This window comes from Streptococcus sp. HMSC34B10, assembly GCF_001839505.1.
Classification (GTDB): Bacteria; Bacillota; Bacilli; order Lactobacillales; family Streptococcaceae; genus Streptococcus; species Streptococcus peroris.
Map to the genome: position 1 here is coordinate 1 of NZ_KV841550.1, position 57,671 is coordinate 57,671.

A 57,671-nucleotide genomic window follows, 5' to 3' on the forward strand; every position below is an offset into this window, starting at 1 on the left:
TTTTACCTGTCTACTTGACAGGGGGCATATCAAAATCAGCGTTTTTCTTATGTATTGATTCGTATTGAATGCTTACTTCACTTCTGTAAACACAACGTGTTTGCGAAGTTTTGGTGAGTATTTCTTCAATTGAAGACGGTCTGGAGTGTTACGTTTGTTTTTAGAAGTAAGGTACAAGCGTTCACCAGATTCTTTGTGTTCAAGTGTAATATTTACGCGCATGGTATCTCCCTTCTATTATTCAGCTGATGCAGCTTTAGCGATCTTACGTCCTTTGTAGTATCCTTTAAGGGATACGCGGTGAGAACGTGAGTAATCTCCAGTAGTTTCGTCAAAGTTTACAGATGGAGCTGTTACTTTGTAGTGTGTACGACGTTTGTTTTTCTTCGCTTTTGAAGTGCGACGTGCAGGTACTGCCATTTTGATTTCTCCTTTTAAGATATAAATTCAGTTAGGTTTGATTTTCATCAACTTTAATAGTATATCAAAACTTTTTTGTAAAGTAAAGTTACTTGACAAAAAAAGATTAAAAAATTTTCCTATCCAATCTTCAGGATGGGAAAATTGATTAAATATCAATCTCAAATGGTTCATCAATGGTTTCAGAGACATATTTTCCGTCTTTTTTCCGTTGCTTGACACATTCGGTGAGAAGATATTCGATTTGCCCGTTGACTGATCGGAAGTCATCCTCTGCCCATGATGCGAGTGCAGCATATAACTTATTCGAGAGTCGAAGGGGAATCTGCTTTTTTTTAGCTTCTGCCATTTCTAATAAAGGCTTCCTGTGTTGACAATTGGTTGTGCATCATGATTGCCACAGAGAACGACTAGGAGATTTGAAACCATGGCAGCTTTTCGTTCTTCATCTAGCTCGACCAACCCACCTTCATTGAGACGTTCCAGTGCCATTTCAACCATTCCTACAGCGCCATCAACAATCATCTTACGAGCATCGATAATGGCTGACGCTTGTTGACGTTGAAGCATGACGGCAGCAATTTCTGGTGCATAAGCTAAGTAAGTAATACGTGCTTCAAGAATTTCCAAGCCAGCATCCTCAACACGACTCTGAATTTCTTCACGAATACGCTTAGCTACAATCTCACTAGAACCACGGAGGCTTCCTTCATCGGCTTGCCCATCACCTGTAGTATCCACATTCGGAGACACATCGTAAGGATAGATGCGGACAATATTACGAAGGGCGCTATCACATTGCAATGAAAGGTATTCTTTGTAGTTATCCACATTGAAGACTGCTTTGGCTGTATCGACAACTCTCCACGTTACCGCGATTCCGATTTCAACAGGATTTCCCAGACAATCGTTAATCTTTTGACGAGAATTACTCAAGGTCATAACTTTGAGAGAAATGTTCTTCTTGCCAATTTCAATGCTTACATCATTGCCATTTGATGATTTCATCCCTGAAAAAGGAGATTTTGTACTAACATCACCACTTTGGCCAAGTCGAGTGTGGTTCGCAGGATTGATCGCTATACTGAAGGGATTGACAAAGTAAAAACCAGGTTCTTTAATGGTACCCGTATAGTTACCAAAGAGGGTCAAAACCAGAGCTTCCTGAGGTTTGACAACTTTTAAACCAACATGAGCAAGAACTGCAATTAAGCTTAATAAAAGTCCGAGAATAATTCCAAAAATGTTTTCTGAACTAGCACCAATGATAAATATAAGGAAACCAAGTACGAGTGCCAACTCAATGAGTATCAATGCTACTACACCATTTGGTTTTGAATTGATTAGTTTTTCAGTCATCAGACTGACCTCCTGTTTTTGATATCTAAATGATATCACTTTAATTTTAAATGTCAACAAAAATATGCAATTTTTTTAAAAAGATTTCAACGATTCAAATTGTCTGAAAATTCAAGAATTTTCTTCTGTTCATTGCTTTTAAATTGTGCTATAATAGTAAAAAACTGAAATGGGAGGGATACAATGACAGAATTAGATAAACGTCACCGCAGCAGTATCTATGACAGTATGGTCAAGTCACCAAACCGTGCTATGATGCGTGCAACTGGGATGACAGATAAAGATTTTGAAACACCAATCGTGGGAGTCATTTCAACTTGGGCAGAAAATACACCTTGTAATATTCACTTGCATGATTTTGGGAAACTAGCTAAAAAAGGGGTTAAAGCAGCTGGAGCATGGCCTGTCCAGTTTGGAACGATTACCGTTTCAGACGGGATTGCTATGGGGACTCCTGGTATGCGCTTTTCTCTAACATCTCGTGATATCATTGCGGACTCGATCGAAGCTGCTATGGGGGGTCACAACGTAGATGCCTTTGTAGCTATCGGTGGATGTGATAAAAATATGCCTGGCTCTTTGATTGCCATCGCCAATATGGATATACCAGCCATTTTCGCCTACGGTGGTACTATCGCCCCTGGAAAACTTAATGGTAAAGATATTGACTTGGTTTCTGTATTTGAAGGAATCGGAAAATGGAACCACGGTGATATGACAGCCGAAGAGGTTAAACAACTCGAATGTAATGCCTGCCCTGGCCCTGGTGGATGTGGTGGTATGTATACTGCCAATACTATGGCTACTGCTATTGAAGTTCTAGGTATGAGCTTACCTGGGTCTTCTTCTCACCCGGCCGAATCTGCTGAGAAGAAAGCAGATATCGAAGAAGCTGGTCGTGCGGTTGTCAAAATGCTCGAACTTGGCCTCAAACCATCAGATATCTTGACTCGCGAAGCCTTTGAAGATGCCATTACAGTTACCATGGCTCTCGGTGGTTCTACAAATGCTACCCTTCACTTGCTAGCCATTGCACATGCTGCAAACGTTGACTTGTCACTTGAGGACTTCAATACAATCCAAGAACGTGTGCCTCACTTGGCCGACTTGAAACCATCTGGTCAGTATGTCTTCCAAGACCTCTACGAAGTTGGTGGTGTGCCTGCGGTCATGAGGTACTTGCTCGCAAACGGATTCCTTCATGGAGACCGTATCACATGTACTGGTAAGACTGTGGCTGAAAACTTAGCTGACTTTGCAGACCTGACACCAGGACAAAAAGTCATCATGCCACTTGAAAATCCTAAACGTGCTGACGGTCCATTGATTATCCTTCACGGTAACCTTGCTCCTGACGGTGCGGTTGCCAAGGTATCAGGTGTTAAGGTTCGTCGCCACGTTGGTCCAGCCAAGGTCTTTGACTCAGAAGAAGCTGCTATTCAGGCAGTCTTATCCGATGAAATCGTTGATGGCGATGTTGTCGTTGTTCGTTTCGTTGGACCTAAGGGTGGTCCTGGTATGCCTGAGATGTTGTCACTTTCATCCATGATTGTTGGTAAAGGTCAAGGAGACAAGGTTGCCCTCTTGACAGATGGACGTTTCTCTGGTGGTACTTATGGTTTGGTTGTCGGACATATCGCTCCTGAAGCTCAGGATGGGGGACCGATTGCCTACCTCCGTACAGGTGACATCGTTACTGTTGACCAAGATACCAAAGAAATTTCAATGGCCGTATCCGAAGAAGAACTTGAAAAGCGTAAGGCAGAAACAACCTTGCCACCACTCTATAGCCGCGGTGTCCTCGGTAAATATGCCCATATCGTATCTTCTGCATCACGTGGTGCCGTTACAGACTTCTGGAATATGGAACAATCAGGGAAGAAATAGTCTTAGGATTTATTCTTTATTTGCATCAGGTAAATTGGAAACAAGATATTTTCCCTCATGTTAGCTAACAAACTAGTTGACAATACACAAAAAGGATGAAGTTCCTATGAGCTTCATCCTTTTTAATGTAATCATCAATATACTTTATGAAACAAAATAATTACTGAATCTCTTATTTCTCCATATAAAGACCAGTAAGAAAAGAGACGAAATCGAGATGAACATTCCCAAATGCAATCCTGGCGGAGTATAACTCCACACAATCTCGTGTTCCCCTTCTGTCAGTGAAACTCCCATAAAGAAGTCGAGTGCCTTTTTCGCTTCTTGCTTCTTGCCATCCACCGTTACGCTCCAACCCGAATGGTATGGAATCGTAAAGGTTGCAAAGGACTGTTCACTATTCGTAACAGTGACATGTGCCTTCACCATCGCATTGGAATACTCATCAACCGTAATATCATTAGCTTTTTTGTACTGCGTCAATGCATTTGCAAGAGTCGTGATATCAATCGAATAGAACTTGAAGTCACGAAGATCCCACTCTTTGACTTTTGCATTTTCGATTGCAAAATTAATCGTTTGGTCTAAGTTTCCATTTCCAATTATCCATAGTTGGTTTTCATGGAATCGGTTTTCGTATGGGTAACTAATCCCATTTAGCATCACTTGGGATTTAATCACAGAACCTGCTTGGCGTTCTGGAATTTGAACAAAATACAATTTGTTTGGTTGTGGATTGAACTTCCATTCAATCTTAGCCGGTTCATTTTCATTGGTCAGCGTGTATTTATCCTGCCCCTTCGTTAAATTCGTCGTCACAGGTTCTCCCACGCCTGCTTCAGTCAGCGCATTTGCTCCAGAGAGTCCAATCACTTGCAATAGCTGGTTCACATTTGCGGCAGGTTGATTTTTTTCAAAAGAGATAGTTGTCGCTGTATTCTCATTGGTTAAATAACCAAGAGAAAACGCATATGGATTGTGATATATTGTAAAATTCTTTAGCGTTCCTTCTTTGGCATACATGCCGCGTACATCCGCAAAGACACGCTTTTCGTCACCATCCATCATAAAGTGTGATACACCGAAAAACGAATCCAAAATCACGTTGCGGTCGCTATAGTTCGCCACTGATTGAGAGGTTGGAAGTCCTAGATGGCTCATCTCTTCAATCAGAGAATATTCTAGACTCGATGTAAAGTGCGAAGCACCATTATAGCCAAATGCAATTGGGAAGTTCGCGTGCGACAACCCTTTATGCATTTCCATTCGTGTAAATGTCTTCGAATTGCTATATCCTTCTTGGGCAAAAGTTTTCGCAAACTCCATTTGTTCCGTTAATCCAGAATTACCGATGAAAAAAGGAACTCGTCTAAATCCAACGAAGGCACTAATCATCAACTCGGCTATCACCATCCCCGTTGCTAATTGTAATCTACGAATTCTCTTCACTCTTCTGAAGAAGAATGCTATTAAGATGATTGTCCAAATAACAAAAGCGAGTATTTTCTGTGAGGTCTCTACAAATTGCAGATTTCTTAGAGTCGATAACACTAGAATAGAACCAAAGCCAAAGATGGACACTAGAAACTCATTCAAGCGGAACTCATCTTTCCACTGCATGAGACTTTCTGAAGCTAACACCAGCATAAAACTATTGGCTACCCATGAATTTCTGAAATAGAAGCCGACAGGACGTTGCCCCATATGCCAAATTTGATCAAACCCTTGAATCGAAAATGAGAGCAGCAAGACAAGCAACACGATGGTCGCTGCTAATTTCTTACGAAGTGTAATCTCCCTTTTAGCAAAGAATGTACAGCATCCAAAGAGTCCTAAACCACCGATAAAGAGTTGCGGTAACGCCTTAGAATCGCCCCACTCTTTTTCACCAAAGGATCCCAAGATAAATTTCTGAGGCATGGCCACTAAATCATTCACTGGATTCCACGACCAAGCAAAGGTACTCCCTGCACTTGCTTTGCTCTCTAACAAAGCGCTAAAAACAGGTAATAGCCAAAACGCTGCAAGACCTACGCCTATGAGCGCAAACAATGCGACTTTCCCTAATTTTAGCATTGTCTCTTTCAAAGAAATATTCTTCGAAAAGAGCACATAAAATGTATAGAGTGCCACAAAAAGACACATCATATACCCTGTATAAAAATCCGTGATCAAACTGATGGCAAGGAACAATGGTAATTTCACCGACCGTTTCCCACTCGCTATTTCTTCAATTCCCAAAAGAATAAACGGAATATACACTAGATTATCTAAGAAATTTGGATTGAACTGTTGCGATACAACAAACCCACTAAGCGCGTAGGATGAAGCTAACCCTAACGATAACCAGTAGTGTTTTGATACGCCTTGGAATTTCTTTTCAAGGAAATATCCAAAGACGACTCCCATAACCCCAGCACGTAGAAGCGGAATCACGTAGCTGAGAACTTGAAAACTTGAAATCGGGAATATTACATATAAAAACGTGAATGGGCTTAAACTATTAAATCCCCAAACACTTGGCATAGCTCCTCCAAGCGATTTCTCGAAGGACCAAAATAGACCGCTAAAATCTCCACTCCAAAATAGTTTATGTAATCCGATATAAAGCGGAAAATATTGAGAAAGGAAGTCTCCGCTATGAATCGAATTTTGCGAAAAAGGGGTCAGTCCTATAAATAGGAAGACCCCCAACATCACCACGAATGGAATGCAGAATAGCGAACTATATTTTAATTTCATTTTTGAAATTATCATTATAGTCTACTCCTATTAAATTCTTTTTTTATAAATAGCAAATCCATAAATTAGAATTGATACTATAGAAATCATCATTCCAGATGTGAAGCCCTCTGGTAAATAACTCATTTCAATTGTATGCTGACCTGGAGTTATTTTAAAAGCCATCAAGCTATCCCAAACTTTTCGAGTTTTTACCACTTGACCATCCACCTTAACAGTCCAGCCTTTTTCATACGGAATACTTGTCATCATCCAGGTACTATCATCCGTTATATTAACCGTTCCTTGAATATGGCTCTCATCCCAATGCGTTAATTGGATTCCTTGTTTTGCGCGTTCGTTAATAATACGATTTGCTAATCCACTATTAGAACGAACAAGTCTTAGGCCTGATAAATCGTATTCATCGTCTGATGAAATGGAAATTGTTAGGTCAACAGGTTTCCCAGCTGAGTTATGAGCTAGTTGAACTAATTGAGTTTGTTGGAATTTATCTTGGAACTCATAATTATTACCATTCAACAATACGCGTACGTTATTTTTATCTGTGTGAGATAATTGAGGTGGCAAGGATACCCAGTAATCCTCTGATGATTGAGGTACTAAGTGAAATGTGATTGTTCCTGGTTTAGAGTTATCAAGCCTCTTATAAAGCTCTGGTCTGTCAGATTTAGGAGTAACAAGATTATCTGTTTTTAACTCGTTAGCCGCTAAAGCTGTTAGGTATAGTTCCTCTGTATTCCCCATTGCTCCAACAATCTTATTGTGATTTTGTATAGGTTGACTATTTTCTAATTTTACACCTAGGGTTGCCTCATTAACTCCATAAGCAATTGGTAAAATAGCTCCACTTTCGTAGGTTAGCGTTCTTGTTGCTTCGTAAACAGGATCTTTTGAGGTAATATCCTTACGTGTAACCATATTACCAAATACATACATCTTTGAGGTATCCGGATACTCATTGGTATACACTGGTTTTGGGGCAACTAAGTATTTGACTGAGAATAACGCATCTTGGAACGGTGTCCCTTGATAATACGTCGTTGCATTAATCCCATTATTACCTAAACGATCAAATAAATCACGTGTACTATTCTCCAAATTGGAACTAAAGATAGATAATCCAGGATAATCCACCATAAATGGGTCATTCTTACTTAAGTTGAATGTCTTATTAATTCTGTAAAAATCACTATGGTTCGGTCTAATTGGATCAATGGCTTCCTTTAATTGTCTAACAGCATCGTGATACTTATAGGCATCTGTATACCCGACTCGTGATTGAACAAGTGCTGCATTAGCTGTTAACTCAACAACAGTCAAAGCTGCCAGGATTAACCAAGTATATTTCACTTTCACTTTCGGGTAGAACAATGTTGCAAGTAAAGCCGCAAAAATCAAAATTGTAGCAAGACGTTGCCAGATTGTCAAGAAAGAATGCTGTTGAAATTGGACAATGGAAAATATAGCTGCTCCACAGATAAGCAAGTAGATAGCTTCTCTTTTAGTGAATTTGTCTACCTCTCGTAAACTTAAGTAGGCCAAATAGACTAGGAAGAAAGCAATAATCCATGAAAAACGATAAAAAAATCCTGCGGGGTTTTGTCCCATATGCCATAACTTGCTTGTAAATTCATGGGAACATGAAATGAGAAAAACAACAAGGACAAAGCTAGCTGCTATTTTCCCCCATTTTGAAATCTTACTAGAAACAAAATAGTAGAGTGTCCCAAGCAATCCAAAACTTGCTACATATATATTTGGTAAGTTAGGTCCTGCTGGCCAAGAAGTATTATCAAAAGCTCCTAAGAAAAGTTTAGACAGGATTTCAAACGGATTAATCTGTAACTTCCAATCAAAGGTAAGTGAATTCTGTAGACCACCTTTTGTTGAGACCAAACTAATTAAGATTGGAAGTAATACTCCTGATACTATCCCAACTGCTAGTATAGAGAAAGCAGCCAATTTCAACAATCTTGTTAGAATAACTTTCTTATTTCGGAAGTTCTCTGATCGAATAATATAAAACAGAGCATAAATGACTACAAAAATGCAGGTCATATAACCCATATAGAATTGAACAAAAAGCGACAAGGCAAGCATGCCAATGTAGCCTTTTGGAGATTTGTTATCTAATACTTGTTCAACTCCAATTAAAACTAATGGAAGCATGATCATTCCATCATAGAAAATTGGGTTCATTTGATAACTAACATTAAAGCCATTAAGTGCATATATGGTGGCCACAATTGGGACCAAATAAGCTTTACTCTTTAATCCGTCATAACGCTTAATAAGGAAATGCGCCATGGTTAACCCCATAGCTCCATAACGTAAGGCGATAATGATAGGAACCACCCATTGGAAGTTTTCCTCAGGAAATAGAAGAAATAAGAAGTTAAACGGGCTCAACAAGTTGAAGCCCCAAATCCCCAACATTCCACCACCAATGGATTTAGAGAAGGAATAGAAGAAACTACTCCAGTCTCCATTTAAGAATAAGTGCTTGAAATAAGCATAAAGCCCAATATACTGTGCATTGAAGTCAACTGCCATTAGTGACTTTGTGCCGAAGGGAAAGAAGCCATCAATAGCCCAAGCCACAATCATTATGACTATAGGCGCAATAAAACTTGCCAGATAGACTTTTTTCTTAAGCGTCATGTTGCTCTCCTTTTACCGTCATATTTGTTTCATCTACCAAATAATGCGGACGTTTCTTCACTTCGTAGTAAATCTTACCAATATATTCTCCAAGCACACCGATTGAAATGAGTTGAATTCCCCCAAAAAGCACAACAGAAAAAATCGTTGTAAAGTAACCGCTAACCAGTGATTCTGGAGCTACGAAATATTGAATAAAGGTCCAAAAAATGTAAGCTAATGATATCAGCAAGCAGAACAATCCAAAGTCTATACACATACGAAGAGGTTTATCATTAAATGATAAAATCCCTTGAATTGCATAGTTCAATGAGAATTTTAGTGAGTATTTTGTTTCTCCAACTGTACGCACTTGGTTCTCATATTCGATTACTTTTTCTTTAAAACCAATCCAAGCAAAAATTCCCTTAGAAAATCGATTGTATTCTTGCAATGACAAAATAGCGCGAACGGCTTTTCGACTGAATAGACGGAATTCAGATACGCCATCCATCAATTCAATATCCATCATCTTATTAGCAAGTTTATAAAAATGTTTAGCTAAAAAAGTACGATGAGGTTTTTCACCAGTACGAGTACGACGAGCACTTACGACATCATAACCTTGTTCATATGCTTCAATCATTTGTGGAAGAAGTGCAGGTGGATGTTGTAGGTCCCCATCCATTAAGATTACTGCTTCCCCTGTTGCATATTCAAGACCCGCAATAGTTCCAGCTTCTTTCCCAAAGTTTCTGCTGAAACTAATATATTTAACGCGTGAATCCCCATCTGCGATTGTAAGCATCTTCTCAAAAGTACGGTCCTTACTACCGTCATTAATGAAAATAATTTCAAATTCCGCTTTAGTGATTTTGTTGATTTCTTCTGCTAACGCATCATACATTTTTTGAATCATGTTTTCTTCGTTATAAAACGGAATGACTACTGATAATTTCATCTCTATCCTTCCCTATTCTTTTTATTATGTTCACATCTATTATCATAACATTTTTTTATTTATTTGTATTCTAAATAAATAAAAAAAATGAATAATCCAAAGCTTTTTCAAACCTTGCCCATCATTCATACTTTTTTATCTTTTTTTATCGTGGAGGCAGTCCTAGTGCTATCCGTCCATAACGACTAATACGTGTTATCTTCCAGGCAGGAGACCAGGTAACCTCAACCTTGACATCCTTAATTCCGTCGATTTGTTTTAAACCTGCCACAATCTCAATAGGCAAACTTTCTGCACAGCTACAAGCGGTATCGGTGAAGGTCATGACAATTGTACAAAGTCCAGCCTCATCTATATGAATCTCATAAATCAATCCAAGATTATAGACATCTAGTTCTACATCTGTATCATAAACTTTTTCGAGTTTCTCAATGATTTGGTCTTCCAATGCTAAAGCACGGTCATTAATCTTGATGTCTTCCCTCACTGCATTCCCTCCAATTTTCGACTGCACTTATTTTCTCATAATTCTGACAATTTGGCAAGCTTTTCCTAACTATGCTTAAAGAAAAAAGTAGAGATGTAATCTCTACTTTTCATGAATTATTTTGACTTAACAGGCTTATCTGTGAGAGATTTAATAGCAGTATCAATGGTTTCTGCGTAAAGTTTAGCTCCTTCATCCTGCTTGGCCGTATCACTACCGAAGTGAACCTGATCTGTTCCTTTCCAAATTTCTGGATGATCCTTGGACACTTGGTTCCAATCTGCAAGTGCAATATAAGGGTATTTTTGTGCTAATTCACGCGCATAGGTCGCATACTGTTCTACATAAGCTTGAGTCTCCTGGTTTTTGTCTCCTTCGTACGGAGTTACTAGGACAAGCTGATGACCCTTAGGTAGATTTGTTATCAATAAATCAAGATCGGCCTTAGAATTTTCAGGATTATTAACACCTGTTGCAATAACTACAATCTTAGGCAAGGCCTTATTCTGACTGTAATTTAGCATCAATGCATTTGCTTGTTTGGTATTTCGACTGACTTGACCATCAATCTGCGCACTTGGCAAAAGTTCTTTCAGTGCAGCTGAAGCACGCAAAGTCACAGAGTCTCCGATAATAGATACACCATCAGCAATATTATAGCGACTGGCTTCTGCTTGATCCGCCATGGTTTTCGTTCGAGTGATATTCGTTTGAGCTTGATGGAGGCCATTTACCGTCAAATCTGTTTCAAAAGCACCAACTTGGGGAGCTATCAGGATTACAACCAGAGTCATCAAGCTAAGAACTCCAACACTACTAGCAAAGATTGGTTTGATATGCGGAATTCCCTTTGCTTCTTGCAAAAGTTTACCAGATTTCCCTGCAATCAAAGGTTCAATCACATAGAAAGAAAGGCTTGCAAAGAGATAAGAGAAGATGATCGTTAAAATCACTGCTAGGAGATTGCCCATCAACTGGGAAAAAATAATATAAAACGGCCAGTGAAAAAGATAAACAGCATAGCTGGTATCCGCTAAGAAGCTGATTGCCTTTGGTTCTTCGATTGTAGGTGTTTTTTCATGCAAGAGGCGTGCTGCAACAATCATCAGAAGTGCAGCTAAACTTGCCAACAAGAAACCAAATAAATAGGCAAAGAGATAATTGAATTTAACAAAGAAGGTCAGTAAGAGCAAGACTCCTAGTCCAGCTGAAAAGACTAATAAGGTCTGTTTAAAGTCCAAGGTTTGATTCAAACGTTTAAGAAGAGGCGTTACATGGCGAACACCTACTAGGGTCGCAAGCACACTACCTAAGAAGAAGGGATACACATGAGTAAAACTTGAAAAATATACTGTTGAGTATGAACTTACAATAAAGCTACCAATAAACATAGATAGAAAGCTAATCATAAAGGTCGCTGAGGAAAGTAGGAAAATCATTCCTCGTAGTTGTCCACTTGCTTTTACTCGCTTGGACAAGAACCAGACTGCCAAGCCCCACAAAATATAATAATGAACTTCAACAGCTAAACTCCAGTTGTGAACAAAGAGGTGGGGAATAAACTGAGATTCATAACTACCTCCTGTCAACATCTCATAGAAGTTTGTCATAAATCCAAGAACACCAGCAATTTGGCCACCAATTCCTGCAACATAATCCTGACGAACCAAGAAAGTAAATGGCATGACGAGAAGTACCATCAAAACAACCGGAGGAAAGATCCGATAGAACCGTCTCCTGAAAAATCCTAAGATATCAATTTTCCCTTTTTGTCCAAATTCTTCTAATAAAAGTGAAGTAATTAGAAAACCTGAGAAGGTAAAGAAGACGTCAACCCCAAAGAAACCTCCTGGGAAAATCGTCTGAAAGAAATGGTACAAGAGTACCAAAAACAAACCTGTAATCCTAATCAAGGAAAACCATTTAATACGCATACGAGTTTATTCTCCGTTCATTAGATTGGCAAAAAACCATCTAACTTTCGTTCTATAATACCTTTATTTTATCAAAAAAAACAGAAAAATCCTAAGAGAAAACTTAGGATTTTACGCTTATAGCACTCTCGATTTAAAAATTACGTCCTGACTGATTGTACCCATACTTCTCAATGAAATGTTCACGGAATTCCAAGAGATTGTCATCCATAATAGCCTGACGAACCTGCTTCATCAGATTGAGCAAGAAGTAGAGATTATGGTAACTTGTCAAGCGGATACCAAAGGTTTCATCTGCCTTGAGCAAGTGACGAAGGTAGGCACGGGTATAGTTCTTACATGTGTAGCAATCACACTCTGGATCAAGTGGGGTGAAATCCTCAGCGAACTGGGCATTCTTGACAACCAAGCGGCCCTGACTGGTCATACAAGTACCGTTACGAGCGATACGAGTTGGCAAGACACAGTCAAACATATCGACCCCACGAATAACCCCATCAATCAAGCTATCCGGTGCTCCTACTCCCATCAAATAACGAGGTTTGTTTTCAGGAAGGAGTTGGGTAGTAAAGTCCAAAACTGCGTTCATCTCTTCGTGGCTCTCTCCTACTGCTAAACCACCAATCGAATAGCCCGGGAAGTCCATACTAACAAGATCCTGAGCCGATTGACGACGAAGATCTTCAAATCCTGCACCTTGTACAATCCCAAACAAACCTTGGTCATGTGGACGACGGTGAGCATTTAACCCACGCTCAGCCCAACGACTGGTACGTTCGATTGACTTCTTCACGTAATCATAAGGTTGGTAAAATTGAGGACACTCGTCAAAGGACATCATGATATCTGAGCCTAGATTGTTTTGGATAGAGATGGCTTTTTCAGGTGAAAGGAACATCTTAGAACCGTTGAGGTGGTTCTTGAAGGTTACGCCTTCTTCGGTGATATTACGGCTATCTGCTAGAGAGTAAACTTGGAAGCCACCGCTATCTGTCAAGATTGGTTGGTCCCATTTCATAAACTTATGAAGTCCACCAGCGCGGGCAATAAGTTCATCACCTGGGCGAAGCCACAAGTGATAGGTATTGGATAGGATAATCCCTGAACCCATCTCTTTCAATTCTTCTGGCGACTGAGTCTTGACCGTTGCCTGAGTCCCTACTGGCATAAACATAGGCGTTGGGAAGGTACCATGGGGTGTGATAATCTCACCCAAACGAGCCCCTGTATGTTTTTCTTTTTTAATCAAGCGGTATTTGATTGGCGAATCTGACATTTTTTACCTCCGAAGCTGGGAAAGACAGTCCCAGTTCTTACTTTGTGCCCAAGGGCATACTGTATGATTCTATCAAAAAAAACAGGAACTGTCACGAACTATGGTATAATGAAAGAATGAAGTACCCAAAAATTAATTTAAAAGAAGTTCGCCAGCAGGCTAGACAATTTCAAGCTGAACACCCTCGTTTACTGCTTGTCTTTTTATTGCCAAGTATTCTTTTGATTCTATCTAGCTTTATCAGACCTTTATCCCTACTTGATGAGAGAATTCTTGATCAGTCCTTCTTGAGTTTTCTAGGAACTACGATTCAGTCCGCTCTCTTTCCGATTGCAGTTGGATTTACAAGCTCCATTATTCTAGCCGGCGCTCTCTATACTACGATTAATCTTTTTAGAATTTCCGAGATGGATCTTTCCTTTAAAGATAGCCTGTCCTTACTTGATAATCGCTTCTTTACCCAGACTTTTCTGACTCTCTTGCTTAAGCGTTTCTATCTCTTTTTATGGAGCATTCCTAATCTTTTTGGGGTTTACTTGCTCTTTTATAGCAGTGCAATGGCTCGTAAATTTGTGGAACTTCATCCCGAATTTCCATCTGTCGACGTGACAAATCCAGATATCGAACACTTCCTGCTCACTTTTGCACTCTACTTTTTTGGGAGTGTCCTTGTAATGATTTTGGGAACCATTATTTATCTGCCACAATATTATGCCTATTCCCAAGTTGAACTACTTCTATGTGACACCCTTGCAATCGGAATTGCCAAACCGAGCCACGTGCTACATACCAGCCGCTTTCTCATGAAAGGCTATAAGTTTCAACGATTTGTCCTTGATTTACAGTTGCTTCCTTGGTATATCCTTATCTGGATTAGCTTTGGAATTGCAAGCATCTCTACTTTCCCTTTTATCTATAGTAGCCAAATTTTCTTCTATCAAAGACTCCTTGAAATTAAGCGCAAAAAAGTTTAAGATCAGTTATTAAAAACCAGCACCTTCATAGAAAGTGCTGGTTGTTTTTATTTTAATAAAGATAAACTATTTCTGTTAGGCAGGTTCACATCATTAGCCTACCAAATTAGCTCGAGTAGATTTTTTTCTTTATTGACAACAGTTTCGATATCATACCCTGCAAAGATTTCCACTTTATCTTCATAATCCGAGCGTTCGATACACAAAAAAGAAGTTGGGAACTGAACCAGTTTCCAACTTCTCATGAATTTTTAGTTCATTGATACGTGAACGTGGTCATAGTGGTTTTCTGTGACGCTACCACGATCTGGCATCGGATTCCATGTGTAGGCTGGTCCGTATTTGCTATCAAATGGTGCGTAGAAACGTTGTTTCCAGATGATATAGCTGATACCACGGCTAGCCATGTTTTGGATAGCATAATCCGCAATTTGATCACCGAGAGCTGAACTTACTGGAACCATAAAGTCAATGGCAAGACCTTTTCCGTGGTCTCCACTATCTCCAGGACGGTATCCACTAAATGATGTGATACCAAACAAGTTAGCTACTTCTTCTTTAAAGGCGGCTGTTTGTGGTTGGAGACCTGCATTTTCTGATTTTGAAGCTGCAATACTTGCATAATCAGGTGCTGCTGGTGCTGTATAAGTTGTCGATGCACCTTGGCTTGGTTCAGCTTGATAAGTTGCTGGAGCTGATTGGGGCTCTGGTGCAACTTCTGCAACAGGCGCTTCTGTTGCATTTACCTCTGCTACTGTCGTAGTTGTTTCTTCCGCTACAGGTGCTTCTGTTACTGGTGCAGTAGTTTCTGTTACAGCTTCCGTTGTCGCCTCTGCTACTGGTGCTACAGCTGGTGTTGCAACCTCAGTAGTTGCTTCTACTGCTGGTTCCCCTGTAGATACTGTAGTTTCTGCTACGACTTCCTCGGCAACTTGTGAATCTGTTGTTTCAACTGGTTGTGATAAATCTTCAACTTGTACAGTTTGGTCATTAATAATGACTTGGTTGTTTGTCAAATCTGCTGTTGCAGTTGCTACGTCAGAACCTACTTCTTGAGGTGTATAAACCTCAACCTCTGTTACTTCTTCATTTTCGTTAACAGTTGTAGTCAGTACAGTTTCTGGGAAAATCAAGTCAATATTCGTAATCTTGTTCAAGTTAGCAAGGACATTTACGTCTACTCCCAAAGCCTCTGCAATCGTACTTAAAGTATCTCCATACTTGATGGTATAACTTGTTTTATTTTCGCTTTTAGAAATATCATTTTGAATTTGTTCAACGGAACGTGGAGACCACGCTACTTCTTTTGCTTGAGTTGCCAAAGTAGGGGCAAGCGATAGCGCTACTGTTGATGCTAAAATAATTCGTTTCTTCATACTATTCAAACTCCTTTTCAAATGTAGTACCTGTCTATCATAACATAAAGAAAAAAGAAAAAAAGCCCTTTGTGGGCTATTTAATAAAACTGTCTACACTCTGTAATAAACCATATGAATTGAAACAGTTTGTATGAATTTTGTCACAAATCTGACATATTCCCTTTCATGAAACTTTCAAAAAACTAGAGAGGAAATATCCTCTAACTGAGAGATTTGACGATTGCAAACAGCTGAACTTTCAAGGAAATTGATACTCTGAATGCCACTATTCTGAGCAAATTCGATATCCAAAGTTCTATCTCCTATATAATAGGTCTCTTCAGGATCTAAATCATACTTCTCTAGTAAATAAACGGCAGCCTCTGGGTCTGGTTTTCTTGCAAAACCACTTTGATTGGTCAAAATTTCTGTAAAATACTGGAGCAAGTCCAAATCACCCAAAATTGCGAAAGCATTCTCCCCCTTATGCGTGTATACAAACTGCTGAATGCCTGCCTTATGCGCCCAAGCTAAGATTTCACGCGCACCGGGCATCAAAACAACCTGGGCATTCTTCTCTGCCAAACTTTGTGCCCGAGCTTGATTCAGTTCAGTCAAATCTAGATTTTTCTCCTCTGCCACTTCTTGCAGTAAGTCTTGAACTGAATACTTTAAAATATAAGAACGAACTTTCTCCTTATCATAGGGAATTTTAAACTGAGAAAACGTCTCTTCGAGACCAGCTAAAATAGCCTCATAAGAATCCAATAATGTCCCGTCCAAATCCCAAATAAATGCTCTTTTTTTCATTTTTTTATCCTTTCAATGTCATATAAGATTTGTAACGATAGCGTAGGAACATCCAACGAAAACCATTATCCAAAAGCGTCCCTGCCCAGATCCCAGGCAAACCCCAACCAAGAACAATTCCCATCAAGTAACCAGTTCCTATCCGAATACACCACATCCCGATACTTGTCGCATAAAAAGGGAGTCGAGCATTTCCCAAACCCTGCCAGACAGCTGTATAAATGACTGTTCCCGTCGTCATGGGAGTTCCTAGTAGTGAGAACAGCGTCACTAAAACACTGGCTTTGATAGCCACAGGATCGCTGGTGTAGAGGTAGCTTAGTGGTGTCCCAAGAGCATAGATCGTAAGCGTTAAGGGCAACATGAGAAAGAGGGATAGCCAAAAAGTTTGCTTACTGAGCTTGTCTACCTTTGCCCAATCATCCTCCCCAACAGCTCGAGCCACTTGCATAACTGTTGCCGTAGCGACACCAAAGGCAGGCATATAGTTAAACTGCGTCAAGACTTCACCGATAGCATTTCCAGCGACGGCCTCAGTTCCGAAAGAAACAACCAAGGCAATAATAACCACATCTCCGGCTCGCATCATAAGACGCTCTCCCGCTGCTGGCAAAGCCAGGGTTAGCAAGTCTTTGTCCAGTCCAAACCTTGGTCTTGTAAATGGAAGTTTTAATTGTGACCATAAAATCACAACCCCGACCAAACGAGATAGAATGGTTCCCCAAGCTACTCCAGCTATCCCCATATCAAGGATAAAAATGGCAACACTTGAAAAAAGAATATTTAAGGCATTGGATAAGAGGCTCACATAGAGAGGGAGGCGAGGATTATGAGTGGCGCGAATCAAGGCACCCAGACTAGTCATCAACCCCAGTAGAAGGATGGTACCGCCAACTAAAGCAAGGTATAGTCCACCACTCTCAGCTACAGCTTCTTCTGTGCCTAAAAGGCCAATCATCTCTTGGCCCGCAATGATGGACAAGGCTCCTAAAACTAAACTTAGCAGCAGAGTAATCTTGAGCGCTTCTGTCACATGGTAGGCTAGTTTAGACTGATCTTTCTGTCCCAAACTTTTTGAAATGGCGCTGGAAATCGCAGCTCCCAAGGCAATAAAAATTGCCTGGTAAATGGTGATAATATTGCCTGCTACCGATACACCCGAAATGGCTATCAAACCTAGATGTGCCACCAGATAGCTGTCCACCATCCCCATGAGCATCTGCAATAAATTTTCACCCATGGCTGGCAGGGCTATGTTGAGAATGCCTTTATTTTTCTTAAACAATCCTTCCTCCTGATGAAAAGAAACTCAGTTAGTTTCCCAACCGAGTTTACTTCCTCTGCTTTAAAGTCCTAGATAAGATTCTACTGCAGCCTGCATCTCTGTTGCTGCAACAGTTGTCTTGTGACGAACTGGAGTTGTTTCGAGGCCATCAACTGCAGGTGGCACTGCTACTCCTGAAATTTCATGTAGTTGAGCCAAGGCTTCAAAATCGCTAAGACCTGAGTTTCCAGTTACAGCTTCTACTGCAACTACTGGGAATTTATAAGGACTAGCCGTTGAAGCAATCACGGTCTTAGTCACATCGCCTGTCGCTGCTTGGTATTTTTTATATACGGCTGAAGCAACTGCTGTATGAGGGTCCTCAATATAAGTATCTACTTCATAAACACGCTTGATTTCTGCTGCTGTTTCTGCTTCAGTCGCATACTCAGCTGCAAAAAGGTCAAGAATCTCTGCATCAAAATCTGTCAATTCATACTGACCTTGGTTATTCAAAGCATTCATGAGTTCAGCTGTCTTAACCGCATCATTTCCCAAAAGGTGGAAAATCAAACGTTCTAAGTTTGAAGAGACCAAAATATCCATAGATGGGCTAGTGGTGACCTTAAACTCACGCTTCTTGTCGTAAACATGAGTTTTAAAGAAGTCTGTCAAGACATTGTTGTCATTTGAAGCGCAGATAAACTTGCCAACTGGTAAGCCGATTTGCTTAGCATAAAAGGCAGCCAAGATATTTCCGAAGTTTCCTGTCGGTACGGTGAAGTTAACCTTTTCACCAGCCACAATCTCACCAGACTTGACCAACTGAGCGTAGGCATAAACATAATAGACAATTTGTGGTACCAAACGGCCAATATTCATAGAGTTGGCTGATGAGAACTGCAGCTTGTTAGCTGCTAATTTTTCACGAAGAGCCACATCGTTGAACATATGCTTCACGTTGGTTTGGGCATCATCAAAGTTTCCATCGATGGCGATGACATGAGTATTATCACCAGTCTGAGTGGTCATTTGCAATTCTTGCACCTTGCTGACACCGTCTTTTGGATAAAAGACGATAATTTCAGTACCTGGTACATCTGCAAAGCCTGCCATGGCAGCTTTTCCAGTGTCTCCAGATGTTGCTGTCAAGATGACAATCTTGTTTTCCAAGCCATGTTTCTTAGCAGCTGTTGTCATAAAGTATGGCAAGATAGACAAGGCCATGTCTTTAAAGGCAATGGTTGAACCATGGAAGAGTTCCAAGTTGTATTGGCCATCAAGTTTGACTAGAGGAGCAATAACTGGTGTATCAAACTTGCTGTCATAGGCATTGTTGATACAGTAGTCCAACTCTTCTGCTGTAAAATCATCCAAGAAGGCTGATAAGACAAGCTTGGCCACTTCTTGGTAAGAAGCGTCTTTTAATGTGTCAAAATCCAAATCTACCTTTGGATAACTAACCGGAGTAAACAAACCTCCATCTGTTGCCAAACCTTGCAAAATTGCTTGACTGGCTGTTACGGTATTTTTCGCATCACGCGTCGATTGATAAACTAATGTCATAAATCTCTATCCTTTATCTATAGTCTCATCCATTATAACATGATTTTTCAGAAAATTCTCCCTTTATAAGAAAATTATAGAGTCAATTCTTCTTTTAAAGACTTTAAATAAGTCATTTCTCTCTGACCTCTCATCTCAAGCCCTTGCTCTGCTATAGCCAGCAAGTCTTTGGAGAACTGGACAACACCAGCTTTTTCCTCATCTGTGAGTTGTTTCTTAGAAAACTGGCGTCTCAAAGACTTGTAGTCACAGCCAAAGTTCTCAAAGAAAGGAGCTGTCTCTAGATAAGCTTCAAGCTTGTCTAGATTTACCAACAAACCTAGATGAAAGGCTGCCGAAGCAAAAGTGCGGTCTAGGGGTTGCGTACAAACACTACGGAATTCAATCGTCCCTCGAGTTGTTAAGTCTTGATATTGGTAACTACGGTGCGTCTGGAAATCCTTCTCTTGAGGAACCAGAAGAGTTTCTTTTCCATTTAGAGTATAGGCAGGAATTTTATCAGTAGCTAGGTAATCTCTAGCCCGAATTGGAGAAAAATAGTAGGTTTCCCCATCTCGTTCTGCTGTAAAAATCGCAGAGCGGTCTAGATAATCAAAGAAATCATCCTCATCTTTGAAGAGTTTTGCATTGACACCGACATTCTCTGGATAAATTCCATGCATGGATTCTTCCCAAAAGATATCTCGTGAAATCCGAGTATCCCAGTCTGCTCCCGAAAACTCAGAATTGGCAAATAAGTAAGCTTTTGCTGCTTCAATCTGAGTGAAAGCATTAATGACACGTAGGTAGTCAGCAGTCGATACATCCAACTGAACTTGACTCCCACAGATAAAAGCACCATATTCAGGAAATGCATGTAAAGATCCTATCCTTACCTGACTACTCATATTCAGATAAGCCATCAGCATCTGGTAGCGTGGGTAAGCTACAGGTCGATTGTCATTAATATCCCAATGTGGATGAATCCCCAAACCCTGGATAGTATGGTTCTTTTCTCCTAGTTTTTTCTGAATCACCTTCATATAGGCATCAAAACGTTCTTCAACATCCTGAATTCTTCCTGCTTTTCCAAAGGCAAACTCAAGAGTTGTATAAGAAACCTCAAACAAAATCCGATCTTGACTCTTCGGTTCTACAAGCTGAATCGGATTGCCATCCTGATCCTCTTTTTCAACTTCTAGACTAAGAGCATCCACTAAAAATCGCATCAAGTCCTTACTGACTTCAATATCTATAGATTCCCCTTTCGTATGTACGATAGGGAACTCCAACTCAATGCCAATATAGAGCTCCGGATTTTCTTTGATATTTTTCAAATAGCGGTTTTTTAATAACTGAATAGAAGGGGACATACATACCTCTCACTCTAAATTCTCTTCCTAAAACATCGATTGCTCTCTATATTATACCAAAAACTCTATGAGAACTAGACCTAAAAATGACTTTCTAAAAATGTTGATATATCATTATCTTTAACAATCGATTTCTCTCTTATATTTTTAGGATTTATCATAAGTAGTTGATTTTTTATTGAAAACGGTTTATACTTAAAAAGTCTTAAAGTTTTCTTAAACTACAAGTCAAACATTTTATAAGGAGGAAAGACAATAATGAGTATCGGAATCATTATTGCGAGCCATGGCGAATTTGCTGCGGGGATTCATCAGTCAGGATCTATGATCTTTGGTGAACAAGAAAAGGTTCAAGTTGTAACCTTTATGCCAAATGAAGGTCCAGATGATCTATACGCTAAGTTTAACAATGCTGTGGCGGCATTTGACGCAGAAGATGAGGTTCTAGTCTTGGCGGACCTTTGGAGTGGATCTCCATTTAACCAAGCTAGTCGCGTAATGGGAGAAAATCCTGAACGCAAATTTGCCATCATCACAGGACTTAACTTGCCGATGTTAATCCAAACCTATACAGAACGTCTCATGGACGCTAATGCTGGTGTGGATAAAGTCGCTGCGAATATCATTAAAGAAGCCAAAGATGGCATCAAAGCTCTTCCAGAAGAGTTAAACCCAGTTGAGGAAGTTGCAGGTGCTGCAGCTGCTCCAGTTGCCCAAGCTGCTATTCCAGAAGGAACTGTTATCGGAGACGGTAAATTGAAAATCAACCTTGCTCGTCTTGACACACGTCTTCTTCACGGACAAGTCGCAACTGCTTGGACTCCAGACTCAAAAGCGGACCGTATCATCGTTGCTTCAGACAATGTTGCAAACGACGACCTTCGTAAAGAATTGATCAAACAAGCAGCTCCTAACGGAGTAAAGGCCAACGTTGTTCCAATCAAAAAATTGATTGAGGTTGCAAAAGATCCTCGTTTTGGAAACACTCACGCCCTTATCTTGTTTGAAACACCTCAAGATGCTCTTCGTGCTATCGAAGGCGGTGTGCCAATCAAGACTCTGAACGTTGGTTCAATGGCTCACTCAACTGGTAAAACAATGATCAACAACGTATTGTCAATGGACAAGGACGACGTTGCTACATTTGAAAAAATGCGTGACCTCGGTGTTGAATTTGACGTACGTAAAGTACCAAATGACACGAAAAAAGATTTGTTTGACTTGATTGAAAAAGCAAACGTTCAATAATCTAACTCAACATCTATAAATTCATTAAATAGAAAAGGAATAAAACCATGTCAGATATTTCATTCATTTCTGCTATCTTGGTTGTAGTTGTTGCCTTCTTCGCAGGTCTTGAAGGTATCCTCGACCAATTCCAATTCCATCAACCAATCGTCGCATGTACCCTCATCGGTCTTGCAACTGGTAACCTCGAAGCTGGGGTTATGCTTGGTGGATCACTTCAAATGATCGCTCTTGGTTGGGCAAACATCGGAGCTGCCGTTGCTCCTGACGCTGCTCTTGCCTCTGTTGCTGCTGCAATTATCATGATTAAAGGTGGTAACTTTACTACTGAAGGTATCGCAGTCGCAACTGCAACTGCAATCCCTCTTGCCGTAGCTGGACTTTTCTTGACTATGATTGTTCGTACAATCTCAGTTGGTTTGGTTCACACTGCTGACGCTGCTGCTAAAGAAGGAAACATTGCAGCTGTTGAACGTGCTCACTACTTTGCCCTTGTTCTTCAAGGTCTTCGTATCGCGATTCCTGCAGCCTTCCTTATTGCTATCCCAGCTTCTGCTGTTCAAGATGCTCTTAAATTGATGCCAGACTGGTTGAACGGTGGTATGGCTGTCGGTGGTGCCATGGTCGTTGCCGTTGGTTACGCTTTGGTTATCAACATGATGGCTACTCGTGAAGTATGGCCATTCTTCGCTATCGGTTTTGCTCTTGCAGCGATTTCTCAATTGACTTTGATTGCCCTTGGTGTCATCGGTGTTGCCCTTGCCTTCATCTACCTCAACCTTTCTAAACAAGGTGGAAACGGTGGCGGAGGAGCTGCAACTTCTAACGATCCAATCGGTGATATCCTAGAAGACTACTAGAAAGGGGAACAATCATGGCTGAAAAAATTCAATTATCAAAATCAGATCGCCAAAAAGTTTGGTGGCGTTCACAATTCCTTCAAGGTTCTTGGAACTACGAACGTATGCAAAACTTAGGTTGGGCTTACTCTTTGATCCCAGCTATCAAGAAACTGTACACTAAAAAAGAAGACCAAGCTGCTGCTCTTGAGCGTCACCTTGAGTTCTTCAACACTCACCCATATGTAGCTGCTCCAATCATGGGGGTTACTCTTGCACTTGAAGAAGAACGTGCAAACGGTACTGAAATCGATGACGCTGCTATCCAAGGTGTTAAAATCGGTATGATGGGACCTCTTGCTGGTATCGGTGACCCAGTCTTCTGGTTTACAGTACGTCCTATCCTTGGTGCCCTTGGTGCATCACTTGCAGCAACTGGTAACATCGTTGGACCACTTCTCTTCTTCTTTGGTTGGAATGCCATCCGTATGTCTTTCCTTTGGTATACACAAGAGTTTGGTTACAAGGCTGGATCTGAAATCACTAAAGACATGTCTGGTGGTATCTTGAAAGACATCACTAAAGGTGCTTCTATCCTTGGTATGTTCATCTTGGCTGTCCTTGTACAACGTTGGGTTTCTATCAACTTCACTGTCAATCTTCCAGGTAAACAATTGGCAGAAGGTGCTTACATCAACTTCCCAGAAGGCCCTGTTACAGGTGGAGAATTGAAGGGAATTCTCGGCCAAGCACTTAGCGGTTTGAGCTTAGATAGCGTTCAACCTCAAACACTTCAAGGACAATTGAATTCCTTGATTCCTGGATTGATGGGACTTCTCCTTACTTTCCTTTGCATGTGGTTGCTTAAGAAAAAAGTATCTCCAATCTCAATCATCCTTGCCCTCTTTGTAGTTGGTATCGCAGCTCGTTTCTTCGGTATCATGTAATCTTGGCGAGAATTTACAAACAAAAAAAGAATCAGGTTTATCACCTGATTCTTTTTTATTTCTATTATTCTGCTAAAGCTCCCATTGGATCCCAAGGTGCTAATACAGTTGGTTCTGCTTCATAGGCAGCTCGTTCTTCTGCTGTGAGCAATTCTTTGCGGACAACAATTTGGTAAGTGTATTCGTCCATCCATGCATCTGAGGCAACAAAGTAGCCATCTGTGCCGACCTTGTCTCCCCATGAGTTTTCAACTTTCCACTTAGTGGATTTACCATTTTCATCTAAGTCGACACCAGTCAAGACCATAGCGTGGGTCATCAAGCTTTCACTGTAGTCCAAACGTCCTGCCTTGTCTTGAGTCAAATGAATATCCATGCTTGATGCAAAATCATAAACGTCTGTTGCAAGGATACCAGCCTTACGGTTGCTGAGTTGGCCAACATCTGAACCAAACCAAACAGTTTCACCTGTCTGCATTTGTGCGATGGCCAATTCTTTCAAACGTTCCATTGGAACGTTGATATAGCGTACAGCACGACTACCAACCACATTTCCTAGCATCTCAACTGTGTAAGATTTACCATAAGGTTTATCAGCAGTTGGAGCGTTGATAACAGAAACATAGTCTCCAATTGGTAGATCAACATACTTCTTGAAGAATTCTTGTGGAGTGATACCTTTTTCGCTTTGGTAGTTGTTATCCTTATCGCGATAAGCAAAATCAAACTTACGTGGTGGAAGTCCTAGTGACATTGCAAGGAAGTTAAAGATTTCTTGTAAGAGTTCTTCTTTCTTAGCTTGAACTGCTGCTTGGTCTGCACCAGAAGCAAGTAAGTCACGCAAGATTTGTGCATCTTGACGAAGCAATTTGTTAAGGATTGCATTGAGCTCACGACTACTGCTTGATGAGATAGATTCAGGATACACTGATTTAGGTACGACACCATATTTTTCAAAAAGAGCTACTACCATATCCCATTGTCCACCATCTTGTTGAGGTGTTTGGAGAAGGAAGCTAACCTTACGACTAGTCAAATCTTGATCTGCAGTTGCAATGACTTGTTCTAAGAACCAGTTTGATTTTTCATACTTGTCCCAGAAAAAAGTATAGGCTTGAGATAACTCAAAATTTTCCAATTTATATTGAGAGATGAGTTTGTGGCGGAAAGTGTTGAGAGCCGCAAACATCCAGCAACGACCAGAAGCTTTCTGGTTGGTTACTTTGTCCTTAGTCAAATCAAGTGAGAAAACAGGAGTGTTATCCACATGGCTTTGACGACGTTCAAGTGCTGCAAAAAGACCGTTATGGCTAGCAGCATTTTCAACAGCTTGATACTTCACATTTGCTTCGTAATCAGCAAATAATTTATCCGTAAATGAATTTTGAATTGCGTTCATAATTCCCTCCTTATATTCTATAGTCTATTATAACTCTTTTCACAAAGGAAGCAACCAAAAACTGAAAAAGGCAAGGATATTTTCCTCGCATTTTCCTAATATTTCATGGTGCTACTATCACTAGCTGACACTCTCAAGCAAGCCTTCTAGTTCTTCCTTGCTTAAACGACGCCATTCTCCACGTTTCAATTCCTCATCCAAGGTCAAAGTTCCCATGGTCACACGCTGCAAGTCCACCACTTCCTTGCCACAGTAGGCCACCATCCGTTTGACCTGGTGGAATTTCCCTTCTGCAATGGTCACGCGGACTAGACTTTTATTTTCTTCCGTATCAATCGACACAAGCTCCAGCTTGGCAGGCTGACAAGTAAAGTCCTTGAGTGGGATACCTTTGGCAAATGTCTCAATGTCTTCATCCGTCATGATACCCTTGACTTGAGCCATATAGGTCTTATCCACATGACGTTTTGGTGAAAGAAGAGCATGAGCCAGTTTGCCATCATTGGTCAAGAGCAAGAGTCCATGCGTATCGATATCCAAACGCCCTACTGGGAAAACTTCCTTAGCACATGCATAGTCATCCATTAAATCCAAAACAGTCTTGTGTTTAGGATCTTCAGTCGCTGAGATAACCCCCTGGGGCTTGTTCATCATGTAGTAGACAAACTCTTCGTACTCTAATTTTTTACCGTCAAAACAAATCTCGTCTGTCTCTTCATCAATTTGTAGCTTGGCAGACTTTTCTTTCTTGCCATTGACCGTCACGCGCCCAGCCTTGAGAAAGTTTTTAACCTCAGTCCGACTCCCAACAGCACAGGCTACTAAAAATTTATCTAATCTCATAGGGCTATTATATCATGAAATTTCTTGAACTAAGAACAAAAAAAAGCCGCCTGATTGGGCGACTTAATTTTTTTATAGGGAGATTATTATGAAAAAGTTTTAGGAGTATAAGTTAAGTTCTTCTTAACTTATGAGATAAGTATACAGCTCCTATCTTAAAGTTTCCTTAAGTATTTTTAACTGTGAGATTTTTCCATTTTTCTCGCCAGTTTTTCTTAGATAAACGCTGTTGATAAAGCTGCATTCGGTCTTGATTTTCTAAAAAATGAGGAGTCGGACGAACTTGAAAGTCCAAAATATCCTCCAAACCATAAGGCGCAAAGAGCTCTAAAGTTGCGTCAGCTTGCAAGCGAAGCCCTACTGCCGTACAACGTTCGGGATATTTACTCATAGCGTCACAGGAATTCCTATACGGAGGTGTATGGGGACTATGCTGATGCATATAGACTTGATTTTTCAACTCCCACTGATACTGGGGAAAGTCCTTTTTTAACTGTCTCTCTATGGCTAACGTTTCTTCATAACTGACATCTGGATCAAAGAAAATCACATCCACATCCGTATCACGGTCAAAGTCTGGTTTATCGGACAAAAGATTCCAGATAAAATTTCGAACCGAACCAGCCGCCAACCAGGAATCATTCAACTCCAAGTCACGGATGATGGTCAGAATAGCCATCATGTCTTGATTTTCTCTGAAAGAGTCTAAGATTTCAGCTTTATTTTTCAATATATTCATACCCCAAATGTTCATAAGCCTTGGCTGTCGCGACCCGTCCTGAACGAGTTCGCATGATAAAGCCTTTCTGGATCAGGTAAGGTTCGTACATATCCTCTACCGTCTCACGCTCTTCAGCGATATTAACCGAAAGAGTTCCTAGACCGACAGGACCGCCACCGTAGACCTCAATCATGGTGCGGAGAATTTTTTGGTCAATGTAATCCAAACCTTCATGGTCTACATCCAGCATAGTCAAAGCCTTATCCGTAATCACATCATCAATCAAGCCATCGCCCATAATCTGCGCAAAGTCGCGCACGCGCTTAAGGAGACGATTAGCGATACGAGGAGTCCCACGACTGCGTAAAGCCAACTCCGAAGCTGCTTCATGAGTGATTTCCATCTCAAAGATATCTGCCGTCCGCTCGACAATCTCTGTCAAGTCGTCATGGGTATAGTATTCCATGTGACCAGTGATTCCAAAACGTGCACGAAGAGGATTTGAGAGCATCCCTGCTCGTGTTGTCGCACCAATCAAGGTAAAAGGAGGCAAGTCTAAATGGACGCTACGACTAGCTTCTCCCGCACCAATCATGATGTCAATGTAGAAGTCTTCCATGGCACTGTAAAGTACCTCTTCCACCGACATGGGCAAGCGATGAATCTCATCGATAAAAAGCACATCTCCTGGCTCCAAGTCATTCAAAATCGCTACCAAATCACCGGCTTTTTCGATGACAGGACCAGACGTCTGCTTAAGATTGACTCCCAATTCATTGGCAATGACAAAAGCCATGGTTGTTTTCCCGAGACCTGGAGGACCAAACAAAAGAACATGGTCCAGCGCCTCATCACGCATTTTTGCTGCTTCGATAAAGATTTGAAGCTGATCTTTGACCTTGTCCTGACCGATATATTCACGTAAATATTGGGGACGGAGGGTACGTTCTACCAACTCCTCATCCCCCATGATGTCATTATCTAAAATTCTACTCATGCTCCTATTATAGCAAAAATCCAGCCTACAAACAAAAAAGCCACCGAATTTGGTGGCTTCTTTAGGGAGATTATTATGAAAAAGAAAAGTTTAGGATTTTTATTAAATAAAGGTTGCTCAATGAAAATCGAAATCAGACTAGGCAGAGCGACGCAAGCATAACTAAAGTTAGGTAAGTCGACTCTAACGAAGGTTGGTGAGATTTTCAAAGAGTATTAGGAGGTCTTTATTTAATGATTACATGATACAGAAGAATACTTAAAGTTAGCTTAAGTGAAAAAAATTATTTTAAATTTTTTCGATTCACCCAAATCATCCCTGTACAATCATAAGTAGATAAGGTTTCAAATCCCAGAGAACGGTAAAAACCCAAGGTTTTTTCTGTCTGATCAGTCGCTAATTGGACTTGGTAGGCATCTTTGAAATCCCCTAAAGCCTTTTCCATCAAGGCGCTACCAATTCCTTGGCGCTGATAGCTAGGCAAAACAATCAAATCCTGGACAAAAACCGAAGAAAAACCATCTCCAACCAAGCGAACGACACCAACGATTTCCTCACCATCACGGGCAAGATAAGTCGCTAGCGAGTGAGCCAAAGATTGCTCCAACATCTGTGGCTGATTGGTATAGTTTGTCCAACCAACTGCCTGGTAAAGGGGCAAAACGTCATCAATTGAAACAGATGTTTCTTTTGTAATATTAATCATAGCAAACCTTTCTAACATTCTCTAAGAGATTTCAATTGATGGCCTTCTTCATCAAAATTCTCAGATTTTAACCACGCTTCAAAACGTGCTTTGACCTTTGGCCAGTCCTTATCGATCATAGACATCCAATCCGTATCTCTAGTGCGACCTTTATAGATGACAGCTTGACGGAAGGTTCCCTCGTAGATAAAGCCCAAACGCTCTGCTGCTTTTCTAGATGGAAGATTGAGAGCATCGCACTTCCACTCATAACGGCGATAGTTAAGCTCTTCAAAGACATAACGAGCTAGCAAATAGTGGGCTTCTGTCCCCATCCTGGTCTGTTTGAGAGCCGGAGAAAAGGTCACTGCTCCAACTTCAATGACGCGATTGGCTGGGTCAATACGCATGAGAGAAAAAGTCCCCAGTGCCTTTCCAGTCGCTTTATCAATAATCGCATAATAGAAGCGATCCTTGCGCTCAAGCATCTGCTTCAAAGCTACGATTAATTCTTCGAGATTCTCTACTGGTGGTTGAAAGAGATAGGTCCACATCTCCCGAGGTGTATCTGGACCATAAACAGCCAGCAAATCCTCTGCATGCTTTTCTACTGACAGAGCTTCGATAATCGTATACTGTCCTTCTATCCGTACAAGTGAAGGCAAAACTCCAGGTGTGTCGTCTACAGGTTCCCCAACCATCTGACCGTATTCATTTACTGGCATAGCTTTCTCCTTACTGTTTTCATTTCTGGAGTTACTATACCACAATTTAGTGAAAATTAAAACCAAGAATCAATCTACTGGAATGCTTAAAATTCTAAACTTGCAACATGCTTTCGTTTATCTTTTAAAGCTTGGTTAATCTTCTGGGTTTGCTTGTGGGTTTGCCAAATCTGATAGAGCCAGATAAGGCCATAAATCAACAAGAAGATAAGCCAATGGACAGGGCTGAGCAAAGCGACTCCCCAGCCAAAAAATAGGCAGGTCAAAACTAAAATGACAGCTGTCACTAGTAAATGCAAGACCACGCGTAAGCTATAAGCTAGAAATTCTAGTTCCTCAATCATGACTGACAAAATCCCCATGGTACCACTCATCAAAAAAATGGCTAAAATATTCCTAACATTAAAGGCTGGATAGATAATGCTAGGGAAAATATGAGCTAGCAAAACCAACCCCAAGTAAAAGAAGGAGCCTGTCCGCATACCTGTTACAAAATAAGCTATCAAGCGTTTCATCATTTTCTCCTATAAACCTAAATAATCCATTAAGGACTTGACATATTTCCGACTCACACTAGATTTTATGCCCCGTGTCAACTTAGCCATCATATTTCCTGAAAAACTATCCGATAAGGATTCTAAATGGTCAATATTGATAACGGCGTGACGGGATATCTGCAGGAAATTCCGGCGATTAACCCGATTTTGAAAGTTTATCAAGGTTTCCTTAGTCATATAAAGCCCATCAACGGTATAAATGGTTAATACATTTTTATCAATATCCGCCATGATAATCTCTTCAATCTTCACCATAACCAATTGGTCATCTGTTCGGATGGGAATCACTACCTGATTGACAGTTGAAAATTGTTCTAAATAATCCATCACTTCTCGAGCTTGGTCAGTTAACTGAGCTGCCTGAATGAGAATGTGAGGATCTTTTTCTGAAAATTCTGGGGTTATCTCAAAATGAATCTTCATCTTTACTCCCGTACATCTTTATTTTCTCTTGCTAGACACTTTAACCAATAAAAGCCAAAGAAGGATAGCTACAAGACTGATACTTACCACTATAAGATATGTTTTCTCCTTTGTCAACAGCTCCTGCCATTTTAACTCGATCCCCATTTTTTCTTGAAATTCTGTTAATAAATCGCTATTCCCGATAAAGGTATCTGCTAGTTGTTCTTTCATAAGGACTTGTCGATAGAGAGAGGCAATATAGGTTGCAGGTGTACACTTCATAAGAAGTTGGGTAAAGTTAGGCAACACTCCTAGAGGGACATAAGTCCCCACTAGAAATCCAGAAGCTGTTCCCACTATAGTGGCTAGCTTTCCAAGACTATCCACAGATTGAAAACGGTGTATCAAAATAGCATTGACCAAGCTAGAAAGCACACTACTGAGCAACATGATCAAAGCCACTTCTGCTAGATGACTCAAAACTGGGCTCTCCTGAAAATACAGGCTCATCACTACAAACATAAACAACTGCATCACAAAAGAAATGACAATACTGCTGATTAGATAAGATGCCTGTAAGCCCCAGCTACCTAAATCTGTCAAGAATAAATCTTGATCCACTTGATGTTCACGATCCTGCACCATTTGTGTAAGAGCCGTAAAACTAGTTGTAATCCCAGTCACAGCCAAGGTTCCACCCATCAGCCAATTATTTAAAAGGCTCGTTTTATCAGGGAGTTGGGACCAAGCATCCGTCAAGTTCTTCTGCAGAAAAATGATATAAAGGAGGAAGGAAATCAATGCCCCCAATAATGAGAAAAACACTCCTGAACGATTACGAAAATATAAGGTAAAATTCCGTTTCAATAAAGCTAACATTAGCGAACCTCTCTTCCTGTTAGAGCGATAAAGGCATCATCCATAGTACCTGGACGAAACTCAAAAGAATCAATTTCCTCTCGAACTTGTGCCAAATATTCAATGGCTTCCTGTGATGTCCTTGGATAAAAAAGATATTCCAACTCATTTTCTGCTTCTACTGTCATTTCAGTCTGTAGCCATTTTTCTAAGTCCTTCATTACTTTAAAACGAATTTTTAGGATATTAGATGCGTACTGACTCTTGATAGCTGTCGCAGAACCTTGCGCAATCACTTTTCCATGATCAACGATATAGATTTGATCCGCTTCATCAGCTTCATCCAGATAATGCGTCGTTAAAACAATTGTCATCCCTTCATCCTTTTGTAGTCGATACAGGAGATCCCAGATAGATTTGCGAGTCTGAATATCAAGTCCCGTTGTTGGCTCATCCAAGAAAAGGATATCTGGTTGCGAAAGAAGAGCACGCGCAATATCAACTCGACGCTTTTGCCCACCTGACAAAGTTCCATAGAGTTGTTTCTGGAAAGCAGTCAAACCCAGTTGATGGATCAAATCCTCTACACGATTTGCTTCAATTCCCTTATACTGTTGGGCACGAATCGTGAGATTTTCCCTAACTGTCAACATCTCGTCCAGTACACTAGCTTGAAAAACAACTCCGATTTTCGTATTTGGTGCATATAGAACCTGACCTTGTGTTGCTTCTTTCAAACCGATTAACATGGAAATAGTGGTTGATTTTCCTGCACCGTTGGGGCCCAAAATAGCATTGAAACTTCCTTTTTCAAACTGTAACTGAATATCGTCAACAGCCGTGTGATTACCGTATCGTTTTGTTAAATGATTAGCTTGTAAAATCATATTTCTCCCTCCTTCTGACATATTTAGTCTAACAAAAAAGCCGTCGGAAAAACGGCTTTCGAAGACAAGTGGTTAAAATGCCAGGTTAAGTGGTGCGATAGTGGAAATAGAATTATATTTTTCGATTTAAAATCCTCCAGATTCTACTCTGAAGGATTCATTTCTTATTTAACAACGATGTTAACAAGTTTATTAGGCTCAAACAGTTTGGGAAACTTGTTTGAGGTTGAGTACGAACAAATAAATCGGTTATTTCACAACAATGTTGACAAGTTTGTTCGGTACCGCAATCACCTTCACGATTTCCTTACCGTCAATCTCTGCTTTGACTTTGTCGTCAGAGAGAGCGACTTCTTGCAATTCTTCGCGTGAAAGGTCTTTAGCTACCATGAGTTTAGCACGAACTTTACCTTTGATTTGGACGACGATTTCGATTTCGTCTTCAATCAATTTGCTTTCGTCCCATGTTGGCCAAGCTACGTAAGAGATAGACTCACCCGTTGCTGCGACTGTTTGCCAGAGTTCTTCTGCCAAGTGAGGGGCAAATGGGGCAATCAATTGGACGAAGCCTTTGGCATAGTCCACATAGAGTTTATCTTCCTTGTTAGCCGCGTTGATAAAGACCATGAGTTGGGCAATAGCTGTATTGAACTTCATGGACTCGATTTGCTCTGTGACAGCTTTTACGGTTTCATTATAAACCTTGTCTAGAGCGCCATTGTTTTCCGCAACGATTTCCTTACTTGTGATCAAACGGTAAACACGGTCGAGGAACTTACGACTTCCTTCCAGACCTTCTTCTGACCAAGCGATCGAAGCATCAAGTGGTCCCATGAACATTTCATAGACACGAAGGGTATCGGCACCGTATTGTTCCACCACATCGTCTGGGTTCACCACGTTCTTGAGGGATTTAGACATCTTGGCTGGTGCTTGCTCCAATTCTTCCCCTGTTTCCATGTGGAAGAAGGAACCGTCACGTTTTTCAACCTTATCAGTCGCCACAAGGGCACCACGGTGGTCACGGTAGCTTGTTCCCAAAATCATGCCTTGGTTAAAGAGTTTTTGGAACGGCTCTTTAGTCGGAACAACACCGAGATCATAGAGGAACTTGTGCCAGAAACGAGCGTAAAGCAAGTGAAGTACAGCATGTTCTGCACCACCCACGTAAATATCTACTGGCAACCATTGTTTGAGGAGGTCCTCATCAGCCAATTTTTCTGTGTTGTGTGGGTCAATGTAGCGAAGGTAATACCAACTAGAACCAGCCCATTGTGGCATGGTATTGGTTTCACGACGACCTTTGACACCATCTTCACGAGTCACTTCCAGCCAGTCTGTCAAGTTAGCTAGCGGGCTTTCACCAGTACCTGAAGGGCGGATGTCCTTGGTGACTGGCAAGACAAGTGGGAGTTCACTTTCTGGAACGGCTGTTGAAGTTCCGTCTTCCCAATGAATGATTGGGATTGGTTCCCCCCAGTAACGTTGACGGCTAAAGAGCCAGTCACGGAGACGGTAGGTAACCTTTTCTTGACCACAGCCTTTTTCTTCCAACCAAGCCACAATTTTAGCAATCGCGTCTTCTTTGTTGAGACCATCCAAGAAGTCAGAATTGACGTGAAGGCCATCTTCTGTGTAGGCAGCTTCTGCTACGTTGCCACCTTCGAGCACTTCTACAATTGGAAGATCAAACTGTTTAGCAAATTCCCAGTCACGTTGATCGTGGGCAGGAACGGCCATAACAGCACCAGTACCGTAGCTAGCAAGAACATAGTCAGCAATCCAGATTGGGATTTCTTTACCATTGACAGGATTGATGGCATAAGCACCAGTCCAAACCCCTGTTTTTTCCTTGGCAAGGTCTGTACGAGCCAAGTCTGATTTCAGGCTGGCTTGGTGTTTGTAGTCCGCTACAGCCTCAGCTTGTTCAGGACTTGTAATGGCATCTACCAAGTCATGCTCAGGAGCCAAAACTGTGAAAGTCGCACCGAAAAGGGTATCAGGACGTGTTGTAAAGACGGTGAATTCCTTGTCAGTCCCTTTTACTTTAAAGGTTACATTAGCACCAGTTGATTTACCAATCCAGTTGCGTTGCATGTCCTTGATAGACTCTGGCCAGTCCAGGTCATCTAAGTCATTAAGCAAGCGCTCTGCATAGTCAGTGATTTTAAGCATCCATTGGCGCATTGGTTTGCGGACAACTGGATAGCCACCACGCTCAGATGTTCCATCTGGAAGGACTTCTTCGTTAGCGATAGCCGTTCCCAATTCTTCCACCCAGTTTACTGGAACTTCCGCTTCATAGGCCAAGCCTTTTTCGTAAAGCTTGGTAAAAATCCATTGCGTCCACTTGTAGTAGTTTGGATCTGTAGTATTGACTTCACGGTCCCAGTCGTATGAAAATCCGAGTGCATTGATTTGGCGTTTGAAGTTAGCAATGTTTTCCGCTGTGAATTCCGCTGGGTCATTCCCTGTATCCATAGCATATTGCTCTGCAGGCAAACCAAAAGCATCCCAGCCCATTGGGTGAAGGACATTGTAGCCTTGCGCACGTTTGAAACGGCTGAGGATATCAGTCGCTGTGTAACCTTCTGGGTGCCCTACGTGCAGACCCGCTCCAGATGGGTAAGGGAACATGTCCAATGCATAAAACTTAGGTTTTGAGGCATCTGTTCCTGTCTTAAAGGTGTGATGGTCAGCCCAGTGTTTCTGCCACTTAGGCTCGATTTCTTTGTGATTGTAAAAACTCATGCTGTCTCTCCAATTTTCGTGATGCTCCTATTATACCATTTTTAGGGGAAATTAGCCTCTTTATTCTTAACTCTTTTCTTTTTTGACCTTGCCTTCCATTTTTAATACTGCTATACTTACTTTAACAAACTCTTCCCAAAGAGGTGAATTATGCCCCATTCTTTCAAACATTCTCTCCAAAAAGAGATTCTTCACCGTAGTTCTTTAGCTGCCCTAGCGACTTCTCTCTTACTCCTTATCCTTCTATTTGGTTTTTCCTATTTCCTTCAAAAGCAGCAACTAGCTAAGGATACTCAACAAATTACTCAACATGTTCAAGACATGAAACAAGCAAATTATGAATTATTGGAAACCATGAATAAAAAAATGGTTCCAGAATTTATAGAAGGTAAACACACTGATAGAGAATTATTTAGTCTATTTTATGAAACAAAAGCTCAACTAAAACTCAGTTCTGATTTTGTCATTCTCGATGAGACAGGCGAACTTTTATTTAGCACCAATCGCAATCATAAAGAAACTCTTTTAGCTCCCTATTATTTAAAATTATTAATTCAAAACACTACCCAAGGATCCATTTCAGAGAAAGTTGCTCTATCGATGGACAAGCAACATTATGCTGTCTTTATTATGCCTATAATTCAAAATCAACGAGCAATAGCATATAGTATTTCCTTTGTGAATGAGAATGAATTTGTGTCTAGTATCCCCTTGATTAATTCAAAATATATTATTACAGATACTTTCGGTAATATATACTCTAGTAATACCAATCAATTCACACAATCTGCTCTGGAAAAATTTAATGAAAAATCACTTCGTTCAAAAACACATTGGTTCGTTGAAAATCCCCTTTTGATTGAAAAACGTAAAGTTGACTCTGTTTTTTCAATTTACACTTTTCAATCATTCTTTCCTATTCCTAGCTTACTTAGCCTTGCTTCCATACTAACACTTTGTATCTTTCTATTATATTTTTGGCAGGCTAGGAGAATCGCCCATAAAATCGCAACCCATAATGCTGGTCCTATTGAAAGTTTAGTCTTTCAATTACATGAAGTTCCTAAGAAAAAAGAAAAGAAACTTACTCTCCATACTGAGGATGAATTTGAACTGATAGCTGAGAAAATTAACGATATGCTGCAGGAGTTGGACGAGCTTCATCAAAAGATGTTGACCATTGAAAAGGAAAAATGGGTTTTTGAAAGAAAAATGCTAGAAGCTCAGTTTAACCCTCACTTCCTATACAATACATTGGAAACTATTAAAATCACGAGTATGATTGATGCTAGTATTACACAAGACCTGATTCAAAATCTCACGCGCATTTTGCGATACAGTGTGACTGAATTAGAGAAAGAAACGACTCTTGGACAAGACTTAGAGATTATTGAAGCTTACCTAAAGATTCATCAAATTCGTTTTGAACAATTTTCTTATCAAATTAACTGTTCTCAAAGTCTATATTCCCAAACCGTTCCGAAACTTTTCCTATTACCGCTTGTAGAAAATGCTCTAAAATATGGAAGACAGTATCGTATTGACCTTGCTATCTCTATCCAAATCACTCAATATCAGGAAGCACTGACCTTTATCGTTAAGGATAATGCTGGCGGTCTAACCAAACAAGAACGCCTCCATATTTTAGAATCTCTAAACAGTCCACATACACAGCACGGTATTGTCAATAGTTACAAACGATTGAACAACTTTTTTGAAACTGTCGAATTGGATTTAGGGGTGAACCCGCAAGGTGAAACTTGGGTAAAATTTGTTACGAAAGGAAGAACACATGTTTAAGCTAATCATTGTCGAAGACGAGCACCTAATCCGAAAATGGCTTGAAATTGCCGTTGATTACTCTGCTTTAGGCATTCAAGTCGTAGGAACTGCTAGTCATGGGCAAGAAGGGATGGAACTGATTCAAAAACTAAAGCCACATATTGTGCTGACAGATATCACCATGCCCATTATGGATGCTTTTATGATGTTTGAAGCTACAAAGTCTCTCTCTTATGAAAAAGTAATCCTATCTGGTTATGACGATTTTCAAAATGCCAAAAAAGCCATGCAATATGGAGCAGTTGATTTCTTATCCAAACCAATTGATACCAAGGAGTTGACAGAATGTCTTCAAAAAATTGTTTTGCGATTACGAGTTAGCACTCGTCAAGAAACTCCTTTTTTAGAAGAATATCAAACTTTACTCACCTCTATCCAACAAATTGATACACAAAATCAAATCATTCAGCAAATTCTTGAATTTGTGCACCAACACTACTGCATGCACTTTACCATTTCTACCATTGCAGAGAATCTAGGATATAGTGAAAGTTATCTATATAAGGTTATCAAAGAAGACTTCCCAATGACGCTAAATGAATATATCTTACGCTACCGCCTCAAGCAAGCTATAGATAAAATGGCTGAGTCCCCTAATTCTCCCTTAAGCGATATCTCTGAACAAGTTGGATTTTCAGACTATAAATATTTTGCCAAAGTTTTTAAAAAATATCTCCATATTTCTCCAAAAGAATTAAAACTCATGGATAAAAACCATTGATGTAAAAGGATTGCTCAAATCAGGCAATCTTTTTATTTTGTACTTATACTAGAACAAACTAGGAAACTCGCTACAAGCTGCTCAAATCATAGCTTTGAGATCACAGATAAAATGACGTGCTTTGAAGAGGATTACCATCGAAATCCCAGTTACAGTTTCCCCATCCTTGCGCGAGATACCCATTTCCTATTCCCCGTTTTAGATTTCTTTAAGGTTTTTATTATATCCTGTAGAACTCTGCAAATTATAAATATTAAGCAAGTCGTAGAGTAAAAACGTTCGTAAAAAAGGAAATACTTATGAAAAAAATACTATTCTTTCTCTCTTGTGGATGGATATTTCTTACTTTATCAGGATGTTCTTCAACAATAGAAGCGGAAACTAGCGCTGAAAAAGATTCAGATAACACTTTGGTTGTCTACTCGCCTAACCCTGAAGACCTTATCGAAGAAACAATCCCAGCCTTCGAAGAAAAATATGGTATTAAGGTTGACTTAGTACAAGCCAGCACTGGTGAATTGTTTAAAAAAGCTGAGTCAGAAAAAGAAGCTCCTGTAGCTGATGTCATTTTCGGAGGCTCCTACGCCCTCTTCTCTTCTAACGAAAATCTTTTTGAACCTTATATTTCTCAAGAGAACGACCAGATAATCCCTGAATATCAAAATAAAACTGGATTCTACACTCCTTATACACTTGATGTCAGTGTCATCATTGCCAATTCATCTCTTACAAAAGGTATTAAAATTGAAGGCTACAATGATCTACTCAATCCTAAATTAAAAGGAAAAATCGCTACTGCTGATCCAAGTAATGCTTCTAGCGCCTTTGCACAACTAACAAACATGCTTGTAGACCAAGGTGGATACGAAAATGAACAAGCTTGGACCTATGTGAAAAATCTATTTACCCTAGTAGATGGAAAAATTGCATCTAGCTCTTCGAATGTTTACAAAGCTGTCGCCGATGGAGAAATGGCTGTAGGACTCACCTATGAAGATCCTGCCTTAAAACTCTTAAATGATGGGGCTGATGTAAAAGTCATTTATCCAAAAGAAGGAACCGTCTTTTTACCTGGTAACGCGGCTATCGTCAAAAACGCCAAACATATGGAAAACGCTAAGAAATTTATCGATTTCCTCCTTTCTCAAGAAATCCAAGATAAGCTAGGAACTGAAACAACCATCAGACCCATTCGTAAAAATGCTAGAACCAATAAAAATATGAAGGCTATGACAGAAATCAATATTGCCACTGAAGATTCCGATTATGTCATTAAAAACAAATCCGCTATTCTTAAAAAGTACAATGACATTTTTACAGATATCCAATCTAAAAAATAAAATTTGACTTACCAGTTATTAACTGCCAAACCCTGCTATAAAATCAAAAAGATTACTTCCGTTTTTGTAGAGAATTTTACCCTATTAGGATAGAATTCTGAGTTTTAAAAACGCTTACATTTTTTTACAATAGTATTATCAAAACTTTGGAGGTATCCATCATGAAAAAGAAATGGATGTATTTTGCTGCTTGTGGACTTGCTATTTTGGGGCTGACTGCCTGTTCTTCTGATGACGCTTCAGGAGATAAAGCTACTGAAAACGGAGGTAGCGATACTCTTGTAGTCTATTCGCCAAACTCAGAAGGACTAATTGGTGCAACAATCCCTGCCTTTGAAGAAAAATATGGCATTAAAGTTGAACTCATTCAAGCAGGAACTGGTGAACTCTTTAAAAAATTGGAATCTGAAAAAGAAGCACCTGTTGCAGATGTCATCTTTGGTGGTTCTTATACTCAATATGCTACCCATGGAGAGCTTTTTGAAAACTACGTTTCTCCTGAAAATGAGAATGTTATAAAAGAATATCAAAATACAACTGGTTACTCAACTCCTTATACATTAGACGGTAGCGTCTTGATTGTAAATCCTGATTTGACTAAGGGTATGAATATCGAAGGCTATAGTGACCTTATCAAACCAGAGCTTAAAGGGAAAATCGCAACTGCAGACCCTGCTAATTCTTCTAGTGCTTTTGCTCAACTAACAAATATGTTACAAGCTGAGGGTGGCTATTCAGATGCCAAGGCTTGGACTTATGTCAAAGATCTCTTTACCTTAATTGATGGTAAAATTGGTTCAAGTTCATCTGGTGTTTATAAGGCTGTAGCAGATGGAGAAATGGCTGTCGGTCTTTCATATGAAGATCCTGCAGTTAAACTTCTTAACGATGGTGCTAACGTCAAAGTTGTTTATCCAAAAGAAGGAACTGTTTTCTTACCAGCAAGTGCTGCTATTATTAAGAACGCAAAAAATAAAGAAAACGCTAAGAAATTTATCGATTTCATCATTTCTCAAGACGTACAAGATACTCTAGGTACTACAACTACTAACCGCCCTGTTCGTAAAAATGCTAAAACTAGCGAAAATATGAAACCAATCGAACAAATCAAAGTACTAACTGAAGACTACGACTATGTCATTAAAAACAAATCAAATATTGTTAAAAAATACAACGAAGTCTTTACAGATATCCAATCTAAACAGTAAAAGGTGTTGACTATGAGCGAGATTAAAATTATTAATGCTAAGAAAATTTACAATGATGTACCTGTTATCGAAAATTTAAATGTTACAATTCCTAAGGGGAGCCTTTTCACTCTCCTTGGGCCTTCAGGATGCGGGAAAACAACTTTGCTTCGTATGATTGCTGGATTCAACAGTATCGAAGGAGGAGAATTTTACTTCGATGATACCAAAATTAATAACATGGAACCTAGCAAACGAAATATTGGGATGGTTTTCCAAAACTATGCGATTTTCCCACATTTGACAGTGCGTGATAACGTAGCATTCGGACTCAAGCAAAAGAAAGTTCCGAAAGAGGAACTCATCAAACAAACAAATAAATACCTTGAGTTGATGCAGATTGCCCAGTACGCTGATCGTAAACCAGATAAACTTAGTGGTGGTCAGCAACAACGTGTTGCTCTAGCACGTGCCTTAGCTGTTAATCCAAGCGTTCTCCTCATGGATGAGCCCCTCAGTAACCTAGATGCCAAACTTCGTCTAGATATGCGTCAAGCCATTCGCGAAATCCAACACGAAGTTGGCATTACAACTGTCTATGTAACTCACGACCAAGAAGAAGCTATGGCCATTTCTGACCAAATCGCGGTTATGAAAGATGGTGTTATTCAACAAATTGGTCGTCCAAAAGAGCTATACCACAAGCCCGAGAACGAATTTGTCGCAACTTTTATTGGTAGAACAAACATAATCCCTGCTCGTCTAGAAAAACAAGCTGATGGAGCTTACATCGTTTTTGCAGACGGCTACTCTCTTCGTATGCCAGCTCTCGACCAAGTTGAGGAACAAAATATTAGCGTCAGTATTCGTCCCGAAGAATTTATCCGTGATGAAAACGGCCCAATTGATGGAACAATCACTGACAGTGTCTACCTTGGGCTTAATACTGAATATTTCATTGAAACAGGATTTGCTCCAAAACTTCAAGTGAGTGAAGAATCTACATTCGAAGAAGATTTAGAAAAAGGAAATCATGTTCGTTTACGTATCAATACTCAGAAACTCAATGTCTTCTCTGAAGATGGTTCTCGTAATCTCATAAAAGGAGTCAGCCATGGAGCGTAAAAAACTTAATATCTGGACTGCATCTTCCTTCTTCATTTTCCTTACATACTTAGTTTTCTTAGTCTACCCAATTGTGACTGTACTAAAGCAAGCGTTGATACATGAAGGTAGTTTCTCTTTAGAAAATTTTGTAACATTCTTTAGTAAATCTTACTATTCTGAGACACTCATTAATAGTTTTAAGGTTTCTGTAACTGCCACAATCACCTCTGTCGTTGTTGGTACCTTGCTAGCTTATCTTTTTTCAATGTATGACTTCAAGGGAAAGAAATTTTTACAAATCTTGATTATCATCGCATCCATGTCAGCTCCCTTTGTGGGTGCCTATTCTTGGATTCTACTTCTTGGTAGAAACGGAGTTATCACAAAATTTCTAACCAACACACTACATTTGCCTGGTTTTGATATCTACGGTTTTAAAGGTATTGTACTTGTCTTTACACTCCAACTTTTCCCCCTCGTATTCCTTTACGTAGCTGGAACTATGAAGAGTATCGACAACTCCCTCTTGGAAGCTGCTGAAAGCATGGGATCTTTCGGCTTTAAACGAATCCTAACAGTCGTTTTGCCACTCTTAGTTCCAACTTTACTCGCAGCGGCACTCCTAGTCTTTATGAGAGCTTTCTCAGACTTTGGTACTCCGATGCTGATTGGTGAGGGTTATCGTACCTTCCCAGTATTAATCTATACTCAGTTTATTAGTGAAGTTGGAGGCAACTCAGCATTCGCATCTGCCTTAGCAATTATGGCTATTACAATCGCCCTTGCCATCTTCCTCATCCAAAAATACATTTCAAATCGTTTTAGCTTCAGTATGAACTCGCTTCATCCAATTGAACCTAAGAAAACGACAAAAGGAAAGATGGCTGCTATTTATGTGACTGTTTATGGCATTATCTTATTCTCTGTATTACCTCAAGTTTACTTGATTTATACATCATTCCTTAAGACATCAGGTATGGTATTTGTCAAAGGATACTCGTTAAACAGCTATAAGACCGCCTTTAGCCGCATGGGCTCTGCTATTTTCAATACCATTCGTATACCTCTATTTGCCTTGATTCTCGTTGTTGTCTTTGCGACCTTCATCTCATACCTTGCAGTTCGCAAGCGCAATCTATTTACGAATCTAATCGATAGTCTTAGTATGGTACCTTATATCGTGCCAGGAACCGTTCTTGGTATTGCCTTTATCTCTTCATTCAATACAGGTATCTTCGGAAGTGGCTTCCTTATGATTACAGGAACAGCCTTCATCTTGATTATGTCCTTATCTGTAAGGAGACTCCCTTATACCATTCGATCTTCAGTAGCTAGCTTGCAACAGATTTCTCCAAGCATTGAAGAAGCTGCAGAAAGTTTAGGAAGTAGTCGTCTCAATACCTTTACTAAAATCACAACTCCAATGATGCTTTCAGGTATCATCTCAGGTGCAATCCTATCATGGGTAACAATGATCTCAGAACTTTCTACTTCGATTCTCTTATACAATGTTAAGACTAGAACAATGACCGTAGCTATCTACACTGAAGTACTTCGTGGAAATTATGGTGTGGCAGCTGCCTTGTCTACTATCCTCACTGTTTTGACAGTTACTTCATTGCTACTATTTATGAAAATTTCTAAAAACAATAGCATTACACTCTAGTTTTTCTCCTAAAGACAGCCAAGTTATTTATTGGCTGTTTTTTATTTTATAGTCTCTTACTAAGTTGATTCTTAATAAATAATATTAATGCACGTTAGTGCTTTTTATGGTAGAATATAGGAAAGTGCTTTCTCAGAAGGAGGAAAATATGGACAAACAAACCATCGCTGTTTTAGGGCCTGGTTCTTGGGGTACGGCACTGTCACAAGTTCTTAATGACAATGGACACCAAGTGCGTATCTGGGGAAATATTCCTGACCAAATTGACGAAATCAATACACAACATACTAACAAACGCTATTTTAAAGATACTGTATTAGACGAAAAGATTGTTGCTTACCATGATTTAGCAGAAGTCTTGAAGGGTGTTGATGCTGTCTTGTTTGTTGTGCCAACCAAGGTGACCAGATTGGTAGCTCAACAAGTGGCTGCTGTTTTGGATCATAAAGTGGTGATCATGCATGCTTCAAAAGGACTCGAACCAAATAGTCATAAACGTCTTTCAACTATTCTAGAAGAAGAAATCCCTGAAGCATTGCGTAGTGATATTGTGGTTGTCTCTGGTCCTAGCCATGCGGAAGAAACGATTGTACGCGACATTACCTTGATTACGGCCGCATCCAAAGATTTACAAGTCGCTCAGTATGTTCAGACACTCTTTAGTAACCACTACTTCCGTCTTTATACCAATACAGATGTGATTGGAGTGGAAACAGCTGGTGCTCTTAAAAATATCATCGCAGTAGGTGCAGGGGCCCTTCATGGACTTGGCTTTGGAGATAATGCAAAGGCAGCGATTATCACGCGAGGTCTTGCAGAAATCACTCGTCTGGGAGTTAAACTTGGAGCAAATCCATTAACTTACAGTGGTCTTTCTGGAGTTGGAGATTTAATCGTTACCGGAACTTCTGTCCACTCACGTAACTGGCGAGCTGGAGATGCTCTTGGTCGTGGCGAAGCCTTGGCAGATATAGAAGCAAATATGGGCATGGTCATCGAAGGAATTTCAACAACCAAAGCTGCTTACGAATTGGCACAAGAGCTTGACGTTTACATGCCAATCACCTCAGCCATTTACCAAGTTATTTATAAAAATGTTAATATTAAAGATGCCATTTCTGAACTCATGAACAATGAGTTCAAATCAGAAAACGAGTGGTCTTAATCACCGTTAGAAAGGATGCTCATGAAGCAAAAAGTAAGAAAAGCTGTTATCCCTGCTGCGGGACTTGGAACTCGTTTCCTACCAGCAACCAAAGCCTTGGCAAAAGAAATGTTGCCAATCGTGGATAAACCAACAATCCAGTTCATTGTTGAAGAAGCTCTTAAATCTGGGATTGAGGATATTCTTGTGGTAACAGGGAAGTCAAAACGCTCTATCGAAGACCACTTTGACTCAAACTTTGAACTAGAATACAACCTCAAAGAAAAAGGAAAAACAGATCTTTTGAAACTAGTTGATGAAACGACTGGTATGCGCCTTCACTTCATCCGTCAAACACACCCACGTGGACTCGGAGATGCAGTTTTACAAGCCAAAGCTTTCGTTGGGAACGAACCGTTTGTAGTGATGCTTGGAGATGATCTCATGGATATCACGGATGATAATGCCGTTCCACTGACCAAGCAACTCATGAATGATTATGAGGAAACTCATGCTTCTACTATCGCAGTGATGCCTGTCCCACATGATGAAGTTTCTGCCTATGGTGTCATCGCTCCTCAAGGCGAAGGGAAAGATGGTCTTTACAGCGTTGAAACCTTCGTTGAGAAGCCTGCACCTGAAGATGCACCTAGTGATTTAGCTATCATCGGTCGTTACCTTCTCACACCTGAGATTTTCGGTATCCTTGAAAATCAAAAACCAGGTGCCGGAAACGAGATTCAATTGACTGATGCTATTGACACTCTAAACAAGACACAACGTGTATTTGCTCGCGAGTTTAAAGGCTCACGTTACGATGTCGGAGATAAGTTTGGATTTATGAAAACTTCCATCGAATACGCCCTCAAACATCCTCAAGTCAAGGATCACTTGAAAGACTACTTGATTGATCTTGGAAAAGAGCTTTCAGAAGAAAAATAATCAATGAAACCAGGTTCAAAGTGTACCTGGTTCTTTTGTTGCTTAAGCGCCTCCAATCCTAGTTTCATACTAATCTCTTGCAATAGATTCTTTTATGGTATAATAAGAAGAAGTGAGGAAAGAAATGAAGAATAAATTGTTAGAATTTAAAGAAAAAGGACTGGCTTTCCTTCAGTCTCTAAAAGCAAAACTAAAAAACATAGATTTAGGCAAAATTGGTCGTAAAACTTCTAAGAATAAAAAACAAACTAATACCAATTTCTGGACAATCTTTGCCAATATCTTACTGGGAATCAAGGCAACCTTTAATACCCTATTTATCATCGCCTTCATTGGAGGACTGTTAGGGGCTGGGATTGTGTTCGGTTATGCAGTTTCTCTATTTGACAAAGTAAGCGTCCCTCAAACAGAAGATTTGCTCAAACAAGTAAACGATATTTCATCCATTTCTGAGATTCGTTATGCTGACGGATCGATGATTGGGGCTGTCGAAAGTGATCTTCTTCGAACATCTATTGCATCAGATGCTATTTCAGAAAATCTCAAGCAAGCTATCGTTGCAACTGAGGATGAACACTTTGCAGATCACAATGGTGTAGTCCCTAAAGCAGTCATTCGTGCCAGTCTAGGAAATTTTATCGGGCTTGGTTCTTCGAGTGGTGGATCTACTCTGACACAACAGCTCATCAAACAACAAGTAGTTGGTGACGCTCCTACACTTGCTCGTAAGGCTAGTGAAATTGTGGATGCCTTGGCTTTAGAGAGAGCAATGAGCAAGGACGAAATCTTGGCAACCTATCTCAATGTCGCTCCTTTTGGTCGTAACAATAAAGGTCAAAATATCGCCGGAGCTCAACAAGCAGCCAAGGGTATTTTCGGTGTTGATGCCAGTCAACTAACGATTCCGCAAGCAGCCTTTATAGCGGGCTTACCTCAAAGCCCTATCTCCTACTCACCTTATGAATCCACAGGTGAGCTAAAGAGTGAAGAGGACTTAGAACTTGGAATCAAGCGTTCCAAAGATGTCCTTTACAATATGTACAGAACTGGAGTTCTCAGTCAGGAAGACTATGAAACCTATAAAGCTTATGATATAAAGCAAGACTTCTTGCCAGCAGAAAATGTAAACATAACTGCTAAGGGCTATCTCTACTTCACTGCGCTTGATGAAGCGACTGACCTCATGTATGACTACTTGGTCAAAAAAGATAACGTTTCGGCCCAAGAACTCAAGAACGAATCCATTCAGAAATCTTATCGTGAATTAGCTGAAAAAGAAATTCAAAATGGCGGTTATCGTATTACAACTACAATTGATAAAGCCATACATACGGCCATGCAAAACGCTGCGACAAACTATGGTTACCTTCTAAATGATAGTACTGGTCAACCTGAAGTTGGGAATGTTTTGATGGATAATCAAACAGGAGCCATCTTAGGATTTGTTGGTGGTCGCGATTACCAAAGCAACCAAAACAACCACGCCTTTGATACTAAACGTTCTCCTGCTTCTACTACAAAGCCCATCCTAGTCTATGGTATCGCTATTGACCAAGGCTTGATGGGAAGCGCAAGCATCTTATCAAACTATCCAACCAAATTTTCTAACGGAAATCCTATTATGCACGTCAATAGCGCTGGAACAGCCATGATGCCACTTAAGGAAGCCTTAAATTATTCTTGGAATATTCCAGCCTATTGGACCTATCGTATGCTCCGTGAAAAAGGAGTTGATGTTCGCTCTTATATGGAAAAAATGGGGTATTACATTCCAGAATATGGCATTGAGAGTCTTCCTATGGGTGGAGGAATTGAAGTCACTGTAGCACAGCATACTAACGGATATCAGACCTTAGCTAATAATGGTGTCTACCATAAAAAATACATGATTTCGAAAATCGAAAAAACCAATGGTGAGGTTATCTATGAGCACAAAGATGAGCCTGTACAAGTATACTCTAAAGCCACTGCAACTATTATGCAGAGCCTACTGAGAGATGTCATTTCATCTCGATTAACTACAAGCTTCCAAAGTGACCTTGCTTCCATCAATCCTAGACTAGCAAGTGCCGACTGGATTGGGAAAACTGGTACAACAAACGAAGAAGCCGATATGTGGCTCATGGTCTCAACTCCACGATTAACCCTTGGGGGTTGGGTTGGGCATGATGACAACAGCCCATTAGCCCAAGGTGCATACTACCGTAATGCTAAATATATGGCTCACCTTGTAAACGCCATTCAACAAGCTTCTCCTTCCGCTTGGGGCTCTGAGCGCTTCAATCTTGACTCAAGTGTCACTTCATCTCAAGTCCTCAAATCAACTGGTGAAAAACCTGGTAAGGTCACCATCAACGGTAAAGAGGTTGAAGTAACTGGAGAAACTGTAACGAGCTACTGGGCTAATAAAGCTGGTGCTCCAACAACTACCTACAAATTTGCTATTGGTGGTAGCGACTCTGATTACCAAAATGCTTGGAGTAGTATTTTGGGAAGCCTACCAAAATCATCAAATTCTAATAACAATAATTCAAACAATAGTAGGAATAGTAGTAATAATAGTAGTAGTAATAATAGCAACAGAAATAATAGTAACAACTCATCTTCAAACAGGCAACGACGTTAATCTTTCTATATGAATCAGTATCAAAAGAATATTTTTAAGGGAACCATATACTCCCTCCTATCCGGATTAATATGGGGTATTTGCGGTATTTTAGGAGAATTCTTCTTTACGCATTATCCAGTTTCCTCTGGTTGGATTACTTCCATGCGACTAAGTCTTGCAGGTGGTTTTGTACTCATCCTGTCTGGCTTTAAGCTCCGCTCCCAGTTATTCGACCTTTGGAGAAACTGGAAAAACTATCTGCCTTTTTTGGCTTATGCCATTTTAGGAATCTTCTCCGTTCAGTATTTCTTTTATCTTTGTGTAGAATACTCTAATGCGACAACCGCAACTATCCTCCAATTTATCAGTCCTATCTTCATTCTCATTTACAACCGTATTATCTACAAGAAAAAAGCTTCTAAAAAAGCAATCTTCTACGTTTTAACTGCGATGCTTGGGGTCTTTTTGATGGCTACCAAAGGCGATTTTTCTAAACTATCTATTACCCCTCTCGCTTTAGTAACGGGGCTCCTCAGCGCCCTTGGAGTTATGTTTAATGTCATCTTGCCCCAACCATTTGCTCAAAAATACGGTTTTGTACCAACTGTTGGCTGGGGTATGATGTTGGCTGGACTCTTTAGTAACGTTCTCTACCCTGTTTATAGAATCAGCTTTCAGCTAGATTGGGCAAGCATCTTGATTTGTTTAATCATTGCATTTTTAGGAACAGCCTTTGCCTTCTTCCTATCCATGAAAGCCGTCTCACTCGTTTCCCCATTAGTGGTGTCAGTCGTCAGTGCTAGCGAACCTTTATCCTCTGCTATTCTCAGCGTTCTATTTCTAGGTTTAGTCTTGGACGGGTATCTGCTACTAGCGATGATCTTGATTATTATCCCAATGATTTTCTTATCCATTGAAGAATCAAAAAACAAAATGAAAGAATCTTCTTTTAACACTTAAGGCTTCAAATTTGAAGCCTTTTTTGGTAGAATAGTAAGCATTACAAAGAGTGAGGAGATACCTATGACTGCAACAAAAATGAATGCACAAGAAATTATCCAATTTATCGCAAACGCTGAGAAAAAGACCAGCGTTAAAGTGACTTTTGAGGGAGAACTTGCCGGAGCCGTTCCTGCTTCTGTTATCAAGCTTGGAAATGTTCTCTTCGGAGACTGGAAAGATATTGCTCCCCTTCTTGAGGAATTAACAGAAAATAAGGACTACGTTGTTGAGCAAGACGCTCGCAACTCAGCAGTCCCTCTCCTCGATAAACGTGACATCAATGCTCGTATCGAACCAGGTGCCATCATCCGTGACCAAGTTGAAATTGGTGACAATGCTGTAATCATGATGGGAGCTGTTATCAATATCGGTGCAGAAATTGGTTCTGGCACTATGATTGATATGGGAGCTATTCTCGGTGGTCGCGCAATTGTTGGTAAAAATAGTCACGTGGGTGCAGGGGCTGTTCTTGCAGGAGTGATTGAACCAGCTAGTGCAGATCCTGTTCGTGTCGGTGACAATGTACTGATTGGTGCTAACGCTGTGGTTATTGAAGGTGTTCAAATCGGTAACGGTTCTGTTGTCGCAGCAGGTGCTATCGTCACTCAAGATGTTCCAGAAAATGTTGTCGTTGCTGGTGTTCCAGCTCGCGTTATCAAACAAATTGATGCTCAAACGCAACAAAAGACAGCTCTAGAGGACGCCCTTCGTACCTTGTAACCATAAAAAGAGGCGGAAATATCCTAGCCTCTTTCTTCTATGTAGGAGAATATACATATGTTAGATTTGATTCAAACTAGACGAGATTTACACCAGATTCCTGAGATTGGTTTAGAGGAGTTCGAAACACAGGCTTATCTGCTTGATGTTATCAAAAAATTGATTGCTGGTAAGGACTTCGTAGAACTTCGGACTTGGCGTACAGGTATTTTGGTTTATCTACACGGAAGTCAACCAACTAAAACGATTGGCTGGCGTACAGACATTGATGGACTACCTGTCAATGAACAAACAGGATTGCCTTTTGCTTCCAAACACCAAGGTCGAATGCACGCTTGTGGGCATGATTTCCATATGACTATTGCTCTAGGAAGCCTAGAACGTGCTCTCGAAAAACAGCCAAAAAATAACCTCCTCTTTCTCTTTCAACCAGCCGAAGAAAATGAAGCTGGTGGAATGCTGATGTACAAGGACCAGGCATTTGGCGACTGGCTACCAGACCAATTTTATGGTTTGCATGTGCGACCAGACTTAAAAGTCGGGCAAATTGCAACTAACACTCATACATTATTTGCAGGAACCTGTGAAATCAAGATTAACTTTAAGGGTAAGGGAGGGCATGCTGCCTTTCCACATGAAGCAAAGGATGCTGTGGTTGCTGCTAGTTATTTTATTACCCAAGTTCAATCAGTTGTTAGCCGAAGTGTCAATCCAATCGAGGGTGCCGTTGTAACCTTTGGTGTCTTGCAAGCTGGAACAACCAATAATGTAATTGCAGAAACCGCCTTTTTACACGGGACTATCCGCTCCCTAACTCAGGAGATGAGCCTATTAGTACAAAAAAGAGTTACAACCATTGCTGAAGCTGTCGCTGCTGCTTTTGATATGGATGTAGAGATTGAACTCAAGCAAGGAGGCTACCTCCCAGTAGAAAACAATCCTAAACTAGCTCGGGAATTAATGGACTTTTTCCAAGAAAAAGAAGGGGTTGAGTTGATTGATATCGAGCCTGCCATGACAGGTGAAGACTTCGGTTACTTACTTTCAAAGGTGGATGGCGTCATGTTCTGGCTTGGAATTGATAGCCCTTATGCCCTACACCACCCTCAGATGAGTCCTAAAGAAGAGGCACTCGCAATTGGTGTTGAAGCTGTATCAAGCTTTTTAGCAAAGAAAGCTGCGGAGTAAACTATGAAAAAAAGCTTACGCAAGCAGGTCTTACAAGAACTCAAGTCTCTATCTAAGGAAGAAAAGCAGAGAATGAACGATTGGCTCACAGAGCAGTTCTTTCAACATCCTTTTTATAAGGAAGCAAAAACCATTGCTACTTACCTGTCTTTTCCTCATGAATTTCAGACAGCTGAACTCATCAAACAAGCTCAAAAAGATGGGAAAGAAATCGTCATTCCAAAAACTTATCCCAAAGGGCAAATGGATTTTGTTGTTTATGAACCAGAGAAACTCGAAAGAAATTCTTTTGGACTTCTTGAACCGCAGGGGGAAGCTATTGTCTTTGAGCCCTCTCAGATTGACTTGATCCATGTTCCCGGTTTAGCTTTCAATCCTTCTGGTTATCGGGTTGGCTATGGTGGTGGCTACTACGACCGCTACTTGGAGCATTTTACTGGTCACACCATCAGCACACTTTATCTATGCCAAATCCAAGATTTTCAACCTGAGCACTACGATATTCCCGTTGAGGAGGTACTCATCTATGAAAGAGATTTTTGATCGCCGTTATCCCGTCACGAGCTTCTTTCTTTTTGTGACAAGCCTGGTTTTTATACTCATGTTTCTAACCAGTGGTTTCAACTACACAAGTGCAGCTACCTTATATCAATTTGGAGCCGTTTATCCACCTGCTATTAAGGCCATGCCTGAACAAATCTGGCGCTTATTTTCAGCAACCTTTGTCCACATCGGCTTAGAGCACTTTTTTATCAATATGCTGTCCCTTTACTTTCTAGGACGTCAGATGGAACAAATCTTTGGCTCCAAGCAGTTTTTCTTTATCTATCTTCTATCAGGTATGATGGGAAATCTCTTTGTCCTAGTTTTTAGTCCTAATGCCATTACTGCAGGTGCTTCAACTGCGCTCTACGGAATGTTCGCATCCATTGTCATTCTTCGTTATGCTACACGCAATCCCTATCTTCAACAGCTTGGCCAATCTTATCTCTCTCTTTTAATCATCAACCTAGTAGGTAGCGTTTTAATCCCTGGTATCAGTCTTGCTGGACATGTCGGGGGAGCTGTCGGGGGAGCATTACTGGCTATTGTCTTCCCAGTTCAAGGAGAACGAAAGATTTACAGCCCAGTTCAACGCGGTTTAGCAACCCTAGGTTTTATCGCTTTATCAGTCTTGCTACTCTACATTGGGTTATTTTAAAATCTGCATAAAAGCCATTGACCTGTCTCTCCTAGGGACTATCAATGGTTTTTATGTTCGGTAATTTCAGTTTCTTATTAACTTAGTTGATACAAAAAAACAAGGCAAAAACGAATTTGTCTTGTTTTTTCTTCTGATTACAAATTTTATTTATTGGCTAGGATTTCAAGGGTTTCAAGCAAGTTATCAGTGTGAACTTCAATCGTATCTCCTGTCGCCTTTATTTTGACTTCTACAATTCCTTCAGCTGCTTTCTTCCCAACAGTGATACGGATTGGCAAGCCAATTAAATCGCTATCGCTGAATTTAACACCGACACGTTCGTTACGGTCATCTGTCAAGACTTCGTAGCCTTTATTAACCAAGGCTTCTTCGATATGATTTGTCAATGCAAGACTTGCTTCATCCTTGACATTAACTGGAATCAAGTGCACATCGAATGGTGCCAATTCTTTAGGGAAATTGATTCCCCAAGCGTAACGGTATTCACCTTTAGGGGTTTTGTTCACAAAGAGACGAGCGTGTTGTTCCATGACTGCTGAAAGGAGACGGCTAACACCGATACCGTAGCAGCCCATGATGATTGGCACAGTACGACCATTTTCATCCAAGACATCTGCTCCCATGCTTGCTGAATAACGAGTACCCAGTTTGAAGATGTGACCAATTTCAATACCACGCGCAAAGTTGAGAACACCTTGTCCATCTGGAGAAATTTCGCCCTCACGAACTTCACGGATATCGACATATTCTGCAGTAAAGTCACGACCTGGGTTGACACCAGTCAAGTGGTAGCCATCTTCATTGGCACCAACGACAGCATTGCGGCTATCTTGTACCTTGCGATCTGCGATAATTTTGACATTTTCAGGTAGACCAACTGGTCCAAGAGATCCAAAGTCTGCTCCCAACAATTCTTTCACTTCTGCCTCGGTTGCAGGTTCCAAGAAATCTGCTCCAAGATAGTTTTTCAATTTGACTTCATTGAGCTGATCATTGCCAACGAGTAGGGCCACAACTGGCTCTTGGTCTGCCATATAAACCAAGGTTTTAATTGTTTTGTCTTCAGAGACGTTCAAGAAGGCTGCGACTTCATCAATCGATTTGACACCTGGTGTTTCCACGCGAGTCACTTGATCTTCAGTCACAACACGGTTGCTTGGTTTGTACTCGTTAGTTGCCATTTCCAAGTTAGCTGCATAGCTGGATTCACTTGAGTAGGCAATGGTATCTTCCCCAGAAACCATCCATTTAAGCAATTCTGCCTTGATTTCTTCTTGCACTTCAGAAGGAATCTCGTCAAATGATGCAACAGACTTGTCCAAGACAACCCAACGGTCAAGGTCACTACGGGCAGGTGTGATAGCCATAAATTCTTGGCTATCCTTACCACCCATAGCTCCACCATCACCGATGATGGCTTTGAAGTCCAAGCCACTACGAGTAAAGATTCGTTCATATGCTGCCTTGTATTCATCATAAGTCACATCCAAGCTGTCGTAGTTAGCATGGAAGCTATAACCGTCTTTCATGATGAATTCACGCGTACGAAGAAGTCCATTACGTGGACGTTTTTCATCACGGTATTTAGGCTGGATTTGGTACAAGTTCAATGGTAATTGCTTGTAAGACTTAACAGAATCACGGACAATCGCTGTAAAAGTTTCTTCGTGAGTTGGTCCCAAGATAAAGTCGGATGACTCACGATTTTTCAATTTATAAAGATCTTCACCATAAGTTTCGTAACGACCAGATTCACGCCAAAGGTCTGCACTGAGAAGGGCTGGCACCAACATCTCAACTGCACCAATCTTGTCAAACTCCTGACGCATAATCTTTTTAGCTTTTTCGATAACACGGTTAGCAAGTGGCAAGTAAGAATAAACACCTGCTGATACTTGACGAACATAACCAGCACGCAACATAAGGGCGTGACTGATAACTTGAGCATCGCTTGGCATTTCGCGAAGCGTTGGGATTAGCATTTTACTTTGTTTCATATTTTTCCTCTAATTCTTAAAAGAAGGTCCGCATGATGTCGTTCCAGGTAACAGCGAGCATCAAGACAACCATAATGGCAACTCCAACCAGAGTGACATAGGTTTCAATTTCTTGTTTCAATGGTTTGCGGCGTATAGCTTCGATAATGTTGAGCACAATTTTTCCACCATCAAGTGCTGGAATCGGAATTAAGTTGAAAATTCCGATATTAATAGAAATCATGGCTAAAAAGTACAAGACATTTTCAAGTCCATTCTTAGCAGCATCGCTACTAGCTTTAAAGATAGCAACTGGTCCACCCAATTTATTCAAATCTGGATGGAAAATCAAGCTTTTCAAAGCACTCAAGATACGTAAAGCTGAATCCGCTGCAGTCGTAAAGCCACCGACAAACATAGACCAAATATCTGTTTTGAGTCCTGGCTGCACACCGAGTAAGTAGCGCCCTTGATTTTCAACAGGTTTCACACTGACTTGCTTTTCAGTTCCATTTTCAGAGACTGTCACATCCAAAACTGGTGCTGTTTTCTCCTTGGTCTCTGCTTCCACTGCCTCAATCAAATCTTGCCAGTTACTAATTTCGTGTGAACCGACTTTGGTGATTTTTGCCGTATTGTCAACACCGGCCTTAGCAATCGCGCTATCAGGGATAATACTAAAGTTATTGCTTTGTGTATCTCGGACACCACCTTGCATAAAAATCAAAATCCAAAAGACGATAACTCCTAGGATAAAGTTATTCATTGGTCCTGCAAAGTTGGTAATCAACTTGCCCCAGACCGTCGCATTTTGATATTGAACGTCTAGCGGAGCAATACGAACCTCCGTCCCATCCTCTTCTACAATCGTTGCATCATGATCTACGGAAAAAGTTTTTTCCTCTTCCAAGACCAGACCTGTGATAAAGAGTTTATCCTCGAAATCATACTGGGTTACCTGCATAGGAAGGGCAGTTTGGTCGACTTTCTTACCAGACAGATTGATACGCTTCACCTTGCCATCATCGGCCAAAGTCAAACTAACAGGAGTTCCTGTCTTAATCTCTGTAGTATCCTCGCTCCAACCCGCCATGCGGACATAACCACCCAATGGCAGGAGACGAATCGTGTAGGCAGTCCCATCTTTTCCGATATGGGCAAAGATTTTTGGACCCATTCCAATGGCAAATTCACGAACTAGAATGCCAGACTTCTTAGCAAAGTAAAAATGTCCGAACTCGTGAACCACCACGATAATTCCAAAAACAAGGATAAAAGTTAGTAATCCTATCATTTAATATCTATTCACCTTTCTTTAAAATAAGCCGAAGAGGTGCATAATTGGGAAAACTGCTAGCATAGAGTCAAATCGATCCAAGACACCACCATGGCCTGGGATAAAGATTCCTGAATCCTTAACCCCAAAATGGCGTTTCATGGCACTCTCAATCAAATCACCCAATTGACCTGCAATACTAAAGAAAATAGCAAAGAGCATCATTTTGTAAATGCCATAAGGAAGAGCTACTGTTCTATCCACTAACATAAAGATAAGTGTGACAAGCATGGCAGCTACAATTCCTCCAAAAGCTCCTTCAATTGATTTATTAGGAGAAACTCTTGGTGCCAATCTTCTCTTTCCAAAATTCATTCCTACTAGGTAGGCACCACTATCTGTTGCCCACACAATAAAGAGAGCCAAGAGCGCTTTATCCATTCCTGCTATTCGAGCATCAAGTAAAGCATTAAAGCCAAAACCAACATAGAAACTCATGGCAATTGGATAAGTAGCATCCTCAATTGTGTAGTCTTTACTGAAGACAGTTGCTCCTAGCATGACAAAAATCACAACACTGTATGCGACAACATTCCCATCTACGGGCAAAAAAGTCAGATAGTTTTCCAAGGGAATGGTTAATACAAAAGTTGCTAACAGAGTCAATAACCCCTCCGGGGTCATAATATTTAACCCTTTCATCTGAAGCAACTCACGAACTCCAAGCATGGCTAGAATCCCCATCACTATTTGAAGCCAAAGCCCTCCAACCATCAAGAGTGGAATAAAGATAGCCAGGGCCAAAGCGGCAAATACTGTCCTTTTTAATAAGTCCTTTTTCATAATTTTCCTAAACTCCTCCAAATCGACGGTTACGACGATTGAACTCTGCAATAGCCTCCTTCAAAGCTTGCTCGTCGAAATCCGGCCACAAGACATCCGTGAAATAAAGTTCACTGTAGGCTGCCTGCCATGGTAAAAAATTGCTCAAGCGAAGCTCACCACTAGTTCGAATAATCAAATCTGGATCGCGAAACTCTCTAGGTAAATGGCCTGTAAAGAGATAGTCTCCGATCAGTTCTTCATCAATGTCTGCTGAACTTATCTTGCCGTCCGAAACTTCCTCCGCAATCAACTTAAGAGCTTGCGTAATCTCAGCTCTTCCTCCATAGTTGAGAGCAAAATTCAAAATCAATCCTGTATTTGACTGGGTCAATTCCTCCGCTTTTTTCAGAGCATCAAAAGTCTGTTTAGGCAAGCGATCAGTTTCCCCAATCATTTGAATCTTCATGTTCTTTTGGTGTAACTCAGGGACATATTTATCGTAAAATTCAACTGGTAAATTCATGATAAACTTAACTTCTTGATCTGGACGAGTCCAGTTTTCAGTTGAAAAGGCATAAACAGTCATGACCTTGACTCCCATGTCACTAGCCGCGATCGCTACCCTTCTCAAAGCATCCATCCCAGCTTTATGACCAAAAACTCGTGGTTGCATCCGTTTTTTAGCCCAGCGCCCATTCCCATCCATGATAACTCCGATATGAGCTGGTACTACCACTGGTGTCTCTATAACTTTATCTTTTTTTAAAAATCCAAACATGATTGTATTCCTATTCAAAAATCTATCGTTTCATTATACCATATTTTTCGCTTTTCTTCTATCATCTTTTCTTATTCTAGGACGGTTTTTCTATAGGGATTCTGTATTTTCAAACTAACAAGTCTTGCATTTCTCAAAGAAAGTTGATACAATAAAATGTAAAGATTTATCCTTGATCAGTTACAGGGGTTTTTTATTGAAAGGATTTTATCATGGTTAAAAAACTACAACGTAAAAAACAATTACGAAATAGTCTTCGTCGTTCAGGTGCATTTTCAAACGCTGTAAACAAGGTTGTCGAAGAAACAAAAAAAGTTGTGAAACATGCTGAAAAAGCAGCAAACAACGCAGGTAAAGTTGTCTCTAAACAAGTTGAAAAAACTGTAGAAGTAACCAAAGAACAAGCGCAAAAAGTAACGAGCTCTGTTGAGGATTTCGCAGCTAATCTAGGAGGACTTTCACTCGACCGTGCTAAGACTTTCTATGATGAAGGTATTAAATCTGCAGCTGACTTCAAAAACTGGACAGAGAAAGAACTCCTTTCCTTAAAAGGGATTGGTCCAGCTACGATCAAGAAATTAAAAGAAAACGGCATCAAGTTCAAGTAACCTTTATTGCCTCTTGCAATTTCCATAAAAACTTGCTAAACGATGCCCATTAGAGGTGTTTTGAATCCCACATTTTACAGAAAGTGGCGGAGCTGAGAAGTCCACAAATGTGTCAAAACTGGTTGCTAATGGATGAAAATGAAATATTGAAATGGTCTTTTTGATTCCTTTTGGGACGAGCTAAGGCCGTCATATCAAAAGAGAAATAATAAGATTAAAGATGCGGGCATTTGCCCGAAATTGGGTGGTACCGCGGATAAACACATTCGTCCCTGTCAGATTGATGGCAGGGGCGATTTTTATTTTGTAACCCTAGTCAAAGGAGTTTGTCATGAAACAATCTTTTAAAACTAGTAAACTCTACTATGGCTTTCCGATTTTCATCCTAGGCTACCAGGACCAGAACTTTGGGCACAATATCACGACCTGCAGTTCCTCCTATAGCCTAGGAGATTGGCTGGTCATCGGTGTTGGTGCTGAGGAAAATGCGACTGACCAGATTAAGCATTATCAGAAGTTCACTGTCAACATTCCTGATGAAAACTTCATGCTGGAGATGGAGCAGGCTGGTTTTATCAGCCATCGGGAGAAATTGAAGCACCTGAAGCTAGACTACGAGATTTCTGAACAGACTCAGGCACC

51 protein-coding genes (1 of these 51 running past the window's edge) are annotated in these 57,671 nt (G+C 40.5%); 21 read left to right on the forward strand and 30 right to left on the reverse strand.

Annotated elements, in window-relative coordinates; translation table 11 throughout:
• Window positions 1-72: 72 nt before the first annotated feature.
• The 4 genes from rpmG to HMPREF3237_RS02660 all read right to left on the reverse strand — a co-directional run bounded on the left by rpmG (window position 73) and on the right by HMPREF3237_RS02660 (window position 1,779).
• Entirely contained in the window at window positions 73-222 is a 150-nt protein-coding gene (gene rpmG / locus HMPREF3237_RS02645; protein ID WP_001265622.1) for a 50S ribosomal protein L33, read from the reverse strand.
• 15 nt (window positions 223-237) lie between these two features.
• Window positions 238-420, reverse strand: coding sequence for a 50S ribosomal protein L32 (gene rpmF / locus HMPREF3237_RS02650; RefSeq protein WP_000290417.1), 183 nt, complete (start codon window positions 418-420; stop codon window positions 238-240).
• 148 nt (window positions 421-568) lie between these two features.
• A complete protein-coding gene (locus tag HMPREF3237_RS02655) occupies window positions 569-769 on the reverse strand; it encodes a type II toxin-antitoxin system antitoxin (RefSeq protein WP_000796543.1) in 201 nt (66 codons plus the stop codon).
• A gap of 2 nt (window positions 770-771) precedes the next feature.
• Window positions 772-1,779 (reverse strand): SPFH domain-containing protein, encoded by a 1,008-nt coding sequence (locus HMPREF3237_RS02660; protein ID WP_070888736.1) that lies wholly within the window; start codon window positions 1,777-1,779, stop codon window positions 772-774.
• A gap of 183 nt (window positions 1,780-1,962) precedes the next feature.
• Here HMPREF3237_RS02660 and ilvD point away from each other — a divergent pair, with 183 nt between their 5' ends.
• Window positions 1,963-3,666, forward strand: a complete 1,704-nt coding sequence (gene ilvD / locus HMPREF3237_RS02665; protein WP_070888737.1) for a dihydroxy-acid dehydratase — start codon at window positions 1,963-1,965, stop codon at window positions 3,664-3,666.
• A 144-nt stretch (window positions 3,667-3,810) separates the two neighbouring features.
• On the opposite strand, the gene HMPREF3237_RS02670 is transcribed toward ilvD, so the two are convergent.
• The 6 genes from HMPREF3237_RS02670 to tgt form a co-directional block, all read right to left on the reverse strand.
• On the reverse strand, window positions 3,811-6,423 hold the full coding sequence (locus tag HMPREF3237_RS02670) for a YfhO family protein (RefSeq protein ID WP_070888738.1): 2,613 nt from the start codon (window positions 6,421-6,423) through the stop codon (window positions 3,811-3,813).
• A 15-nt stretch (window positions 6,424-6,438) separates the two neighbouring features.
• Window positions 6,439-9,072 (reverse strand): YfhO family protein, encoded by a 2,634-nt coding sequence (locus tag HMPREF3237_RS02675; RefSeq protein WP_070888739.1) that lies wholly within the window; start codon window positions 9,070-9,072, stop codon window positions 6,439-6,441.
• Complete coding sequence (locus HMPREF3237_RS02680; protein ID WP_006146242.1) at window positions 9,062-10,012, reverse strand: glycosyltransferase PgfS; 951 nt, start codon at window positions 10,010-10,012, stop codon at window positions 9,062-9,064. The genes HMPREF3237_RS02675 and HMPREF3237_RS02680 overlap by 11 nt, the downstream gene beginning before the upstream one ends.
• Before the next feature lie 145 nt (window positions 10,013-10,157).
• The gene (locus HMPREF3237_RS02685; protein WP_025168765.1) at window positions 10,158-10,499 is read right to left on the reverse strand and encodes a metal-sulfur cluster assembly factor; all 342 of its coding nucleotides are present in this window, start codon (window positions 10,497-10,499) and stop codon (window positions 10,158-10,160) included.
• A 116-nt stretch (window positions 10,500-10,615) separates the two neighbouring features.
• A complete protein-coding gene (locus tag HMPREF3237_RS02690) occupies window positions 10,616-12,433 on the reverse strand; it encodes an acyltransferase family protein (protein WP_070888740.1) in 1,818 nt (605 codons plus the stop codon).
• 133 nt (window positions 12,434-12,566) lie between these two features.
• A complete protein-coding gene (gene tgt / locus HMPREF3237_RS02695) occupies window positions 12,567-13,709 on the reverse strand; it encodes a tRNA guanosine(34) transglycosylase Tgt (protein ID WP_070888741.1) in 1,143 nt (380 codons plus the stop codon).
• Window positions 13,710-13,825: 116 nt separating this feature from the next.
• Between tgt and HMPREF3237_RS02700 the strand changes: the two genes are divergently transcribed.
• Window positions 13,826-14,683, forward strand: a complete 858-nt coding sequence (locus HMPREF3237_RS02700) for a DUF975 family protein (RefSeq protein ID WP_070888742.1) — start codon at window positions 13,826-13,828, stop codon at window positions 14,681-14,683.
• Window positions 14,684-14,934: 251 nt separating this feature from the next.
• Here the strand turns inward: HMPREF3237_RS02700 and HMPREF3237_RS02705 are convergent, their stop codons facing one another.
• The 5 genes from HMPREF3237_RS02705 to HMPREF3237_RS02725 form a co-directional block, all read right to left on the reverse strand.
• A complete protein-coding gene (locus tag HMPREF3237_RS02705; RefSeq protein WP_006146237.1) occupies window positions 14,935-16,059 on the reverse strand; it encodes a LysM peptidoglycan-binding domain-containing protein in 1,125 nt (374 codons plus the stop codon).
• Between the two features lie 177 nt (window positions 16,060-16,236).
• Entirely contained in the window at window positions 16,237-16,851 is a 615-nt protein-coding gene (locus tag HMPREF3237_RS02710) for an HAD-IA family hydrolase (protein ID WP_006146236.1), read from the reverse strand.
• Between the two features lie 4 nt (window positions 16,852-16,855).
• Window positions 16,856-18,136, reverse strand: a complete 1,281-nt coding sequence (locus tag HMPREF3237_RS02715) for an MATE family efflux transporter (RefSeq protein ID WP_070888743.1) — start codon at window positions 18,134-18,136, stop codon at window positions 16,856-16,858.
• Between the two features lie 60 nt (window positions 18,137-18,196).
• On the reverse strand, window positions 18,197-19,681 hold the full coding sequence (thrC, locus tag HMPREF3237_RS02720) for a threonine synthase (protein WP_070888744.1): 1,485 nt from the start codon (window positions 19,679-19,681) through the stop codon (window positions 18,197-18,199).
• A gap of 74 nt (window positions 19,682-19,755) precedes the next feature.
• Complete coding sequence (locus HMPREF3237_RS02725) at window positions 19,756-21,033, reverse strand: glutamate-cysteine ligase family protein (RefSeq protein ID WP_070888745.1); 1,278 nt, start codon at window positions 21,031-21,033, stop codon at window positions 19,756-19,758.
• A gap of 258 nt (window positions 21,034-21,291) precedes the next feature.
• On the opposite strand from HMPREF3237_RS02725, the gene HMPREF3237_RS02730 reads away from it, so the two are divergent.
• The 3 genes from HMPREF3237_RS02730 to HMPREF3237_RS02740 are packed head-to-tail and all read left to right on the forward strand — an operon-like array spanning window position 21,292 to window position 24,067.
• Window positions 21,292-22,281: a PTS sugar transporter subunit IIB gene (locus tag HMPREF3237_RS02730; protein WP_006146232.1), complete on the forward strand. Its 990-nt coding sequence runs from the start codon at window positions 21,292-21,294 to the stop codon at window positions 22,279-22,281.
• Between the two features lie 47 nt (window positions 22,282-22,328).
• A complete protein-coding gene (locus tag HMPREF3237_RS02735; protein WP_070888746.1) occupies window positions 22,329-23,141 on the forward strand; it encodes a PTS mannose/fructose/sorbose transporter subunit IIC in 813 nt (270 codons plus the stop codon).
• Window positions 23,142-23,155: 14 nt separating this feature from the next.
• Window positions 23,156-24,067 carry a PTS system mannose/fructose/sorbose family transporter subunit IID gene (locus HMPREF3237_RS02740; protein WP_006146230.1) on the forward strand — a complete coding sequence of 304 codons (912 nt, stop codon included), beginning with the start codon at window positions 23,156-23,158 and terminating at the stop codon, window positions 24,065-24,067.
• Window positions 24,068-24,131: 64 nt separating this feature from the next.
• On the opposite strand, the gene pepC is transcribed toward HMPREF3237_RS02740, so the two are convergent.
• The 11 genes from pepC to leuS all read right to left on the reverse strand — a co-directional run bounded on the left by pepC (window position 24,132) and on the right by leuS (window position 34,895).
• Window positions 24,132-25,466 (reverse strand): aminopeptidase C, encoded by a 1,335-nt coding sequence (pepC, locus tag HMPREF3237_RS02745; RefSeq protein ID WP_070888747.1) that lies wholly within the window; start codon window positions 25,464-25,466, stop codon window positions 24,132-24,134.
• Window positions 25,467-25,586: 120 nt separating this feature from the next.
• Entirely contained in the window at window positions 25,587-26,309 is a 723-nt protein-coding gene (locus tag HMPREF3237_RS02750; protein WP_070888748.1) for a pseudouridine synthase, read from the reverse strand.
• A 166-nt stretch (window positions 26,310-26,475) separates the two neighbouring features.
• On the reverse strand, window positions 26,476-27,048 hold the full coding sequence (locus tag HMPREF3237_RS02755; RefSeq protein ID WP_070888749.1) for a nucleotidyltransferase family protein: 573 nt from the start codon (window positions 27,046-27,048) through the stop codon (window positions 26,476-26,478).
• Window positions 27,029-28,027, reverse strand: coding sequence for a Holliday junction branch migration DNA helicase RuvB (gene ruvB / locus HMPREF3237_RS02760; protein WP_070888750.1), 999 nt, complete (start codon window positions 28,025-28,027; stop codon window positions 27,029-27,031). The genes HMPREF3237_RS02755 and ruvB overlap by 20 nt, the downstream gene beginning before the upstream one ends.
• Window positions 28,028-28,310: 283 nt before the next feature.
• On the reverse strand, window positions 28,311-28,733 hold the full coding sequence (locus tag HMPREF3237_RS02765; RefSeq protein WP_070888824.1) for a GNAT family N-acetyltransferase: 423 nt from the start codon (window positions 28,731-28,733) through the stop codon (window positions 28,311-28,313).
• An 11-nt stretch (window positions 28,734-28,744) separates the two neighbouring features.
• Window positions 28,745-29,437, reverse strand: a complete 693-nt coding sequence (locus tag HMPREF3237_RS02770; RefSeq protein WP_070888751.1) for a GNAT family N-acetyltransferase — start codon at window positions 29,435-29,437, stop codon at window positions 28,745-28,747.
• Between the two features lie 86 nt (window positions 29,438-29,523).
• Window positions 29,524-29,952, reverse strand: coding sequence for a DUF3021 family protein (locus HMPREF3237_RS02775; RefSeq protein ID WP_070888752.1), 429 nt, complete (start codon window positions 29,950-29,952; stop codon window positions 29,524-29,526).
• A gap of 9 nt (window positions 29,953-29,961) precedes the next feature.
• Window positions 29,962-30,417, reverse strand: a complete 456-nt coding sequence (locus HMPREF3237_RS02780; protein WP_006146212.1) for a LytTR family DNA-binding domain-containing protein — start codon at window positions 30,415-30,417, stop codon at window positions 29,962-29,964.
• An 18-nt stretch (window positions 30,418-30,435) separates the two neighbouring features.
• Window positions 30,436-31,278 carry an ABC transporter permease gene (locus HMPREF3237_RS02785; protein ID WP_070888753.1) on the reverse strand — a complete coding sequence of 281 codons (843 nt, stop codon included), beginning with the start codon at window positions 31,276-31,278 and terminating at the stop codon, window positions 30,436-30,438.
• Window positions 31,278-32,144, reverse strand: a complete 867-nt coding sequence (locus HMPREF3237_RS02790; RefSeq protein WP_070888754.1) for an ABC transporter ATP-binding protein — start codon at window positions 32,142-32,144, stop codon at window positions 31,278-31,280. The genes HMPREF3237_RS02785 and HMPREF3237_RS02790 overlap by 1 nt, the downstream gene beginning before the upstream one ends.
• Window positions 32,145-32,393: 249 nt before the next feature.
• A complete protein-coding gene (leuS, locus tag HMPREF3237_RS02795; protein WP_070888755.1) occupies window positions 32,394-34,895 on the reverse strand; it encodes a leucine--tRNA ligase in 2,502 nt (833 codons plus the stop codon).
• A gap of 150 nt (window positions 34,896-35,045) precedes the next feature.
• On the opposite strand from leuS, the gene HMPREF3237_RS02800 reads away from it, so the two are divergent.
• The 14 genes from HMPREF3237_RS02800 (at window position 35,046) to HMPREF3237_RS02865 (ending at window position 51,563) form a co-directional block, all read left to right on the forward strand.
• The gene (locus tag HMPREF3237_RS02800; protein ID WP_070888756.1) at window positions 35,046-36,695 is read left to right on the forward strand and encodes a sensor histidine kinase; all 1,650 of its coding nucleotides are present in this window, start codon (window positions 35,046-35,048) and stop codon (window positions 36,693-36,695) included.
• On the forward strand, window positions 36,688-37,458 hold the full coding sequence (locus HMPREF3237_RS08745; protein WP_083327664.1) for a response regulator transcription factor: 771 nt from the start codon (window positions 36,688-36,690) through the stop codon (window positions 37,456-37,458). Before HMPREF3237_RS02800 ends, HMPREF3237_RS08745 begins: the two co-directional genes overlap by 8 nt.
• 299 nt (window positions 37,459-37,757) lie before the next feature.
• Window positions 37,758-38,798 carry an ABC transporter substrate-binding protein gene (locus HMPREF3237_RS02810; protein ID WP_070888757.1) on the forward strand — a complete coding sequence of 347 codons (1,041 nt, stop codon included), beginning with the start codon at window positions 37,758-37,760 and terminating at the stop codon, window positions 38,796-38,798.
• A gap of 161 nt (window positions 38,799-38,959) precedes the next feature.
• Window positions 38,960-40,006 carry an ABC transporter substrate-binding protein gene (locus HMPREF3237_RS02815; RefSeq protein ID WP_070888758.1) on the forward strand — a complete coding sequence of 349 codons (1,047 nt, stop codon included), beginning with the start codon at window positions 38,960-38,962 and terminating at the stop codon, window positions 40,004-40,006.
• Window positions 40,007-40,018: 12 nt separating this feature from the next.
• Window positions 40,019-41,110, forward strand: coding sequence for an ABC transporter ATP-binding protein (locus HMPREF3237_RS02820; protein WP_070888759.1), 1,092 nt, complete (start codon window positions 40,019-40,021; stop codon window positions 41,108-41,110).
• Entirely contained in the window at window positions 41,100-42,758 is a 1,659-nt protein-coding gene (locus HMPREF3237_RS02825) for an ABC transporter permease (protein ID WP_070888760.1), read from the forward strand. The genes HMPREF3237_RS02820 and HMPREF3237_RS02825 overlap by 11 nt, the downstream gene beginning before the upstream one ends.
• 148 nt (window positions 42,759-42,906) lie before the next feature.
• Window positions 42,907-43,923 carry an NAD(P)H-dependent glycerol-3-phosphate dehydrogenase gene (locus HMPREF3237_RS02830; RefSeq protein WP_025168756.1) on the forward strand — a complete coding sequence of 339 codons (1,017 nt, stop codon included), beginning with the start codon at window positions 42,907-42,909 and terminating at the stop codon, window positions 43,921-43,923.
• A gap of 21 nt (window positions 43,924-43,944) precedes the next feature.
• The gene (gene galU / locus HMPREF3237_RS02835) at window positions 43,945-44,844 is read left to right on the forward strand and encodes a UTP--glucose-1-phosphate uridylyltransferase GalU (protein ID WP_025168755.1); all 900 of its coding nucleotides are present in this window, start codon (window positions 43,945-43,947) and stop codon (window positions 44,842-44,844) included.
• Between the two features lie 124 nt (window positions 44,845-44,968).
• Window positions 44,969-47,470 carry a penicillin-binding protein PBP1B gene (gene pbp1b, locus HMPREF3237_RS02840; protein WP_070888761.1) on the forward strand — a complete coding sequence of 834 codons (2,502 nt, stop codon included), beginning with the start codon at window positions 44,969-44,971 and terminating at the stop codon, window positions 47,468-47,470.
• Between the two features lie 9 nt (window positions 47,471-47,479).
• Window positions 47,480-48,412, forward strand: coding sequence for a DMT family transporter (locus HMPREF3237_RS02845; protein WP_070888762.1), 933 nt, complete (start codon window positions 47,480-47,482; stop codon window positions 48,410-48,412).
• 63 nt (window positions 48,413-48,475) lie between these two features.
• Entirely contained in the window at window positions 48,476-49,174 is a 699-nt protein-coding gene (dapD, locus tag HMPREF3237_RS02850) for a 2,3,4,5-tetrahydropyridine-2,6-dicarboxylate N-acetyltransferase (RefSeq protein WP_070888763.1), read from the forward strand.
• Between the two features lie 57 nt (window positions 49,175-49,231).
• Window positions 49,232-50,362 carry an N-acetyldiaminopimelate deacetylase gene (locus HMPREF3237_RS02855; protein ID WP_070888764.1) on the forward strand — a complete coding sequence of 377 codons (1,131 nt, stop codon included), beginning with the start codon at window positions 49,232-49,234 and terminating at the stop codon, window positions 50,360-50,362.
• A 3-nt stretch (window positions 50,363-50,365) separates the two neighbouring features.
• Window positions 50,366-50,905 (forward strand): 5-formyltetrahydrofolate cyclo-ligase, encoded by a 540-nt coding sequence (locus tag HMPREF3237_RS02860; RefSeq protein ID WP_006146197.1) that lies wholly within the window; start codon window positions 50,366-50,368, stop codon window positions 50,903-50,905.
• On the forward strand, window positions 50,889-51,563 hold the full coding sequence (locus tag HMPREF3237_RS02865) for a rhomboid family intramembrane serine protease (protein ID WP_070888765.1): 675 nt from the start codon (window positions 50,889-50,891) through the stop codon (window positions 51,561-51,563). The genes HMPREF3237_RS02860 and HMPREF3237_RS02865 overlap by 17 nt, the downstream gene beginning before the upstream one ends.
• A 146-nt stretch (window positions 51,564-51,709) precedes the next feature.
• Here HMPREF3237_RS02865 and HMPREF3237_RS02870 read toward each other — a convergent pair whose 3' ends face one another.
• Genes HMPREF3237_RS02870 through HMPREF3237_RS02885 form a run of 4 tightly spaced genes read right to left on the reverse strand, consistent with a single transcriptional unit; the run spans window position 51,710 to window position 56,421 of the window.
• Window positions 51,710-53,563: a proline--tRNA ligase gene (locus tag HMPREF3237_RS02870; RefSeq protein WP_070888766.1), complete on the reverse strand. Its 1,854-nt coding sequence runs from the start codon at window positions 53,561-53,563 to the stop codon at window positions 51,710-51,712.
• A gap of 16 nt (window positions 53,564-53,579) precedes the next feature.
• The gene (gene rseP, locus HMPREF3237_RS02875; protein WP_070888767.1) at window positions 53,580-54,836 is read right to left on the reverse strand and encodes an RIP metalloprotease RseP; all 1,257 of its coding nucleotides are present in this window, start codon (window positions 54,834-54,836) and stop codon (window positions 53,580-53,582) included.
• A 21-nt stretch (window positions 54,837-54,857) separates the two neighbouring features.
• Entirely contained in the window at window positions 54,858-55,661 is an 804-nt protein-coding gene (locus tag HMPREF3237_RS02880; protein ID WP_070888768.1) for a phosphatidate cytidylyltransferase, read from the reverse strand.
• Between the two features lie 7 nt (window positions 55,662-55,668).
• A complete protein-coding gene (locus HMPREF3237_RS02885) occupies window positions 55,669-56,421 on the reverse strand; it encodes an isoprenyl transferase (protein ID WP_070888769.1) in 753 nt (250 codons plus the stop codon).
• Window positions 56,422-56,633: 212 nt separating this feature from the next.
• Here HMPREF3237_RS02885 and HMPREF3237_RS02890 point away from each other — a divergent pair, with 212 nt between their 5' ends.
• Window positions 56,634-57,029, forward strand: coding sequence for a helix-hairpin-helix domain-containing protein (locus tag HMPREF3237_RS02890; protein ID WP_070888770.1), 396 nt, complete (start codon window positions 56,634-56,636; stop codon window positions 57,027-57,029).
• 331 nt (window positions 57,030-57,360) lie between these two features.
• A protein-coding gene (locus HMPREF3237_RS02895) for a flavin reductase family protein (RefSeq protein WP_070888771.1) crosses the window boundary here: on the forward strand, window positions 57,361-57,671 show its 5' portion. 268 nt of this gene lie beyond the right edge of the window; only the first 311 of its 579 coding nucleotides appear in the window; it begins with the start codon at window positions 57,361-57,363; its stop codon lies off the right edge, out of view.

What these genes read in the sequence shown, in the direction of transcription:
- HMPREF3237_RS02880 (WP_070888768.1), bottom strand. Translation starts at nt 55,661, where the DNA reads ATGAAAAAGGACTTATTAAAAAGGACAGTATTTGCCGCTTTGGCCCTG.
- HMPREF3237_RS02820 (WP_070888759.1), top strand. Translation starts at nt 40,019, where the DNA reads ATGAGCGAGATTAAAATTATTAATGCTAAGAAAATTTACAATGATGTA.
- HMPREF3237_RS02775 (WP_070888752.1), bottom strand. Translation starts at nt 29,952, where the DNA reads ATGAAACGCTTGATAGCTTATTTTGTAACAGGTATGCGGACAGGCTCC.
- HMPREF3237_RS02765 (WP_070888824.1), bottom strand. Translation starts at nt 28,733, where the DNA reads ATGATTAATATTACAAAAGAAACATCTGTTTCAATTGATGACGTTTTG.
- rpmF (WP_000290417.1), bottom strand. Translation starts at nt 420, where the DNA reads ATGGCAGTACCTGCACGTCGCACTTCAAAAGCGAAGAAAAACAAACGT.
- HMPREF3237_RS02705 (WP_006146237.1), bottom strand. Translation starts at nt 16,059, where the DNA reads ATGAAGAAACGAATTATTTTAGCATCAACAGTAGCGCTATCGCTTGCC.
- HMPREF3237_RS02845 (WP_070888762.1), top strand. Translation starts at nt 47,480, where the DNA reads ATGAATCAGTATCAAAAGAATATTTTTAAGGGAACCATATACTCCCTC.
- galU (WP_025168755.1), top strand. Translation starts at nt 43,945, where the DNA reads ATGAAGCAAAAAGTAAGAAAAGCTGTTATCCCTGCTGCGGGACTTGGA.
- HMPREF3237_RS02885 (WP_070888769.1), bottom strand. Translation starts at nt 56,421, where the DNA reads ATGTTTGGATTTTTAAAAAAAGATAAAGTTATAGAGACACCAGTGGTA.
- pepC (WP_070888747.1), bottom strand. Translation starts at nt 25,466, where the DNA reads ATGAACGCAATTCAAAATTCATTTACGGATAAATTATTTGCTGATTAC.
- HMPREF3237_RS02670 (WP_070888738.1), bottom strand. Translation starts at nt 6,423, where the DNA reads ATGATAATTTCAAAAATGAAATTAAAATATAGTTCGCTATTCTGCATT.
- HMPREF3237_RS02735 (WP_070888746.1), top strand. Translation starts at nt 22,329, where the DNA reads ATGTCAGATATTTCATTCATTTCTGCTATCTTGGTTGTAGTTGTTGCC.
- HMPREF3237_RS02860 (WP_006146197.1), top strand. Translation starts at nt 50,366, where the DNA reads ATGAAAAAAAGCTTACGCAAGCAGGTCTTACAAGAACTCAAGTCTCTA.
- pbp1b (WP_070888761.1), top strand. Translation starts at nt 44,969, where the DNA reads ATGAAGAATAAATTGTTAGAATTTAAAGAAAAAGGACTGGCTTTCCTT.
- rpmG (WP_001265622.1), bottom strand. Translation starts at nt 222, where the DNA reads ATGCGCGTAAATATTACACTTGAACACAAAGAATCTGGTGAACGCTTG.
- HMPREF3237_RS02710 (WP_006146236.1), bottom strand. Translation starts at nt 16,851, where the DNA reads ATGAAAAAAAGAGCATTTATTTGGGATTTGGACGGGACATTATTGGAT.
- HMPREF3237_RS02815 (WP_070888758.1), top strand. Translation starts at nt 38,960, where the DNA reads ATGAAAAAGAAATGGATGTATTTTGCTGCTTGTGGACTTGCTATTTTG.
- thrC (WP_070888744.1), bottom strand. Translation starts at nt 19,681, where the DNA reads ATGACATTAGTTTATCAATCGACGCGTGATGCGAAAAATACCGTAACA.
- HMPREF3237_RS02790 (WP_070888754.1), bottom strand. Translation starts at nt 32,144, where the DNA reads ATGATTTTACAAGCTAATCATTTAACAAAACGATACGGTAATCACACG.
- leuS (WP_070888755.1), bottom strand. Translation starts at nt 34,895, where the DNA reads ATGAGTTTTTACAATCACAAAGAAATCGAGCCTAAGTGGCAGAAACAC.
- ilvD (WP_070888737.1), top strand. Translation starts at nt 1,963, where the DNA reads ATGACAGAATTAGATAAACGTCACCGCAGCAGTATCTATGACAGTATG.
- HMPREF3237_RS02865 (WP_070888765.1), top strand. Translation starts at nt 50,889, where the DNA reads ATGAAAGAGATTTTTGATCGCCGTTATCCCGTCACGAGCTTCTTTCTT.
- HMPREF3237_RS02855 (WP_070888764.1), top strand. Translation starts at nt 49,232, where the DNA reads ATGTTAGATTTGATTCAAACTAGACGAGATTTACACCAGATTCCTGAG.
- HMPREF3237_RS02700 (WP_070888742.1), top strand. Translation starts at nt 13,826, where the DNA reads ATGAAGTACCCAAAAATTAATTTAAAAGAAGTTCGCCAGCAGGCTAGA.
- HMPREF3237_RS02785 (WP_070888753.1), bottom strand. Translation starts at nt 31,278, where the DNA reads ATGTTAGCTTTATTGAAACGGAATTTTACCTTATATTTTCGTAATCGT.
- HMPREF3237_RS02730 (WP_006146232.1), top strand. Translation starts at nt 21,292, where the DNA reads ATGAGTATCGGAATCATTATTGCGAGCCATGGCGAATTTGCTGCGGGG.
- HMPREF3237_RS02870 (WP_070888766.1), bottom strand. Translation starts at nt 53,563, where the DNA reads ATGAAACAAAGTAAAATGCTAATCCCAACGCTTCGCGAAATGCCAAGC.
- tgt (WP_070888741.1), bottom strand. Translation starts at nt 13,709, where the DNA reads ATGTCAGATTCGCCAATCAAATACCGCTTGATTAAAAAAGAAAAACAT.
- HMPREF3237_RS02770 (WP_070888751.1), bottom strand. Translation starts at nt 29,437, where the DNA reads ATGCCAGTAAATGAATACGGTCAGATGGTTGGGGAACCTGTAGACGAC.
- HMPREF3237_RS02655 (WP_000796543.1), bottom strand. Translation starts at nt 769, where the DNA reads ATGGCAGAAGCTAAAAAAAAGCAGATTCCCCTTCGACTCTCGAATAAG.
- HMPREF3237_RS02800 (WP_070888756.1), top strand. Translation starts at nt 35,046, where the DNA reads ATGCCCCATTCTTTCAAACATTCTCTCCAAAAAGAGATTCTTCACCGT.
- HMPREF3237_RS02680 (WP_006146242.1), bottom strand. Translation starts at nt 10,012, where the DNA reads ATGAAATTATCAGTAGTCATTCCGTTTTATAACGAAGAAAACATGATT.
- dapD (WP_070888763.1), top strand. Translation starts at nt 48,476, where the DNA reads ATGACTGCAACAAAAATGAATGCACAAGAAATTATCCAATTTATCGCA.
- HMPREF3237_RS02780 (WP_006146212.1), bottom strand. Translation starts at nt 30,417, where the DNA reads ATGAAGATTCATTTTGAGATAACCCCAGAATTTTCAGAAAAAGATCCT.
- HMPREF3237_RS02890 (WP_070888770.1), top strand. Translation starts at nt 56,634, where the DNA reads ATGGTTAAAAAACTACAACGTAAAAAACAATTACGAAATAGTCTTCGT.
- HMPREF3237_RS02825 (WP_070888760.1), top strand. Translation starts at nt 41,100, where the DNA reads ATGGAGCGTAAAAAACTTAATATCTGGACTGCATCTTCCTTCTTCATT.
- HMPREF3237_RS02830 (WP_025168756.1), top strand. Translation starts at nt 42,907, where the DNA reads ATGGACAAACAAACCATCGCTGTTTTAGGGCCTGGTTCTTGGGGTACG.
- HMPREF3237_RS02675 (WP_070888739.1), bottom strand. Translation starts at nt 9,072, where the DNA reads ATGACGCTTAAGAAAAAAGTCTATCTGGCAAGTTTTATTGCGCCTATA.
- HMPREF3237_RS02740 (WP_006146230.1), top strand. Translation starts at nt 23,156, where the DNA reads ATGGCTGAAAAAATTCAATTATCAAAATCAGATCGCCAAAAAGTTTGG.
- rseP (WP_070888767.1), bottom strand. Translation starts at nt 54,836, where the DNA reads ATGATAGGATTACTAACTTTTATCCTTGTTTTTGGAATTATCGTGGTG.
- ruvB (WP_070888750.1), bottom strand. Translation starts at nt 28,027, where the DNA reads ATGAGTAGAATTTTAGATAATGACATCATGGGGGATGAGGAGTTGGTA.
- HMPREF3237_RS08745 (WP_083327664.1), top strand. Translation starts at nt 36,688, where the DNA reads ATGTTTAAGCTAATCATTGTCGAAGACGAGCACCTAATCCGAAAATGG.
- HMPREF3237_RS02725 (WP_070888745.1), bottom strand. Translation starts at nt 21,033, where the DNA reads ATGTCCCCTTCTATTCAGTTATTAAAAAACCGCTATTTGAAAAATATC.
- HMPREF3237_RS02750 (WP_070888748.1), bottom strand. Translation starts at nt 26,309, where the DNA reads ATGAGATTAGATAAATTTTTAGTAGCCTGTGCTGTTGGGAGTCGGACT.
- HMPREF3237_RS02810 (WP_070888757.1), top strand. Translation starts at nt 37,758, where the DNA reads ATGAAAAAAATACTATTCTTTCTCTCTTGTGGATGGATATTTCTTACT.
- HMPREF3237_RS02690 (WP_070888740.1), bottom strand. Translation starts at nt 12,433, where the DNA reads ATGCGTATTAAATGGTTTTCCTTGATTAGGATTACAGGTTTGTTTTTG.
- HMPREF3237_RS02660 (WP_070888736.1), bottom strand. Translation starts at nt 1,779, where the DNA reads ATGACTGAAAAACTAATCAATTCAAAACCAAATGGTGTAGTAGCATTG.
- HMPREF3237_RS02755 (WP_070888749.1), bottom strand. Translation starts at nt 27,048, where the DNA reads ATGAATATATTGAAAAATAAAGCTGAAATCTTAGACTCTTTCAGAGAA.